This is a genomic window from Sulfurisphaera javensis (genome assembly GCF_041154675.1).
Classification (GTDB): Archaea; Thermoproteota; Thermoprotei_A; order Sulfolobales; family Sulfolobaceae; genus Sulfurisphaera; species Sulfurisphaera javensis.
Window position 1 is genome coordinate 1,663,298 of record NZ_AP031322.1, and the last position, 56,757, is coordinate 1,720,054.

General features: G+C 31.8%; 65 protein-coding genes and 2 pseudogenes (2 of these 67 only partly in view). 30 read left to right on the forward strand and 37 right to left on the reverse strand.

Annotated features, from left to right (window positions below; translation table 11 throughout):
* Both ACAM25_RS09240 and ACAM25_RS09245 read left to right on the forward strand, forming a co-directional pair.
* Window positions 1-1,125, forward strand: the 3' portion of a protein-coding gene (locus tag ACAM25_RS09240; protein WP_369609443.1) for a VWA domain-containing protein. 15 nt of this gene lie to the left of the window's left edge; only the last 1,125 of its 1,140 coding nucleotides appear in the window; its start codon lies off the left edge, out of view; it ends in the stop codon at window positions 1,123-1,125.
* A 97-nt stretch (window positions 1,126-1,222) separates the two neighbouring features.
* Entirely contained in the window at window positions 1,223-1,396 is a 174-nt protein-coding gene (locus tag ACAM25_RS09245; RefSeq protein WP_010978826.1) for an AbrB/MazE/SpoVT family DNA-binding domain-containing protein, read from the forward strand.
* On the opposite strand, the gene ACAM25_RS09250 is transcribed toward ACAM25_RS09245, so the two are convergent.
* On the reverse strand, window positions 1,393-2,631 hold the full coding sequence (locus ACAM25_RS09250) for a DUF402 domain-containing protein (protein WP_369609444.1): 1,239 nt from the start codon (window positions 2,629-2,631) through the stop codon (window positions 1,393-1,395). The genes ACAM25_RS09245 and ACAM25_RS09250 overlap by 4 nt on opposite strands.
* Window positions 2,621-5,173, reverse strand: coding sequence for an aconitate hydratase AcnA (gene acnA / locus ACAM25_RS09255; protein ID WP_369611653.1), 2,553 nt, complete (start codon window positions 5,171-5,173; stop codon window positions 2,621-2,623). Before acnA ends, ACAM25_RS09250 begins: the two co-directional genes overlap by 11 nt.
* Window positions 5,174-5,222: 49 nt before the next feature.
* Between acnA and ACAM25_RS09260 the strand changes: the two genes are divergently transcribed.
* The 3 genes from ACAM25_RS09260 to ACAM25_RS09270 are packed head-to-tail and all read left to right on the forward strand — an operon-like array spanning window position 5,223 to window position 7,460.
* Window positions 5,223-5,957 (forward strand): hypothetical protein, encoded by a 735-nt coding sequence (locus ACAM25_RS09260; protein ID WP_369609445.1) that lies wholly within the window; start codon window positions 5,223-5,225, stop codon window positions 5,955-5,957.
* Between the two features lie 36 nt (window positions 5,958-5,993).
* Complete coding sequence (locus tag ACAM25_RS09265; protein ID WP_369609446.1) at window positions 5,994-6,491, forward strand: DUF2258 domain-containing protein; 498 nt, start codon at window positions 5,994-5,996, stop codon at window positions 6,489-6,491.
* A 33-nt stretch (window positions 6,492-6,524) separates the two neighbouring features.
* Window positions 6,525-7,460 (forward strand): zinc metalloprotease HtpX, encoded by a 936-nt coding sequence (locus ACAM25_RS09270; protein WP_369609447.1) that lies wholly within the window; start codon window positions 6,525-6,527, stop codon window positions 7,458-7,460.
* Here ACAM25_RS09270 and ACAM25_RS09275 read toward each other — a convergent pair.
* The 4 genes from ACAM25_RS09275 to ACAM25_RS09290 form a co-directional block, all read right to left on the reverse strand.
* On the reverse strand, window positions 7,457-7,744 hold the full coding sequence (locus ACAM25_RS09275; protein ID WP_369609448.1) for a hypothetical protein: 288 nt from the start codon (window positions 7,742-7,744) through the stop codon (window positions 7,457-7,459). The two genes, ACAM25_RS09270 and ACAM25_RS09275, sit on opposite strands and share 4 nt — an antisense overlap.
* 33 nt (window positions 7,745-7,777) lie before the next feature.
* Complete coding sequence (locus ACAM25_RS09280; RefSeq protein WP_369609449.1) at window positions 7,778-8,149, reverse strand: MarR family transcriptional regulator; 372 nt, start codon at window positions 8,147-8,149, stop codon at window positions 7,778-7,780.
* A gap of 69 nt (window positions 8,150-8,218) precedes the next feature.
* A complete protein-coding gene (locus ACAM25_RS09285) occupies window positions 8,219-8,875 on the reverse strand; it encodes an RAD55 family ATPase (protein ID WP_369609450.1) in 657 nt (218 codons plus the stop codon).
* 39 nt (window positions 8,876-8,914) lie between these two features.
* Window positions 8,915-9,874 carry an ABC transporter substrate-binding protein gene (locus ACAM25_RS09290; RefSeq protein ID WP_369609451.1) on the reverse strand — a complete coding sequence of 320 codons (960 nt, stop codon included), beginning with the start codon at window positions 9,872-9,874 and terminating at the stop codon, window positions 8,915-8,917.
* 98 nt (window positions 9,875-9,972) lie between these two features.
* Between ACAM25_RS09290 and ACAM25_RS09295 the strand changes: the two genes are divergently transcribed.
* From ACAM25_RS09295 to ACAM25_RS09315, 5 genes are all read left to right on the forward strand, one after another.
* A complete protein-coding gene (locus tag ACAM25_RS09295; protein ID WP_369609452.1) occupies window positions 9,973-10,971 on the forward strand; it encodes a FecCD family ABC transporter permease in 999 nt (332 codons plus the stop codon).
* The gene (locus tag ACAM25_RS09300) at window positions 10,946-11,608 is read left to right on the forward strand and encodes an ABC transporter ATP-binding protein (protein ID WP_369609453.1); all 663 of its coding nucleotides are present in this window, start codon (window positions 10,946-10,948) and stop codon (window positions 11,606-11,608) included. Before ACAM25_RS09295 ends, ACAM25_RS09300 begins: the two co-directional genes overlap by 26 nt.
* Before the next feature lie 70 nt (window positions 11,609-11,678).
* Window positions 11,679-12,005: a transcriptional regulator gene (locus ACAM25_RS09305; RefSeq protein ID WP_369609454.1), complete on the forward strand. Its 327-nt coding sequence runs from the start codon at window positions 11,679-11,681 to the stop codon at window positions 12,003-12,005.
* A gap of 37 nt (window positions 12,006-12,042) precedes the next feature.
* Complete coding sequence (locus ACAM25_RS09310; protein ID WP_369609455.1) at window positions 12,043-12,951, forward strand: mechanosensitive ion channel family protein; 909 nt, start codon at window positions 12,043-12,045, stop codon at window positions 12,949-12,951.
* Entirely contained in the window at window positions 12,929-13,369 is a 441-nt protein-coding gene (locus ACAM25_RS09315; protein WP_369609456.1) for a hypothetical protein, read from the forward strand. The genes ACAM25_RS09310 and ACAM25_RS09315 overlap by 23 nt, the downstream gene beginning before the upstream one ends.
* Window positions 13,370-13,373: 4 nt before the next feature.
* Here ACAM25_RS09315 and ACAM25_RS09320 read toward each other — a convergent pair whose 3' ends face one another.
* The 3 genes from ACAM25_RS09320 to ACAM25_RS09330 are packed head-to-tail and all read right to left on the reverse strand — an operon-like array spanning window position 13,374 to window position 16,973.
* The gene (locus tag ACAM25_RS09320) at window positions 13,374-15,752 is read right to left on the reverse strand and encodes a plasma-membrane proton-efflux P-type ATPase (protein ID WP_369609457.1); all 2,379 of its coding nucleotides are present in this window, start codon (window positions 15,750-15,752) and stop codon (window positions 13,374-13,376) included.
* Window positions 15,753-15,798: 46 nt separating this feature from the next.
* On the reverse strand, window positions 15,799-16,518 hold the full coding sequence (locus ACAM25_RS09325) for a DUF364 domain-containing protein (protein WP_369609458.1): 720 nt from the start codon (window positions 16,516-16,518) through the stop codon (window positions 15,799-15,801).
* A complete protein-coding gene (locus tag ACAM25_RS09330; RefSeq protein ID WP_369609459.1) occupies window positions 16,515-16,973 on the reverse strand; it encodes a hypothetical protein in 459 nt (152 codons plus the stop codon). Before ACAM25_RS09330 ends, ACAM25_RS09325 begins: the two co-directional genes overlap by 4 nt.
* Window positions 16,974-17,108: 135 nt before the next feature.
* Here ACAM25_RS09330 and ACAM25_RS09335 point away from each other — a divergent pair, with 135 nt between their 5' ends.
* The 4 genes from ACAM25_RS09335 to ACAM25_RS09350 are packed head-to-tail and all read left to right on the forward strand — an operon-like array spanning window position 17,109 to window position 21,279.
* A complete protein-coding gene (locus ACAM25_RS09335; protein ID WP_369609460.1) occupies window positions 17,109-18,224 on the forward strand; it encodes a hypothetical protein in 1,116 nt (371 codons plus the stop codon).
* Window position 18,225: 1 nt separating this feature from the next.
* Window positions 18,226-18,897 (forward strand): hypothetical protein, encoded by a 672-nt coding sequence (locus tag ACAM25_RS09340; RefSeq protein ID WP_369609461.1) that lies wholly within the window; start codon window positions 18,226-18,228, stop codon window positions 18,895-18,897.
* Window positions 18,894-20,387, forward strand: a complete 1,494-nt coding sequence (locus ACAM25_RS09345) for an ABC transporter ATP-binding protein (protein WP_369609462.1) — start codon at window positions 18,894-18,896, stop codon at window positions 20,385-20,387. Before ACAM25_RS09340 ends, ACAM25_RS09345 begins: the two co-directional genes overlap by 4 nt.
* Complete coding sequence (locus ACAM25_RS09350; protein WP_369609463.1) at window positions 20,368-21,279, forward strand: energy-coupling factor transporter transmembrane protein EcfT; 912 nt, start codon at window positions 20,368-20,370, stop codon at window positions 21,277-21,279. The genes ACAM25_RS09345 and ACAM25_RS09350 overlap by 20 nt, the downstream gene beginning before the upstream one ends.
* On the opposite strand, the gene ACAM25_RS09355 is transcribed toward ACAM25_RS09350, so the two are convergent.
* Together ACAM25_RS09355 and ACAM25_RS09360 are read right to left on the reverse strand one after the other, a co-directional pair.
* The gene (locus tag ACAM25_RS09355; RefSeq protein WP_369609464.1) at window positions 21,263-21,622 is read right to left on the reverse strand and encodes a nucleotidyltransferase domain-containing protein; all 360 of its coding nucleotides are present in this window, start codon (window positions 21,620-21,622) and stop codon (window positions 21,263-21,265) included. The two genes, ACAM25_RS09350 and ACAM25_RS09355, sit on opposite strands and share 17 nt — an antisense overlap.
* Window positions 21,582-21,995: a HEPN domain-containing protein gene (locus tag ACAM25_RS09360; protein ID WP_369609465.1), complete on the reverse strand. Its 414-nt coding sequence runs from the start codon at window positions 21,993-21,995 to the stop codon at window positions 21,582-21,584. Before ACAM25_RS09360 ends, ACAM25_RS09355 begins: the two co-directional genes overlap by 41 nt.
* A 197-nt stretch (window positions 21,996-22,192) precedes the next feature.
* Here ACAM25_RS09360 and ACAM25_RS09365 point away from each other — a divergent pair, with 197 nt between their 5' ends.
* Both ACAM25_RS09365 and ACAM25_RS09370 read left to right on the forward strand, forming a co-directional pair.
* A complete protein-coding gene (locus tag ACAM25_RS09365; protein ID WP_369609466.1) occupies window positions 22,193-22,423 on the forward strand; it encodes an antitoxin in 231 nt (76 codons plus the stop codon).
* A complete protein-coding gene (locus ACAM25_RS09370; RefSeq protein WP_369609467.1) occupies window positions 22,407-22,685 on the forward strand; it encodes a type II toxin-antitoxin system VapC family toxin in 279 nt (92 codons plus the stop codon). Before ACAM25_RS09365 ends, ACAM25_RS09370 begins: the two co-directional genes overlap by 17 nt.
* Here the strand turns inward: ACAM25_RS09370 and ACAM25_RS09375 are convergent.
* Window positions 22,621-22,992 (reverse strand): cbb3-type cytochrome c oxidase subunit I, encoded by a 372-nt coding sequence (locus ACAM25_RS09375; protein ID WP_369609468.1) that lies wholly within the window; start codon window positions 22,990-22,992, stop codon window positions 22,621-22,623. The two genes, ACAM25_RS09370 and ACAM25_RS09375, sit on opposite strands and share 65 nt — an antisense overlap.
* A gap of 546 nt (window positions 22,993-23,538) precedes the next feature.
* On the opposite strand from ACAM25_RS09375, the gene ACAM25_RS09380 reads away from it, so the two are divergent.
* Genes ACAM25_RS09380 through ACAM25_RS09395 form a run of 4 tightly spaced genes read left to right on the forward strand, consistent with a single transcriptional unit; the run spans window position 23,539 to window position 26,377 of the window.
* The gene (locus tag ACAM25_RS09380; RefSeq protein ID WP_369609469.1) at window positions 23,539-24,099 is read left to right on the forward strand and encodes a hypothetical protein; all 561 of its coding nucleotides are present in this window, start codon (window positions 23,539-23,541) and stop codon (window positions 24,097-24,099) included.
* Between the two features lie 9 nt (window positions 24,100-24,108).
* Window positions 24,109-24,912, forward strand: coding sequence for a hypothetical protein (locus ACAM25_RS09385; RefSeq protein ID WP_369609470.1), 804 nt, complete (start codon window positions 24,109-24,111; stop codon window positions 24,910-24,912).
* A gap of 2 nt (window positions 24,913-24,914) precedes the next feature.
* Window positions 24,915-25,580 (forward strand): hypothetical protein, encoded by a 666-nt coding sequence (locus tag ACAM25_RS09390; RefSeq protein ID WP_369609471.1) that lies wholly within the window; start codon window positions 24,915-24,917, stop codon window positions 25,578-25,580.
* Entirely contained in the window at window positions 25,577-26,377 is an 801-nt protein-coding gene (locus tag ACAM25_RS09395) for an ATP-binding cassette domain-containing protein (protein WP_369609472.1), read from the forward strand. Before ACAM25_RS09390 ends, ACAM25_RS09395 begins: the two co-directional genes overlap by 4 nt.
* A 430-nt stretch (window positions 26,378-26,807) precedes the next feature.
* Here ACAM25_RS09395 and msrA read toward each other — a convergent pair.
* From msrA to ACAM25_RS09410, 3 genes and pseudogenes are all read right to left on the reverse strand, one after another.
* Window positions 26,808-27,349 (reverse strand): annotated as a pseudogene (msrA, locus tag ACAM25_RS09400) (peptide-methionine (S)-S-oxide reductase MsrA).
* Between the two features lie 88 nt (window positions 27,350-27,437).
* A pseudogene (locus ACAM25_RS09405) lies at window positions 27,438-28,443 on the reverse strand (NAD(P)-dependent oxidoreductase).
* Between the two features lie 50 nt (window positions 28,444-28,493).
* Window positions 28,494-29,111: an MFS transporter gene (locus ACAM25_RS09410; protein ID WP_369609473.1), complete on the reverse strand. Its 618-nt coding sequence runs from the start codon at window positions 29,109-29,111 to the stop codon at window positions 28,494-28,496.
* Window positions 29,112-30,458: 1,347 nt separating this feature from the next.
* Between ACAM25_RS09410 and ACAM25_RS09415 the strand changes: the two genes are divergently transcribed.
* On the forward strand, window positions 30,459-31,097 hold the full coding sequence (locus ACAM25_RS09415; protein WP_369609474.1) for a type 1 glutamine amidotransferase: 639 nt from the start codon (window positions 30,459-30,461) through the stop codon (window positions 31,095-31,097).
* Here ACAM25_RS09415 and ACAM25_RS09420 read toward each other — a convergent pair whose 3' ends face one another.
* Together ACAM25_RS09420 and ACAM25_RS09425 are read right to left on the reverse strand one after the other, a co-directional pair.
* Window positions 31,098-31,448: a nucleotidyltransferase domain-containing protein gene (locus ACAM25_RS09420; RefSeq protein ID WP_369609475.1), complete on the reverse strand. Its 351-nt coding sequence runs from the start codon at window positions 31,446-31,448 to the stop codon at window positions 31,098-31,100. It abuts the gene before it with no gap.
* Entirely contained in the window at window positions 31,424-31,789 is a 366-nt protein-coding gene (locus tag ACAM25_RS09425) for a HEPN domain-containing protein (RefSeq protein WP_369611654.1), read from the reverse strand. Before ACAM25_RS09425 ends, ACAM25_RS09420 begins: the two co-directional genes overlap by 25 nt.
* A 223-nt stretch (window positions 31,790-32,012) precedes the next feature.
* Between ACAM25_RS09425 and ACAM25_RS09430 the strand changes: the two genes are divergently transcribed.
* Window positions 32,013-32,150, forward strand: a complete 138-nt coding sequence (locus ACAM25_RS09430; RefSeq protein WP_369609476.1) for a hypothetical protein — start codon at window positions 32,013-32,015, stop codon at window positions 32,148-32,150.
* A gap of 276 nt (window positions 32,151-32,426) precedes the next feature.
* Here ACAM25_RS09430 and ACAM25_RS09435 read toward each other — a convergent pair whose 3' ends face one another.
* The 8 genes from ACAM25_RS09435 to ACAM25_RS09470 form a co-directional block, all read right to left on the reverse strand.
* Complete coding sequence (locus tag ACAM25_RS09435) at window positions 32,427-32,825, reverse strand: DUF973 family protein (protein ID WP_369611655.1); 399 nt, start codon at window positions 32,823-32,825, stop codon at window positions 32,427-32,429.
* 2 nt (window positions 32,826-32,827) lie between these two features.
* Window positions 32,828-33,007, reverse strand: a complete 180-nt coding sequence (locus ACAM25_RS09440) for a hypothetical protein (protein WP_369609477.1) — start codon at window positions 33,005-33,007, stop codon at window positions 32,828-32,830.
* A gap of 8 nt (window positions 33,008-33,015) precedes the next feature.
* Window positions 33,016-33,756, reverse strand: coding sequence for an MBL fold metallo-hydrolase (locus ACAM25_RS09445; RefSeq protein ID WP_369609478.1), 741 nt, complete (start codon window positions 33,754-33,756; stop codon window positions 33,016-33,018).
* A complete protein-coding gene (locus ACAM25_RS09450) occupies window positions 33,743-34,516 on the reverse strand; it encodes a hypothetical protein (protein ID WP_369609479.1) in 774 nt (257 codons plus the stop codon). Before ACAM25_RS09450 ends, ACAM25_RS09445 begins: the two co-directional genes overlap by 14 nt.
* 621 nt (window positions 34,517-35,137) lie before the next feature.
* Entirely contained in the window at window positions 35,138-36,277 is a 1,140-nt protein-coding gene (locus ACAM25_RS09455) for an MFS transporter (RefSeq protein WP_369609480.1), read from the reverse strand.
* A gap of 24 nt (window positions 36,278-36,301) precedes the next feature.
* On the reverse strand, window positions 36,302-36,745 hold the full coding sequence (locus ACAM25_RS09460) for a hypothetical protein (protein WP_369609481.1): 444 nt from the start codon (window positions 36,743-36,745) through the stop codon (window positions 36,302-36,304).
* A gap of 25 nt (window positions 36,746-36,770) precedes the next feature.
* Window positions 36,771-38,084, reverse strand: coding sequence for an APC family permease (locus tag ACAM25_RS09465; protein ID WP_369609482.1), 1,314 nt, complete (start codon window positions 38,082-38,084; stop codon window positions 36,771-36,773).
* 18 nt (window positions 38,085-38,102) lie between these two features.
* Complete coding sequence (locus tag ACAM25_RS09470; RefSeq protein ID WP_369609483.1) at window positions 38,103-39,386, reverse strand: APC family permease; 1,284 nt, start codon at window positions 39,384-39,386, stop codon at window positions 38,103-38,105.
* A 34-nt stretch (window positions 39,387-39,420) separates the two neighbouring features.
* Here ACAM25_RS09470 and trm10 point away from each other — a divergent pair, with 34 nt between their 5' ends.
* From trm10 to ACAM25_RS09490, 4 genes are read left to right on the forward strand one after another with little or no spacing between them, the layout of a single operon-like run.
* Window positions 39,421-40,302 (forward strand): tRNA (adenine(9)-N1)-methyltransferase Trm10, encoded by an 882-nt coding sequence (gene trm10, locus ACAM25_RS09475; protein ID WP_369609484.1) that lies wholly within the window; start codon window positions 39,421-39,423, stop codon window positions 40,300-40,302.
* A 43-nt stretch (window positions 40,303-40,345) separates the two neighbouring features.
* Window positions 40,346-40,966: a hypothetical protein gene (locus ACAM25_RS09480; RefSeq protein ID WP_369609485.1), complete on the forward strand. Its 621-nt coding sequence runs from the start codon at window positions 40,346-40,348 to the stop codon at window positions 40,964-40,966.
* A 35-nt stretch (window positions 40,967-41,001) separates the two neighbouring features.
* Window positions 41,002-41,436, forward strand: coding sequence for a hydrogenase/urease maturation nickel metallochaperone HypA (locus ACAM25_RS09485; RefSeq protein WP_369609486.1), 435 nt, complete (start codon window positions 41,002-41,004; stop codon window positions 41,434-41,436).
* Window positions 41,411-42,109, forward strand: coding sequence for a P-loop NTPase (locus tag ACAM25_RS09490; protein ID WP_369609487.1), 699 nt, complete (start codon window positions 41,411-41,413; stop codon window positions 42,107-42,109). The genes ACAM25_RS09485 and ACAM25_RS09490 overlap by 26 nt, the downstream gene beginning before the upstream one ends.
* On the opposite strand, the gene ACAM25_RS09495 is transcribed toward ACAM25_RS09490, so the two are convergent.
* The 12 genes from ACAM25_RS09495 to ACAM25_RS09550 form a co-directional block, all read right to left on the reverse strand.
* Window positions 42,092-42,721: a hypothetical protein gene (locus tag ACAM25_RS09495; RefSeq protein ID WP_369609488.1), complete on the reverse strand. Its 630-nt coding sequence runs from the start codon at window positions 42,719-42,721 to the stop codon at window positions 42,092-42,094. The genes ACAM25_RS09490 and ACAM25_RS09495 overlap by 18 nt on opposite strands.
* 56 nt (window positions 42,722-42,777) lie before the next feature.
* Window positions 42,778-43,212: a hypothetical protein gene (locus tag ACAM25_RS09500; protein WP_369609489.1), complete on the reverse strand. Its 435-nt coding sequence runs from the start codon at window positions 43,210-43,212 to the stop codon at window positions 42,778-42,780.
* 208 nt (window positions 43,213-43,420) lie between these two features.
* The gene (locus tag ACAM25_RS09505; RefSeq protein WP_369609490.1) at window positions 43,421-43,948 is read right to left on the reverse strand and encodes a hydrogenase maturation protease; all 528 of its coding nucleotides are present in this window, start codon (window positions 43,946-43,948) and stop codon (window positions 43,421-43,423) included.
* Window positions 43,948-44,715, reverse strand: a complete 768-nt coding sequence (locus tag ACAM25_RS09510) for a hypothetical protein (protein WP_369609491.1) — start codon at window positions 44,713-44,715, stop codon at window positions 43,948-43,950. The genes ACAM25_RS09505 and ACAM25_RS09510 overlap by 1 nt, the downstream gene beginning before the upstream one ends.
* Before the next feature lie 46 nt (window positions 44,716-44,761).
* A complete protein-coding gene (locus tag ACAM25_RS09515; protein WP_369609492.1) occupies window positions 44,762-45,307 on the reverse strand; it encodes a hypothetical protein in 546 nt (181 codons plus the stop codon).
* A complete protein-coding gene (locus tag ACAM25_RS09520) occupies window positions 45,265-45,705 on the reverse strand; it encodes a hypothetical protein (RefSeq protein WP_369609493.1) in 441 nt (146 codons plus the stop codon). The genes ACAM25_RS09515 and ACAM25_RS09520 overlap by 43 nt, the downstream gene beginning before the upstream one ends.
* Window positions 45,693-46,001, reverse strand: coding sequence for an RNase L inhibitor (locus ACAM25_RS09525; protein ID WP_369609494.1), 309 nt, complete (start codon window positions 45,999-46,001; stop codon window positions 45,693-45,695). Before ACAM25_RS09525 ends, ACAM25_RS09520 begins: the two co-directional genes overlap by 13 nt.
* Window positions 45,998-47,233: a (Fe-S)-binding protein gene (locus ACAM25_RS09530; RefSeq protein ID WP_369609495.1), complete on the reverse strand. Its 1,236-nt coding sequence runs from the start codon at window positions 47,231-47,233 to the stop codon at window positions 45,998-46,000. The genes ACAM25_RS09525 and ACAM25_RS09530 overlap by 4 nt, the downstream gene beginning before the upstream one ends.
* A 16-nt stretch (window positions 47,234-47,249) precedes the next feature.
* Window positions 47,250-48,137, reverse strand: a complete 888-nt coding sequence (locus ACAM25_RS09535; RefSeq protein ID WP_369609496.1) for a hypothetical protein — start codon at window positions 48,135-48,137, stop codon at window positions 47,250-47,252.
* Window positions 48,138-50,399: a nickel-dependent hydrogenase large subunit gene (locus ACAM25_RS09540; protein ID WP_369609497.1), complete on the reverse strand. Its 2,262-nt coding sequence runs from the start codon at window positions 50,397-50,399 to the stop codon at window positions 48,138-48,140.
* Window position 50,400: 1 nt separating this feature from the next.
* Entirely contained in the window at window positions 50,401-51,750 is a 1,350-nt protein-coding gene (locus ACAM25_RS09545) for a cytochrome B (protein WP_369609498.1), read from the reverse strand.
* An 80-nt stretch (window positions 51,751-51,830) separates the two neighbouring features.
* Window positions 51,831-52,832: a hypothetical protein gene (locus tag ACAM25_RS09550; protein WP_369609499.1), complete on the reverse strand. Its 1,002-nt coding sequence runs from the start codon at window positions 52,830-52,832 to the stop codon at window positions 51,831-51,833.
* Window positions 52,833-52,916: 84 nt separating this feature from the next.
* Here ACAM25_RS09550 and ACAM25_RS09555 point away from each other — a divergent pair, with 84 nt between their 5' ends.
* The 4 genes from ACAM25_RS09555 to ACAM25_RS09570 form a co-directional block, all read left to right on the forward strand.
* Window positions 52,917-54,170 (forward strand): thioredoxin domain-containing protein, encoded by a 1,254-nt coding sequence (locus tag ACAM25_RS09555; protein WP_369609500.1) that lies wholly within the window; start codon window positions 52,917-52,919, stop codon window positions 54,168-54,170.
* Window positions 54,151-54,624 carry a hypothetical protein gene (locus ACAM25_RS09560; RefSeq protein WP_369609501.1) on the forward strand — a complete coding sequence of 158 codons (474 nt, stop codon included), beginning with the start codon at window positions 54,151-54,153 and terminating at the stop codon, window positions 54,622-54,624. The genes ACAM25_RS09555 and ACAM25_RS09560 overlap by 20 nt, the downstream gene beginning before the upstream one ends.
* Before the next feature lie 68 nt (window positions 54,625-54,692).
* Window positions 54,693-56,144, forward strand: a complete 1,452-nt coding sequence (locus tag ACAM25_RS09565; protein ID WP_369609502.1) for an APC family permease — start codon at window positions 54,693-54,695, stop codon at window positions 56,142-56,144.
* A gap of 32 nt (window positions 56,145-56,176) precedes the next feature.
* Window positions 56,177-56,757: the 5' portion of a right-handed parallel beta-helix repeat-containing protein gene (locus ACAM25_RS09570; RefSeq protein WP_369609503.1), read on the forward strand. Its footprint extends 355 nt past the window's final position; only the first 581 of its 936 coding nucleotides appear in the window; the start codon lies at window positions 56,177-56,179; its stop codon lies off the right edge, out of view.

Sequence of the window (56,757 nt, forward strand, 5' to 3'; positions counted from 1 at the left end):
AGGCTAGAATTTAGTCATAAGTATTCCTTTAATTCTCCAATTAGAGGAGTCTTTAGATTAATAATTGTTCCTGAAAAAGTATCTGTAGCAACTGGTTTTCATTACATAATTTTACTTGATACATCTGGTTCTATGTCTGGGATAAAAATTGAAACAGCAAAAAAAGGAGCAATTGAATTATTAAATAAAATACCACCAGGGAATAAGATTACATTTATTACTTTCTCTTCAAATGTAAATACTTTAATTCAATTCGCAGACAATTCTAGTTCAATTATTGAAAGAATATATGGTATTTCTGCTCAAGGAAATACAGTTTTATATTCAGCATTATCAACAGCTATACAAATTGCTAGAAGATATGAAATGCCAGGATATATTGTTTTGTTAACTGATGGTAATCCTACAGACGTAACTGATATTACAGCTTATGAGAATTTACAAATTCCAGATGGATTTAAAGTGATCTCCTTTGGAATTGGTGATGATTACAATGAACAACTCTTGAAAATATTAGCTGATAAAAGTGGTGGAGTTCTAAATCATATACAAGATCCAATGGAAATTGCTAATTCTCTTCCTCAAGCAGCAGTAACTCAGGTGGGTGCAAAGAACGTTATAGTAGAAATCGAAGCACCATCACAAGTGAAATTATTAAACTATTCTGGTCCACCAGTAAAATTAGGTGCAATAGAAGGAGTAGTAAGAATTTACGGTGAAACCTCTATTTCACCAAATTATAGTGGAAATGTCTTAAATGTTAGGATAAGTTATAACGATCCAGCAACTAATAGGCAAGAAGTTCTCACACTACAAGCTCAAGTTTCTCCAGCAAGTGATTCTCAAATGTTCTTAAGTGGTATAAATAATGATGTTTTGGGAGAATATCAGTACTACGAGTTAATGAATAAGCTTGTTGCACAAGTAAATTCAAATAACTTAACAGAGGCAACAAGGACATTAAACCAAATGACACAGTTAGCACAACAGACAAGAAGAATTGAACTAATGGAAACAACAAGAAGATTACAACAAAGTATTGAAACAACAAAGAGGCTAGGAAACGTGGAACAGACAAGAAAGTTAATTACAAGTGAGGCAACTAAGAAATTAAGGTCATCATAATTTTTATTTTTATATAGAATAGAAAGAAAAAATACCCTTTATAAGTATTAAGTAAAAATTTTTAAACTAAGAATGAGTATATTATCTGGAATTGGAAATGCCAGTCGAAGATATTGTTAAAGTATCGAGAAATTTCCAAGTGACTATACCAGCTAGAATAAGACAAAAGGTTAAGGTTAGAGAAGGGGATTTAGTAAGAGTTATTTATGATGAGAACGAGAATGTTGTTAAAATTATTCCTATAAGCAGAGAAGAATTAGAAAAGCTTTAAAGAATCTTTTTAACTTCTTCCACTACGTTAAGTATTTTTTTATACATCACCTCTCCTATTACCTCTTTATTTTTCTCTAACTCACCTATATCAATTACTTTTATTTCATTTCCTACTTTCACAACATCTACCTCAAGATCTAAATATCTAATTATGCCTTTTAGAATCTCTGGAGGAGTAGAAATATTAACATAAACTCCTTTTAATTTCCCATCTTTATTATAATAGCTATGGAGTTGATACCATTTTCTTGAGTCGAATTCTACGATATCATAATCTCCTTCTTCTTTAGGAACATTAAGACCATCATACATACCTTCTTTTTCAAAAGTTCTTATTAATCTAATTATGTAATAGTCAGAGTTTATCTCTTTATAAATCACCTTGCCTTCTCTTAAATAAAATCTTTTACCGCTAGGCTTTATATGTTCAATTTTCATATAATCCTCTACTAATTTGTTAAGTAAGTCTTCACTTTTACCAGAGGTCTCTTCAGTCATATCAACCTCATTGGAGAAGGACATTTTCAGCATATGATGATATTTTATAGTATTAGGTAAAACTTTTCTCCTTATTTCATCTAACATTAATTTATCTTCTAGTGAAAGTGTAATTTTAATGAAATCTTCTCCTTGACCCCTAAAATCTTCATTATCATATCTTAAAGACAATTTCTCTAATTCTTCCCTTAATACAGAATTAGTTACAAAAGAAGCGTTACTTCTCCATTTCACGTTATATCCTTTCTTATTAAATGGAATGCTAATAGAAAGGAGTCTTGCTTTCTCCTCTTTATCTTTAATATGTTCCGAAAAGAACGTTTTACCTTCTCCCCGCCAAAGCATGGCATAATTTCCTACAGCTCTTGGTGGAGAGAGGATAATTTTTCCCTCAGAAGGAGGTTTAATAACTAATCCTTTACTTATACAAGGCTCGACTTCATAACCCATGTATTTGCATTCATTTGTCTCTATAACTGAATAAAGCTTAACTGGGGATTTCCATACGAAAGAATAATTAAAGATTTTTCTGAAGAAGGAGTATAGATCCTTTCCAATACTTATTATTTCTCCCTTATCATTTCCATCTTTTACAGTTACATCTGCTGGTTCTAATTTAATCTCTAATGAAAAACGTTCAGAAATTTGAGGTGTTGATTGAACAATCTCAAAGCCATTATCTAAAAATAACTTTGTTAATGCTGTAGCGTAAATTCCTCTAATTCTAACCTTCATATATTAATTTATTAAAAACATATTTTAAAACCCCACCCTCACGTACATATTCTAACTCAACATTAGTGTCAACCCTAACTAAACCTTCAGTAGTTATTACTTTACCATCAGATGACTTGAACTCAATTTTAACTTTTTTCCTTGGTGTTAAATCCTTAAGACCGTAAATTGATACTGTCTCATCTCCTTTAATTCCTAGTCCCCTCCAATCAGGTATTTGAATTGGTAAAACTCCCATAGCTACAAGGTTACTTCTATGAATCCTTTCGAAACTTTCAGCTAGCACTGCTTTAACACCCAATAATGCAGTAACTTTAGCCGCCCAATCCCTTGAACTACCAGAACCATACTGTTTACCTGCTACAATTACTAAAGGCACTCCTTCCTTCTTGTAAAGTTCTGATGCTTCATAAACACTCATAATTTTTCCATCTGGAAAATGTTTTGTTATACCCCCTTCTTTATCCACTAAAAGGTTCTTTAATTTGGGATTTGCAAAACCTCCTCTAATCATAACTTCATGGTTTCCTCTCCTCGCTCCATAGGTATTTAACTCTTTTACACCTAATTGCTTTAAATATTGTCCAGCTACAGAATCTGGCAATATTGGACCGGCAGGGGAAATATGATCAGTAGTTATTTTATCTCCTAAAAGGAGGAGAATTCTTGCTTCCTTTATATCATCTAAAGACTGACTTGGCAAAGTAAACCATGGCGGTTCTTTAATGTAGGTCGATGAAGGATCCCAATTATACGTTTCGCTTTCAGTTACCTTAAGCGACTTCCAGTTCTCATCTCCTTCATAAATCTTAGAGTATTTTTGCCTATAGATTTCTGGATTTAAAGAGAGGCTCATGTACTGTTTTATTTCCTCTAATGAAGGCCAAATATCTTTAAGGTAAACTGGATTATCATTAGGGTCATAACCAATTGGTTCATTCTCAAAATCAATGTCTATTCTACCAGCTAAAGCATAAGCTACGACTAATATTGGGGAAGCTAAGTATACTCCCTTTAACAAGGGGTTAACTCTTCCTTCAAAATTCCTATTCCCACTAATAACTCCATAAACTTCTAAATTGTTTTGCTTAATATCTTCCTCAACTGCTTTAGGTAAAGGTCCTGCATTGCCGATGCATGTTGTACAACCTAATCCAACTATGTGAAAACCTAGGGCTTCTAAATAAGGAAGTAAACCAGATTCTTTCAGATACTCTACAACAACTGGTGATCCAGGAGCTGTACTAGTTTTTACATAAGGTTTTACTCTTAACCCATGCTCAACAGCTTTTTTAGCTAAAATCCCCGCTCCTAACATTACGGTAGGGTTAGAAGTATTAGTACAACTAGTTATAGCTGTTAATACTACATCATTGTCACTAACAATTTTACCCTTCTTTTTCTCTTTCTTTTCGTTTTTCTTTTTCATTTCTCTTAAAGGTACTCTCTCATCGGGATTCCTCGGACCAGCAAGTGAAGGTTCAATTTTAGATAAGTCTATTTCGACTACGTCAGTGTAATTTGGTACTTCTGAGTAAAATAATCCTTGAGCTTTAGCGTAAATCTCAACTATTTTATAATCTCTTCCAGTTCCAGCCAAATAGTTCAACGTTTGAGAATCAATTGGGAAATAGCCAACAGTAGCACCATACTCTGGAGCCATGTTAGCTATTGTTGCTCTATCTGGCACGGAAAGTTTAGATAAAGAGGGACCAAAGAACTCTACGAATTTACCTACAACTCCTTTTTTCCTTAAGACCTCAGTTATATATAAAACCACGTCAGTAGGAGTTACACCTTCATTGATATCCCCTACAAGTTTAACTCCGACTACCTCCGGAACAGTCATTGTATATGGTTCTCCCAATAGGACGGCCTCAGCTTCTAACCCGCCTACACCCCATGAGAGAACACTAACTCCATTATCCATAGTTGTATGAGAATCAGTTCCAATAACTATCTCTGGAAATGCTGTTTGAACTCCTTTAACTTCTCTAACATCAACAACTTTACTCAAATACTCAAGGTTAATTTGATGAATTATCCCATTTCCAGGGGGAATCACTCTAAAATTGCGAAAGCTTAATTGAGCCCACTTTAAGAACTTGTATCTTTCTTCGTTTCTTTCAAATTCTTTCTTCATATTCCATAAAAGAGAATAAGAAGTACCGTAGTAATCAACTTGAATAGAGTGATCAATTATCAAATCAGCAGGTACAACTGGATTCACAACCCTGGGATCTTTTCCTCTCCTCTTCATTTCATCTCTCATTCCAGCTAGATCAACTAGAAGAGGCACTCCAGTGTAATCTTGCATTACAACCCTTGTCGGTAGAAATGAAAACTCTTTACCAACTTGCCATTTTAATATTGCTTCCAAATCTTCGTCTGTAATTTTCTTACCATCATAATTTCTTATTACATTTTCTATAAGGACTCTTAAAGAATAAGGATATTTATTTATATTTATTCCATATTGTTCTAGTTGATTTAAAGGGTAATAGTGAATATTTCCTTCAAGTTTAGAAATCTGGAATTCCATGATTTTTATTACCACTTAAAGCTAAAAAGTACAGTTATTAAATATTTATGTGAGTGAAAATTTAAAAGGACTTTGCAAAAGAGCGAGCTATATTGGCTTCTTTGGCTCTTATGCTAGAAAAAGTGATTATATTGAAGGACTCTCTGATATAAATGTAATTGCTATAAGTGAAGATAAAAGCCTATTACTAGAATTAGCCTCTGAGGGATATTCTCCTATAGTTCTAAGTAAAGAGCAACTCAGAAAGCTATGTGATTCTGGAGATCCTTTATGCCTTTATGTAACTCAATCAGAATCAGTATGTGGTGAATTCCCTTCTGAAATTAAATTTGTAAAGACTGATTATACTTGTGAAAGGCTGAAAAAGTCTATTCTTTCTCTCTATATTATCTCATTGTTGGCTTTTTTCAGGGAGGATGAAAGAAGTAGTCTCGAAAATTCTTTCAGAACTTTAAGGACTTTAATACAATGGAGAGCTTGCATAGAAAACAAACCAATTCCTTTATCAATTGAAGAAACTGAAAGGACATGCGAAACTTTAGGACTTAAGTTTTGTCAAACTATGAAGGACTTAGTGTTAATTAGAAGAATGAGGGCACCATTAACTTTATGGAGCTTAGATAAAGTTGCTGAAGCTATAATGGATTTTATGAAAGTGGTTAAGGCATCAAAAATTTATGAAGAGACAAAAGGTGATGTATTTAAAATTGAACCAGTTGAAAGTGGATTCGTTGTAGAAAAAACCAACAAAGACAAGGTTCTTATTCCTTTCTCTTCTCTTTAACGAAATATTTTAATTTTATAATTGAGATATATAATTATGCCTAAGGAAGATGAAACACGTGATTTAGAGAGAGCCGAAGAGTATGAACAAACAATTGCTAGGGCAACAGCTATTGGAAAGAATAAGATGGAATTAAGTACCGGTTTAATTATTGCTGCTAGATATGCTGATAAGCTAAGGAGAGTTGCGTTAGTCGCCTTCAGCAAAATGGTGCCTAAAGATATAATTATTAGGGATGTCTCTGAATTGAACAAACAGCTTTACGATGTGATAGTAAATCAAATGAAAATTGATAAACTAGAAGTAATAAGGATTCTTGTTGATGCTGAGTACGATGAACAAAATCAAAAACTAGTATTCAGTAATGTAAGAATAATTAGATATTTGACAGAAGAGCAATGTAACAAAAAGGCTGAGGAGATAACTAAACAATTAGAAGAATATAAAAAGAAATATGAAGAATTAAGTAAGCAAGTAGAAGAATTTAAGCAAAGAATTAAGCAAGTAGAAGAAGCATTAAAGACAATTGCTTGAAACTTTTTAATTAAAATCTTTTTTCTAATATCTGTGAATATTGGGTCTTCACTTAAGGGAAAGATAATTATAGCATTATTTTTTACTATCGTATCTGAAGGAGTAATCTCTTTATTTATTGTTAATTTCTTAAAGTTACCACTTATCTTTTTCATTGTATTCCTTTTAACTCTTTGGTTTATTCAATGGATAATCTCACCTTATTTAGTTGGAAGAAATTCTGTTGAACTTCTCAAAGAAGATCCTTATTATGGTTGGGTATACGAAATTGTTGAGAGAGTATCTAAATTAGCTGGAATTAAGACACCTAAAGTTTACTTAGTGGATGAAAGATACCCTAATGCTTTTGCTTATGGAAATTATATAACTGGTAAAAGAATTGGCATAACTCTACCCTTACTTCAAATCTTAACACCAGAGGAATTGGAGGCAGTGATAGGGCATGAAATTGGTCATATAAAGCATAATGATGTCGAGATTGGATTAGCTATTGGACTACTACCATCGATTCTAGGTTTTATAAGCAATCTTCTAATAAACTTAGGCTGGATAACATTAATCTTTGCTGGTGATGAAATTGATCTTATTGTTGGTTTATCAATGTTAGCTATAGGAGGAGTGTTATTCGTAGTTACATTCTTTTTACAGCTTTTTGTATTATGGTTTAATAGGCTAAGAGAAAGTTATGCTGATTACTTCTCTTACCAACTCTTTAATGAAAAAGCATGGAATTTAGCGAGAGCTTTAGCTAAGATTGAAATTTATATGCAAAACGTCAGACTAGACCCGTTTAGAGGAATAATAGTTACCGTTCCGCCTACTAAAGTAAAAGAAACAGATCCAGATTTATTAATCGAAGACTTATTACATGAAAAAACTAGCGTTTTCTCAGATATACTTTCAACACATCCACATCCGGCAAAAAGAGTAAAAATGATTTATGAATTAACTAAACCCACCTTATTTTAACCTTTTATTAATCCTATTACTAACCCTATGATAAATAAGATAGAGTTATATGGTAATATTGACAATTCCCCTTGAACGAACGACTCAGCCGACTTTGCGTAGGTTCCTAAACTCTCTAATCCATGAATTACAGTAGATGGTGATAAAGCACCAATAGCAATTAAAATTATAACAATAGCTAAAATAATTAAACCAACTTGAATTACTTTCTTTATTAAAAGACCAATTAAAAGACCTAGTATAAAAGCTACTATCATACTTATTATTTGACTTTCGGTTATCATATTGTAATGATATACTTATGTCTATAAAAAAATTTATGGTGAAATATGCTTTTCCAATCCTTCTTTCATTATAGTAGCTAATGCTTCTAAATCTTTTTCTAGTTTAAGATACAGTTTCTCTTTGTCAACCCAATAAACATAACTTGGTCTACCTTTTCTCTTTTCACTTTCTTCAGCCTTATCTCTTTGTATTAATCCCTTATCTAAGAGGTTGTTGAGGGATTTACTTACTGACGCTTTAGTTACTTTTAACTTATCAGCTATTTCATCAGCATCAAGTTTTTCTTTTGACTCTAAAAGTAAGTGCAAAACATCTACATCACTTCTAGACAAACCATACATGAATGCTATGAACTCATGTAAGTCTACTTCTCTTCCATCGGGGAAAGTAACTTTCTCACTCATGTATATAAATATGAAGTTTTTAATTTAAATAAAGTATGCATACATATTTATACTTTTATGGTTATCTGTCTATTTCTGTATACTTTTTAGATTCGTTGCTATTATAGAAGCATCAACAGGTATAATTTCTTCTTCAATCTTAAAGAAGTGCCAGTTAGTGTCATGTTTCCTATTTTTCATTCTCAAAACCCTTAATGACTTTACTGAAATATCTTCTTCCACATCCAGCTGAATAATTCCGTCAAATAAGTATTCAACCATACTCATAACATAATCAGTGTCATCATTTCCAGAATTATAAGTTATTATAGCTAAAGCATCAGCTGAATAGACAGTAGCTATTATAGTCTTAATGAACTGAATTAGCTGATTAACATCTAGCTGTATAGCAAATTCATTTATTGAATCTAGAATAACAAGAGAAACATCCTTCATTACATTTTTTAGATCAGTAATTAAATTAAATCCTTGAATTATCCTAGGATCTCTTATTAGATCAGAGAATAGATTGACTACTCTTAGTTTATCACCATTTAATGTAGATAATATTTTCCTTGGATCTTCTTCAGTAGCTAAATAGAGAACTCCCATATCTTTATAAAGGAAATTCTTAGCAATTGACTTTACAATTTTACTTTTTCCACTTCCAATAGGACCAAACATTAATATTGTTGACCCTTCTGGAAAATCTACTATATCATCCAAAATCTTAACTCCAACTTTCATATTGTAAAAAAGAGAACTTACCTTAATTAATATTTACATTCACAAGGAAATGTTCAAATTCTCTTTTATCCATGTTGCGTTAATGAAATGAGGGGCTGTACCATTAATAATGTCGTGAATTAAGAGTATTGAGTAAACTGATAGTGGTCCTGGCTCATTAAATAAGTCAGTTGCCAACTGACCCATAATATAAATTTTATTTTCCTTGTAAGCTGTAACGTTATTTATTCCAGGGATCTTAGAGATTAATGACATTGTATAAGAGTAATTATCAACTTCTTGAGCAATAATTATTTGCGGATTTTGTATTAAAAGTTCGCTGGGAGAAACTACAGGATAATCAGAAAGCGTTGAGAAAACGTTAATCCCACCAGCTTGTACTATTATACTATTAATAAATACATTTCCACCAGCCGTGTAAAAATCAAGATTAGGACATATGTATAAGAGATATGCTATTGTTGAATTACCAGAAAATGAAAATTCAGAAATTTTCTGGTTCATCCAGTTTGCTATTTCTTCTCCTCTTTGTGTCAAGTTAAAATATTCTGCGACTTTCATTATATTTGCCTCTATCTGAGAGAATGAATATGCATAATCTGAGTTTGTAACCAGGAGATTTAAGCCAGCTTTTTCCATTTCTGAAATGTAAGGAGCCTCAAGTCCATACTCAACAACAACAACAGTAGGATGAAGTAATAATATACCAGTTATATTTGGGGGATAAATTTGACCTAGAACTGTAACATTTTTAGGAACTTCGCTTGTTAAGTTAAGATATTGTAAAAGAGAATATGAATAATAATCCATTCCTACAATATATTTTCCTAATCCTAATGCAATAAGTATTTGTGTATCACTAGGTGCTAAACTTACTATTCTTAGTTCAGAAGTTGGTGTGAATGTAGTAGAAGATTTTGTATGATAATATGAATATAGTACACCAGCCATAATTCCAACTATTACGACTATCGCTAATACAATTCCCCAAACTCTCATAGAGTTGGATAACTTATCCACATATTTAAAGTTAATTGCTTTTCACTAAAATCATAGACGAGTTATGCATAGCCAAAAATAAACGAAAGATTTATTATATGGATAAGCTATCCTATCATGTGTTAAAGTACATTTTTGTAATTCTATTACCAATATCTTTTTTTCTTGGCTTAATTTTTGGAGAGGTTAGACTTAGTATAAGTCAAATTCTTCATCCTAGTGGAGTTTATTCAATTATCCTTTTTGATATTAGATTACCTACAGTCATTTCAGCAATGTTAATTGGGGTTTTAATCTCTCTCAGTGGTGCAATACTTCAGCACTTACTTAAAAATCCTTTAGTTGATCCTTATATTTCGGGTACAGCTTCTGGCGGAGCTTTTGGAGCAGTCTTGACTTATTTTCTTTTAGCCTTTAATCTTCCATTTTCATGGCTAATTTATTTTCAACCTATTGTAGCATTTTTCACAGCAACACTGGCAACTTTAATTACCGTAGGGATTGGTAGAAAGGGAAATGTTTATGCTATTGTTGTGGGTGGTGTTGTTGTTTCTTACATTTTTTCATCATTAACAACAATTCTTTTGGTAATTTTTCAGCAAAAATATCCTCAAATTCCTCCACTTACATTTTGGTTATTGGGAGAAATTAGCATTATAGGATGGGAGGACGTTATAATACTTTTCATATTAACGGTAGTAATGCTTTTCCTTACAATTAAGTTCTCTAGAGTAATTGATTTAGTTGCCATAAGCGATGAAATTAGTTATACTCATAATATTAACCCGGGTAAGTTTAGATTATTTTGGTTATTACTTGTTAGCTTAGTTACGGCTTATATAGTTTCTATTGCCGGAATAATAGGTTTTGTAGGAATCATTGTACCTCATATAGCAAGGAGAATAGATGGAAGTATGAGAGGATTATCAGTCTATTCACCTCTAATAGGTTCAGTGATTATGGAATTCAGTAATATAGTATCAAGAGGTATATTTGGGACTATAATTCCAATAACTGCAATTACTGCATTGATAGCTTCCCCTTTAATTATTTCAATTCTGGTGAGAGTAAATGCTGGTCAAGGGGTTGAAAGTTAAAATAAATGGAAAGATTATTCTTGATCTTGATGTTGCTCTAGCTCTATCACAAGGAATTAATCTTATCCTAGGACCTAATGGTTCTGGGAAAACTACACTGTTAAGAACCATAATAGGAATGATAAAACCTTATCAAGGCGAAATAGAGAAAAAAGAAGAGCTATCTTACTCTCCATCAGAATTTTATTCACCAAACATTAAGGTTAAAGACGTAATACTTTCTGGCAAAAAGAAAGGAGAATATGAGAAATTTACTAAAATTCTAGATATTGAAACCCTTTTAGATAGGGATTTCATGACATTAAGTTCTGGTGAGAAAAGAAAAGTAATAATAGCTAAAGCTTTAGCGGAAGGAGACTTAGTGATTATGGATGAACCTTTTTCAAATCTTGATATTTCAAATAGAAAGAAAATCATTGACACATTAGTCTCACTAAAAAGAGAAAAACAATTCTTAATAACTTCCCATGAGCTAGATATAGTTAACTTTGCTGATAACGTTATAGTAATGAAAAAAGGAAAGATTGTTTATCAAGGAGACAAAGAAGGAATAACTGAAGAGTTACTTTCATCAGTCTATGAAACACCTATAAGAAAAGTTTCAATTAATGATTACACATTTTTCATAACATATTAACAATGTTAATTATCCTTACGACTTTCTTTTAAAACTAGAAGTTAATAGATATGAAGAGAAAAAGTAAATTATGAAATTAGCTACACCTTGTGAAGAGGCCTTTAAGGTTGAAGTACCAATACTCAGAACTGCAATTGCAAAAACCCTAGTAGAGAGGGGAATGCCAGTTGTGAAGGCATCAAAAATTGTAGGAATCTCAGCAACTACATATGAAAAAAACATAAAGGAAAAAAAGGAAGAAGTTGAAAAAGTCTTAATGGATGAAGAAATCAGAGATATGATTGAAGCACTGGCCGGTAGAATATTAGCTAATCAAACAGTAGAAACGACTAGCTTTTGTATGTTATGTGCCACAGCAAGAAAATTATTTAATTTACCACCTTGTCCTTTATACTAGGATTAGTTTTATTAATTATTAAAATATTAAATACTTTATGAACCGCCTTTTAACACTCTCTATCATATTATTTATAATTATAGGAATAGCAATAGCTACTACGGTAATTCTCTCAGTAGTATTACATATATCAGTAACAATAACTTCAGTAATAAATGCAGTATTGATAGGAGGAGTTGGAGTAGTTTCTGTCTATATAATATCGAATATTATAAAGTACAGAGCCAGTAATGTAGTAGGTAAGACAACAGCTGAAAGTCTTAGTTTGGTTATTCAATTTATTGGTTATACTGTAATAGTTATTTTGGCATTAACAGCAGTTCATGTAGGTGTAACTAGTGCTTTATTTGGTGGTACTGTATTTGGCTTAGTTGTTGGTTTAGCTTTGCAAACTTCATTATCAAATGTCTTCTCTGGAATTTTCCTAATTCTAAGTAGACCTTTTAATATTGGTGATAGAGTGACCATAACAACTTGGCAGTATGGCTTATTAGCTCCAACTTATCCGCCAAAATTTTGGTCAAATGACTTTTTAATTCCAGGTTATACTGGAGTAATTATTGACATAAATTTAATGTATACTATCATTCTTACTGATGAAAACGTTGTAATGAAAATACCAAATAGCATTATGATTCAAGCTGCTGTCTTTGTTCATAGTGAAGAATATAGATTAGTTAGAACTAAATATGAGATACCAAAAGATTTAGACCCAGATATAGTAATACCAAGACTAAAGGAAAGACTAAGCAAGTTAGACTTCATAGTAAAAGAGCCAGTAATTAAAGTCCTTGACACAACTTTGAATACTTACGTTTTAGGAATAGATACTTATTGTAAAGGACAATATGAAGAACCGCCTAGAAGTGAGATAATTAAAGTTATTATGAAAACAATAAAAGAGATTCAATCAGTGAAAATTAATGAGAAAGATAATACTCACTAGCATTATTTTTATAGCAATAGGAATAATTTTAATCATTCTTTATCACTATTTGCTTCCAACGTTTTACATAAAGGGAATAGTAGTAATACCTCCACATCAGAGTGAAAATTTTAACATACATTATCCTTCATTTATATTTGAATACAAGGATAACATTTCCTCTCCACTACAAATACAGTTTCAAAACATAGAAATTTCAAACTATACAGAAAGTAATTCTATCTTTTATTTTTATGGAAACTCTTTTAGTGGTAATGTTAAAGTTATTAATAATTACACCTCAACTGTCTTATTTGGATATGTAATAGTTGATGAGACTCCATTATTCATATTCCTACCCATATTGTTTTATCTTGGAATAATCCTTCTTATCATAGGGATAATAATGTTAGGATTAGCTTACACTTTGTTAAAATAAAAAATTACCACTGTATTTTAGTGAACTTTTCTATCCCTAGCTTTACAAAGTTATTTACAATTAAATTAAAGAACAAAGCTAGACCAAATATTATTATAGTATACTTTATTGGAGCAGGAGTTATACCTGGAATTCCAAAAGTTACTATAATAAATGATATTATTATATCAGCAATCATTGAGATTAACATAGTCTTACTAGGCATACTTTCCCAAAAGTTCTTTATTTCCCTTACATTGAGCAAATTAAATATATTGGAATATAACAGATAAGCGAAAATGAGAGTTTGCATAACATGTAATGGTAAACTCAAAATGAAATAGAGAGCGATAAATGATTCCACTATCATAATGCTTCCTAGAATTGCTGAAACTATAACTAGCTGGTTGATATTCCATACAGCAGGTTTCTTTGGCCAAGAAACATTATCAGTAGACATTGTAAGCGTTACAAAATCGAACATAAAAAGTAGCAAAACCATACCAAACGTAGAAATTATAAACTTTGCAAACAAAATAAACGCTAAAGCAACGAAAATCACATTCTGAAAAGTTCTAGTTATTCTACTCAATACCCATATTCTTACCCTTTCATATATTTGCCTACCAATCTTTATCATATCAACTATATTCCTCAATCCAGGTAAGGTTAATACAACTGCTGCAGCAGCCTTAGCTACATCAGTAGCATTACTTACAGCAATTCCAACATCAGCTTGTCTTAATGCTGGTGCATCATTTACTCCATCCCCAGTCATTCCAACTACATAACCTTTCTGTTGAAGAAGTTTTACAACACTGTACTTATCCTCTGGATAAACTTCAGCTAATCCATCAACTTTCTCTATCATTTCTGGTTTCTCTTTCACATCAGAAACCCTAATCACATTCTCTCCAATTCCTACCTCTTTAGCAATTTGTTTAGCAATAGGCTCAGCATCACCAGTTAACATAATAACTTTAACTCCAAGATCTTTTAGTTCCTTTATTAACTCAGCGGAATCTGGTCTTGGTGGATCTCTTAATGAAACTAATCCAACCAATTTCCATTTTTCTCCCTCTTCTCTTTTAGCTACAGCTAAAACCCTACAACCAATTTTAGCCTCTTCTTCAGCCTTCATGTAAATTTCTTCAGTATTTTCTAAACCACAAAGTTTACTTATAGCATCAATTGAACCTTTAGTAAGCCTTAGACTTTTCCCTTCTTTTATGACAAAACTTTCCGTCCTTCTAGTTGAAGGATCAAAAGGAATAAACTCTTTCACTTGCCAACTAGTGAGATCTAAACCCATCTCTTTAGCCTTATTTATAAAGGCTAAGTCAATTGGATCTTGATTCGCCTCTGTTGAAGCTAACGCACCATATAACACTACTTCCCTTTCATCACCATTAATAGGAATAACCCTATGTACTGAAAGCTTATTCAGAGTAATTGTTCCGGTCTTATCACTACATAGCACGTTCATTGTTGAAGCTCCTTCAATTGCATCTAACCTAGTTACTAATACTCCAGCTTTAGATAACTCTTGACTTCCTAAGGCTAGAGATATGCTAAACATAGCTGGCAAAGCTATAGGAATTGCTGCAACAATCAAAACTAAAGCTAACGGTAAAAATTGGAGAATATTCTCTCCCTTTAGAATGAAGACGATACCAGAAACTCCTAAAAGAGCTACAACTATTATCATCATCCAGAAGACAATTTTTGAAACAACCTTCTCTACTCTAAGTCTTGGCTTAGCAATCTTAACTAACTCAACGGTTTTTCCAAAATATGTATTCTGTCCCGTTAATATTACAATCCCTGTTGCTTCTCCTCTCCTTATTATGCTTCCAGAATAAATTACTTCATTATTTCTTCTATAAACAGAGAGTGACTCTCCAGTTAATGCTGATTGATCTACCTCGACTTCTCCATGAATTATTTTAACATCGGCAGGGACAAAATCACCAGCCCTAACTCTTACTATATCTCCCGGGACAAGCAATCTAGCTGGAATTAATTTCCATTCTCCATTCCTGAGAACTCTAGCTTGAACTTGTAATTTTTGCTTAAGTAATTCTAAAGCTTTATTCGCTCTTTGCTCTTCAGAAAAACTTAAGAAAGCATTAAATATAATAAGAGCAACAATTATGTAAAAATCAAGATATCTACCTAAAACATAAGAAAGCACTGCTGCAACTTCTAAAACCCACGCTGTAGCATTCCAAAATTTTTTTCCCAATTCCTTTAATGGATTTCTTTTCTCCTCTTCAACAGCATTATAACCATACTTTTTTAGTCTTTCTTGTGCTTCCTTTTCGCTTAAACCCTTGTTTACGTCAGTCTGCAAAATCTCAACAACTTTTTGTACATCTGCCTTAATTAACTCCTCTTTTTCCATAAGATAATAATATAATTCCATGAGTTATTAGATTAACTCAAAAATTCTATTTTGCAAGAATGATAAAATCTAAGATATCAGAAGGCTTAACCATCCCATAACCTTGGCTAATTTTTTTAATAAGATTTTGAGGATCATTAACCTTAATACCAGCTAAAGCATCAACAAAATCAAGTAAATCCTTAATCATTGGCGTACTTGGACCAACTAAGATTTTGTAGGCTTTCTTACCTAATTGAATAAGTCTATCTACAGATTTATTAATTATTGTTGAAGAGGTAATAATGAGAACATCAGCTTCTTCAATAACAAATTCACTAGCTGTTGATGGGAAAATGTTGTTTAATGGATCAATTAAATAAGGATTTAACTCAAGAATAATAAATTGTTGAGCAATTTCCTTAAACTTCTCTACGTTGGGAAATTTACCAATCATAACAACTTTCTTACCTTTTGACATTTCAAGCATAAAGTCTAATCCATTTCCCCTATAATTCCATAAGGGGTCAATTACAGAATTAATAGCTGCTAAACCAACACTAGCTTCTAAAAGATTCCAAGAATAAAGAAGTTCGGCAAGTTTACCTGTAGTGTAATTCTCCAATTCCCCCGCATTAGCAATTTCTCCAAATAGAGGAAGTTTATAAGTTAATGCCATTCCGCAATTCTTTGATAAAACACAAGTCCATGTTAATCCAATCGTTACGTTTTTTACTTCATAATCTTTCTCTTTAGCTAAGGAAACTAGGTAATCTATTATTCTCATCCTTTCACCTTTTGAACTATCTTAACTAGAAGTTTAGGTTTAATTGCGAGAATTAATCCTAAAGTACCGCCTAAGGCATGTTCAAAAATAACATGTATGAGCAAACCACCAGTAAATGGGAAACCGGGTAAAGCTGCAGCAGCCAATATTCCGCTAGCTGACGCTATAGTAAATCCTTGAATGAATATGAAGAGAATCGCTATAAAACCAGCTATTCCAGATAGGATTCTGACCATAATCGCAATTATTGTGTTCTCTAAAAGCGAGGGTTTAAAGGAAACTAGTAGAAAAATTATACCTAAAACACCAAAAGAGGTAATTGGATAAACTGGCGATAGATGGAATATCTTTGAACCAACTTTTAACATAAAAGAAAGGTGAACTGTATAAGCATAAATGAATGTGTAGGTGAGTAGCACTCCGTCTGCAAACATTAGTATTTTTTTCCAATCCATAGCTAATATTACCTTTTGGAATTATTTAAAGCTTTACATATTAAGAGATCCTCATGGAATTCCTTATTAACTATCATTAATTTTGTAGGAAAAACTTGCGAAAAAGTTTTTATAATTAATTGTATATATTACTCTATGCAAATGTTTTCGATAGGAAATATTTTGAATAGAAAAAATATATTAAAGTATGTATACCTAATGCTATTGTTAGCTTCTATTACCTTTTTTACACTTTCTTATACGATAAGCGTGAATAACATTAATGTTGCTTCTGGTCCCTCTTATGGTATTTATGTAAATGGTAAAGTTTATTTCATCGCACAAAATGCTAATGAACTTGAGGTAATTCAAGGTAATCGAGTTGTTTCAAATTATTCCTTACCTTACTTCTTAGGAGCAGATCCATTTAAGGTTGCTTATGGTGATGGAAAATTCTTTATTGCATATCAAAAAGGTCCAGTAATTGTATGGAGTAATGGAAGTGTTCTAGCTAAGTATTTCTTACCTCACATAGGAAAATATCCGGACATAATCTTTGCTGATGGTTATGCTGTAGTTACAGCATCAAGTGGAAATGAAGTTTATTTCATCTCATCATCTGGTAAAATAATAAACGTTAGTGTAATGCCTTTCCCACAAACTTTAACTTATGATAATTACACTAACGTCGTTTACGTTGGGGCATATCAAAGTAAATTAATTTATGGAATTTCCCTCTCAAACTTTAAGATCGTTTATAATTTCACAATTAACGACACTACAATAGATACTATGACTTTTGTACCACCAGATGCATTAGCTGTAGCTACTTATGAGCAACAAATTGAGTTGATTAATGCTACAACTAGTAAGGTCATTTGGGCTGTATCAATGCCAACCACAGTATCAGGTGCAATTAACGGTTATTCCCAAATAATTTATGCTAATGGTTATCTTTACGTTTCAATTGCTCATAATGGAAATCAAGTAGCAGTAATCTCCAAAAATGGAACATTAGTTGATTTACTTTCTGTTGGTTCAGTTTCACCATCTTCACCTAATGGAATAGTTTATGATCCGTCTAACGGAATGATTTACGTAATGGATTATTCAGCTAATCAAATTAGTTACCTTCCAGCATTCTCACCAACTATGCCAGTTAAACCCCACGTTTCTACAACACCATTATCCACATATTATGCAATAGCTGGAGGAGCTATAGCGATACTGGTTATTGTTGGAGTTGTAGTTTGGTTAAGGAGGAAGAAGTGAAATGTTTAGCTTAAAACCAGGAACAACACCTTTACCAATAGTTTTAGCATACTTTATTATTGCTGTAGTCGTAGCTGTATTTCTCTTCAAAAAGGCAAAGCCCAAATTTAATGCTATTGATTTAGCAATTATTGGAGTAGGAGGAGCATTAGTTGCAGTAGCTGATCACATTATTGGAGATGCAATATTTCTTCCTTCTGGAATATATCCAATAATTAACCCTCCAGTATGGTTCAGAATATTTGTCTTTTTCATTACAGTGGGAGTAGTTAGAAAGGTCGGTAGTGGAATGATGAGTATGGCAGTTTATGATATTGTAAGCGATCTAATTCACTTTGGTTTCACTGGAGAACCATTTTGGTTAATTGAGGATGTCTTCACTTATGGATTAATGGCCGATATAGTAATATTCCTAACTCATGGAAAGATATTTGGAATTAGAGAGGAAAAAGATCCAATTCTTTTAGCAATCTTAGAAGGAGGAGCATTAGGATTCTTCTTTTCATTCATTCATCCATTCTTTACTTATGGCTTTATAGCGCCAATGGTATTTGGATTCATTCCAGATCAAGCTAGAGTGATGTACCTCTTTATAACTTACATACCGGGAGATATAGTTATTGGAGCAATATCAGCTATAGTAGCAAATAGAGTAGCGAAAGTGGTAAGATGAACTTCGTAAAAATTAAGGATTTGAAGGTAAAGTATCCAGAAAGTGAAAACTATTCTCTTCAAATTGACGAACTTGAAATAGATGAAGGAGAAACAGTACTAGTTACTGGAAAATCTGGTTCTGGGAAATCTACTTTTGCAAATGTTATAAATGGAGTTATTCCAAAGCTCTTGGAGGCAGATGTTAAAGGTAAAATTGAGATTTTTTCTCAAGATATCTCCCCTCTTTCAGTTCATGATATTTCACTTCTTGTAGGAACTCTTTTACAAGATCCAGATAGTCAAATACTCAACTACTTTGTTAGAGATGAGATTGCTTTCCCTCTCGAAAACCTTGCTTTCCCTAAAGAGGAAATAATGAAAAGAGTTCAAGAAGCATCAGAATGGGTTGGTATAACTCACTTACTAGATAGAGAAACTTTCACACTTTCTGGAGGAGAAAAGCAAAGAGTAGTATTGGCTAGCATTTTGGCCATAGATCCTAAAGGATTAATTTTAGATGAACCAACATCAAGTTTAGATTCTAAAGGAACTAAAGACGTTTTAGAAAGGATTAAAGGATTAAGAAAGGGGAAAAGCGTAATTTTAGTTGAACATAAAGTAAGTAAAGTTATTGACTTTGTTGACAGAATTCTTGTTATAGAACAAGGGAAAATAATTTACAATTTGAAACCATCTGATGCTTTAAAAATGAGTGAAGAGTTAGAAAAACTTGGAATTGAAACTCCAACTAAGTTACCAAAAGTAGAAAAAAGAAAAGGAGAGAAAACACTTTACCTTTCAGTTGAAGTAAAAACTAAAAAAGGGAAAAAGTTAGTAGATGTTGAAACATACCTAAACGCTGGAGAAATAACTGCAATTATGGGAATTAATGGAAGTGGAAAAAGCACATTGCTTAAAGCAATTTCGGGCTTACTCTCAAAAGACTTATTATTTGAAGGCAAGATAACGATAGGTAATAAAGACTTAACAAGAGTTAACCTTAAGGAAAGAGGAAAATACATAGCTTATTTGCCTCAAGATGTAGATTTACTCTTTATAAAAAGAAGTGTTGAGGACGAAATAAGATATTCAATGAAACTAAGAGGGATTAAGGATGAAAAGTTATTGGAAGACCTTCTCACCAAGTTCTCCTTGCTAGGAGTTAGGAAAAATGATCCGTTTTTAATTTCAGTTGGGCAAAAAAGAAGAACTGCGATTGCATCAATTTTAGCTTCTGGAGTTAAAGTTATCTTACTTGATGAACCGACAACTGGCCAAGATTGGTACCACAGAAAAATTCTTGGCGAGGATTTGAAAAAACTTGATAATCATGTAATAGTAGTAGTTACTCACGATCCCAGATTTGCTTATCTTTTTGCGGATAGAGTTCTTGTTCTTTATGAAGGAAAAATTGTTCTTGATGGTACACCAGATGAAGTTCTTCCTTTAGCTGTAAAGTATGGAGTAGTAACAAAGGAGGAGGTTGAGAATGAGTTACCCGTTGATTAATGTAATAATAAGTTGGTATCTTTACTTATTTGGAGTAACTTTTCTAGTTTACATACTGTTTGTTGCTCTGGGAGTAAAAGGATTTAAAGAGTTAACAACTTATGTAGAGAAAAAGACATTGTTACACAGAATAAATCCACTTACAAAGATTATAATTTTACTTTTAGTTACTATAGTTGCATCACAATCTATTTGGTGGATTGGTGCAACACTAGGAGTTATCGCGTTTTCTTTATTTATCCCGTTAAAAAGAGTTAAGGTTGTATCGTTGTTTACCTTTATGCAAGTATTTGGAATGACATGGGGATTCGCAATTTACACTTCTCCATCTCTTATTCAACAACTTTTTGGAAATAAACTAACTACAATCTGGGTTTTTCCTTCATATTTTATTTATTTTGGCGTAGTTCCAGACTTAACTTTACAAGCATTAATATACGGTTTTCAAGTAGCTATGAGAGTATGGAGCATGTTTCTCTTCTCAATTCTTATCTTAATGACAACTACAACATCAGAAGTAATAAGAGCATTATCAAAGTTCAAAGTACCATTAAGCATAACATTTGCAATAACAATTGCAATGATCTCTATTCCAAGAATATTTGAAATTGCTGATACAGCTTATAAAATTCAAGTTATGAGGGGAGAAAATAAGTTTATAGCCTTCTTTCAATCAATTATTCCTACAACTATATTTCTATTTAAAAGTGCAAAAATAACTGGAATCTCAGCAGAAACTAGATGTTTTATGGCTAAGAAAGAGAGAACGGAACTTTATGACATGCCTTTAACTAGTGTAGATAAAGTTATAATTACAACGGGGATTTTACTGACAGCAATAGACCTTTACCTAGTAGCAATAGGTCTTATACCAGCTATTCCGTTCCATTAAAAATGTTGTAATCATCAACTACAACAACCTTGTATTTTAACGCTTCCTTCCAACTAATTTTTCCCATCATTTTCTTAAACTCTTCTGGAGTATAAGGTTTAACTTCAAAACCTGGCTTATGAGGAAACATCTCATATCTATCAAGAAAACGAACATTAGTAAAAGCTTCTGAAACCAAGATTACATCTATATCACTCCAAAAATTAAAATCTCCCCTAGCATAACTACCATAAAGTATAACAGTTACCTTACCTAACTTGTTTTTAACTTCATTAGCAAAATCTTTAACTTGATTGATAACTTCATCCCTCTTCTTTCTCCTTTCTTCTAAGATCCTCTCCAACACTCTTCACTAAGTCTATTATTTTCCTTGCACATTCAATAGCTTTTCGCTTATCTTCTGAAGTAAATGCTAAGTGAGGAGTTAAAGGTTCAGGTAAAGCATCTGGATAACGAGAGGGAATATAAACTTTTGAAAGAAAAGATGCACACTCCACTATCTCGCTAGAGAGTTGTACTTCTGTTCTTTCCAAAAGTGTTAGTAAATCATGGCCTATATAAGGTTTACCAAGAAGAAATAACAGAGCTTTTACCGCAAGTTGAGCAGATTGTTCAGCTTTAAAACATGCCCAATTAAAGTCCTCATCCTTTTCAGCACTTTCTAAAGTTTTAATCGCTGAGCTTAACCATCTATTATACTCACTCCAATCAAGCACATGATATAATAGAAGATAAAAATAAAAAAGTCAACGAATTGATGCAAAACTACTTACATTAATTTTATCTCATTTTTCCCATTCATAACGACGAGTTTGTAAAAACAAACTGTAATACACCTCATAGTATACATATTCGTAAAAGATATTGTAAACACTGAAAAAAGTTTAATGAAGATTACATCAAAGTATATTTTATGAGTGATGTAATCTCCGTTAGAATAAGTAGAAAATTAAAGAAAGAATTAGAGGAACTAGGAATAAACTATACTGATGCTGTTAGATCATTCTTAGAAGAACTAGTCAGAAAAGAGAAGATAAAGAAAAGCTTAGAAGAAGCTAAAAAGATAAGAGAAAGTTTGAAAGGAAGAACCTTCATACCATCATCTACTTTAATTAGAGAGGACAGAGATGAGAATAATAGCTGATTCTTCAGCTATAGTATCACTGTTCTTCCCAGAAAAGTATAGTGAAAGAATAGAGGAAATTATGGAAAACAGTGAAAGCATACTTACTCTTGACTTAGCTTTTTATGAAGTTACAAATGCAATAAGAAAAAGGGTTGTAAAAGGGGAAATAAGTGATAACGAAGGAAAAACTATCTTAGAAAAAGCGTTAACATTACTTAACAGCCTTGAAATTCACTCTTATTCAGAAGTAATTGAAAAAGCTTATACCATCCAACTATAGGACCACCTAAGAAATATAGTAATAAACCTAAGTTAGTAAAGATTAAAGACAACGTCAGTAGTTTAAATGAAGTTTTTATCTGACTTCTCTCTAAAAAGAAAAGTATTATAGCCAATGAAGAAAATTGGATAAACGCTATCATTCTAGCATCACCGTGAAGCGTTAAAAAGAAATAATAGATTTCGTCAAAATTCATAGATCCTTCATTAATTAGATAAGTTCTAATGTTCATAGCTCCAATACCCGTAATTCCTAACCATGCTATTGCGGTTAGAAAATATAGCATAGATGCTCTTATTTTAGGCATTCTTTATCACCTTGTTCATAGATATATAAATGTACATAAGTATATACATTAGTTTAATCTTAAAAAACTTTTTTATTATTTATTTCTTGAAATACATAATATTTTAGAGAAATAGTTAAAACAGCGATAGAATAGTTAAAAAAGTGAAAACTGGAGTCAAAACTAAAATAAAGTAATATAATACCATAAGTAAACAGATTAAGTAATGTTTGCGTGAAATCTATGCATGATTATGTTCTATTTAACAAATATTTGTCTAATTGTTTACCGATTAGCAAAAGAATTTTACACGGTTACTAGTTAATAGTGAGAATACTATGATATATGCAAAATATCGAATTTTTTTAATTAATTAGAAAAATTAATTATTTTTTAATTTTATTAACTAAATATTCGTTTAAAAACTTTACTATAATTATATCCATAGATAAAACACGAGAAGGAATTTGCTAAGTTGAATAAGAATATCGAAATATAACTTCGTAGAAGTAAATAGAAAAAAAAAATAAAAACGGAAAATACTATTAAAATATAGAGGGTGATAAAGTGAAAATAAAAAGCATATCAAAAAATAAAATAATAAGTTCTGCAATACTATTATTGCTAGTAATGTTAGCTCCAATCTTAGGTGTAATATCTTCAGCAAATACATCAAAATATTATCCAAACAATTGGGCTTATACAGAAATAGTATGGAAAGATATATTTGGTGTATCATTAGCCTGGGCTTGGACTAACTTTACTGCTTCAGCTCAAATTTGCTATACACCATCAGGTGCGATAATTCCACAAAATTCCCATCTTTATTTGGATAATTATTATGAAGGAACTGGAAGCAATCCAGGATATACTGCATCAATACTAAAAACTTATAGTAGTAACACACAAGATAAGATAAATATAACTGCATGCGTAGAATTTGTAAATTATTGGCCAGTTATATTATACCTCAGTCCTCCTCAAATAGCATATGCAACTTTCTATAACGCGTTAATTATATGCATTACTGGTCAACCTGTGCATGCATATGGAATACTCGGTGCTAGTGAAGGTACAGTAATAGTTCAATTTCCAGTAGATAGTGCAGTTTATGTAGGATACAGTTAGGCGATAAGTATGCGACCTAAGTTATATTTAATTTTTTCTTTAGTTCTAATCTTATTTGGTATCTTCGTGTCAATAATCTTTCCAGTTGCATGGTATTTTACGACTTATAGCCACTATACTTATCATTCTATTCAAAAGGGAAGCAAATTTATCTATAATATGACATATATAATAATGGCTCAACCATTATCTAATATTAAGAATTCTACTTATATGGCAATAATAAAATCCAATAGTGGTATGTTTAATCTTAGTATTTGTATTAAAGATTTAGGTAATAATTCCTTTAGGATAAAAGTTACTGCTATTCCTCCAAAGAACTTTCTAGACTATATAAATACGACATTTCCATCGACATATACTACTATACTTAATTCTTCTAGTAAAACATTACAAACTTTTGTCGTTTTAAATAAGTCTGCTAAGTCTAAGTTAGCAGGCATATTTCCAGTGTCTTCGTTGGGAGGAATATTCTTCAAATATTATACTGTTTCACCAGACGGTTATGCTCCAAACACCTATGTTAAAACTTCGAATGGGTTTTACGCTCTAGGAACTACTGCAACGGAGAGTAGTGCGATGGTTATACATCATATAGATCCATTATTATCCAATTTTATTTACACTAATAAAGCATATAGTTATCCTAACGCTACTGCATTTTATACTATTGCGCTAGTTTATACTAATACTGCGCCTAGTGTTAATTGGAGTTGGTTATTCCTACAATATTTTGATTTTGCTGCTCCGATCAATTTTATCCTAATAGTAGCTGGTATAGCACTATTGATATACTACTTTAGGAAGGGATAAGAATGTTAAGAGGATATAAGTGGTATTTAAAAGGAATGTTTCCTATACCTATAATGATAGTTTTATTTCTTTTGTTTACTTTTTTTGAAATAATCTTGCCAAAGTATGAAATAGATGGAATTTTATCTTTTTTCATTTTTCCTCTTTACATTTTCTTTGGTGTGCTTCATATAATTAGGCCTAAGGACTTAACTATTATGGAATTATCTTTAATTAGAGATTGGCTATCAATTCCGATTTCTAAGTTTCTTGCGCTTTTAACTTGGATCTTACCTTTTATACTTTTAGAGACTGGTATAATGTATTATAAACATCTAACATGGTTATTATTACCACTATTAATTTTGTCAATAAATTCAATAATTTTGGGATTACTTTTCTCTCTTTTGAATAATAAGGAAGCGTCAATGATATTGTTAATCTCTTTTTATTTTCTTATACCTATAGGTATATCAATCTTAGTCGGGACATTAGAATCTTTAAATGTTAAATCAAATCTTTTAATACAATTCCTCACATACTATCTAGATACCTTAGCTGGAGAAGATTACTATAAATCTCACCTTTTCACTCTTTCTTTGCTTGACTTTTTGCCTTACATTCTCGTTCTCGATATCTTATTCTTCTTCATTTATATCATAACATTTATTAGAGGCGATTATAAGTGAAGATCATAAGTGAGGAATTAACTAAAAAATTCGGCAAATTTATAGCTTTAAATAAAATTAATCTGAACATTAATTCTTCAAGAGTTGCTTTATTAGGTGCTAATGGTAGTGGTAAAACAACTTTTCTTTATATTCTTTCTGGTTTATCTTATCCTTCAAAAGGTAAGCTAATATTGGATGATGTAGAACCTTATAAAGAGAGAAAAAGAACTATTAAGAGAATTTCATTTGCATTTGAAAAGCCTTCATTTTCCATAAAACTTAAAGTTTCTGATATAGTAAATTTTTCATATAACGAAGATATTGTGAAAATTCTAGGTTTAAAGCAAATTCTCGATAAGAAGCTAAATGAATTATCTACTGGTCAGCAACAGTTAGTAAATATTTATGTTGCTTTATCAAATTGGAATGATATATTAATTCTTGACGAACCATTCGCAAATCTAGATATTAGGAGAGTTGGGGAATTAACTAGTTATTTACTTTCGCGTAGGAGAGATTTTATAGTGACTACTCATGTACCTGAAGAAGCTGAAATGATTGCAGAGTATTTCATCGTATTAGATAGAGGAATTGTAAAATGGAGTGGAAGTATTTCAGATTTAATTAATTCTGATATTTATGAGGTATATTCCTTTTACAACATATTAGATAGTACTAAAGTAATATACAGATATGGAAACATATATTTAATACAAGAAGATATAGGAAAAATTAAAAAAATGTATGATGAAGGAATAATATATGGTTTTAGAAAAAGTGGATTAAGAAAGCTCTATATTGAAAATGAATTCTAATATAGAATTATTTTTAAATAGAGGATATTATATTTTTCCGTTATTTTCGAGTATGTAATACTCGTTTGAATGATATACTACTATTTCTAGAAAATTATCTAAAATTGAGATTGTGTTAGCATTGGCGCCTTCCAGAGATATTTATTGATCTCTATCAATTAAACTTAGTTGGATTTGTCAGAGAAGTCTTTCCTAAAAATCTTATATAAGATTAGCTTCATTTGACGTTTCAGTTCGATAAAAAGTATAAGGATTTATCAAACGTAGTATTTCAACTTATTTGAAATATATGAAAATAAATTTAAGAATGTAAATAATAAACTAGTTACTATTTTATAGAACTCTTAGGCTCTTAAGATATATGATTGTAATTTATAAATTAAAAAGACTAGAAAATTCTTGAAATACTGCCAGTATATTAAAATATAAATTAAGCTTTTTTCTCTTCAGTAATTCTTAGTTTATCAGGATAATATTTCTTGAATTTCTCTATTTTTAGATCTATAATAATTTTGCAATATGGATAATTCCTATGCCTATCGTAAAAGTTATGATGATACTCCTCAGCTTCATAAAATGCTTCGAAAGGTTTAACTTCTGTTACTACTTTTTTACTTATTCTTTTTCAACTTCTTTAATCATTTCTTCAGCTATTTTCTTTTGTTCTTCATTATGATAAAGTATTATAGATCTATACTGAGTTCCTACGTCATTTCCTTGTCTATTTAAAGTAGTAGGATCATGAATAGCAAAAAATATTTCTAGAATGTCTCTATATGAAATTACCGTAGGATCAAAAGTTATTTGTACTACTTCTGCATGTCCTGTTTCGTCTGTACATACGTCTTCATAAGTTGGATTTAGAACATGACCTCCGGAGTATCCAGGCTTAACATCAATTACTCCCTTAACTCTTAAAAATACTGCTTCTGTACACCAGAAGCATCCTCCACCTAAAGTAGCCAATTCCATACAATACAATAGTTTTATACTCATTTTTAACTTATGTTAAAAATAGTCTAATAACTAGTAAAAAGAAAAATAATATGAAAGAGAATTTTTACGTATCTTGATTCTTATCTCTTCCTAAAATTTTGTAAAGCGATTCTTCTGATCTTGCTAATTTGCTTTCAGAATAAATATTCCATAATCTATTTAATACTGGTTTACCAGCAATTTGCTCTAGGCTCCATTCCCTTGCAAAATCGCCATTCCATTTTTTTCTGCTTCATCTTCAGCAATTTTTTCAGAATGTCATAATATTTTTCTGCTCTAGTAAATTGTCCATATTGACTTGTAGTGGAGTGGAATTTCATCTGCTTAAATATTCCTATGTCAGCCATAGCTCTAGCTATTTTAGCTAATTTTCCTGAGGCGTAAAGCTCTAAAATAGCTGCTTCTGGAGATGCTCCATATTTTTCAGTTACTATATCAAAATATGCTTTTATTGATGCAACCAAAATTGGAGCCCAAGTATGCTCGCTTAATAGATCTAATAGGGCTTCTTCTTCAAAAGAGGATCTTACTGCAATTCCGCCTGGTTTACCTATAGCTCCAATACCCTTTGCTAGGGCTTTTGCATATTCCCATGCTTTTCCTGAATAATCATTCTTAACTCCTAAGAAAACTGGATAACCCTTTCCTTGCTTATAAAGTAACAGTTCTCCTTCACCTATCATTCTAGGAGCTACCATTATTACATCTGAAGTTTTTGGCGGTGAAATAAATCCAAACGCTACATTATATTCTGAAGCGAAATCTAAGATTAATCCTTCTTTCCTATTAACTATATTTTCAACAGATTTGTAAATTTCTGGAGCAATTTCATCTGGTATTAGCATTAAGATAACGTCAGCTCTTTCAAAAGCCTCTGGGATATCATATACCTTAAATCCATCTTTTTCAGCTTTTTTCGCATATTCATCCCTTATGTTACCTATAATTACGTTTAATCCATTATCTCTCATAATTAGCGCTTGATAAGATCCTTGATTCCCATAACCTATTACAGCTATATTTTTATCTTTTAATAGGGATAAATCTCCTTCTGTAATTAGCTTTTCCATAAAAATATGTATGATATAAGATTTAAAAAAGAGAAACCTATCTTGTAAGGTTATATATCTCCATAAAATTCCTTTAATACAGTTTCTAACGATTTGCTTTGCGATTTTGGTCCATATAGTCCTCCTATTATTGCTGCAGCAATAAAAAATGCAGTAAATATTGCAGCTATAGCTGAATAACCTATTATACTCAATATAGTCGGTACAAATAAACTCCATATGCCTATTGCGAATCTCATACTAGCCCATGTTATTCCTTGGGCTGTATTCCTGATCTCAGTAGGAAATAGTTCTGCTGACCACATTCTCGGTATAGGCCATAATCCTATTCCTTGTCCAAAACCAAATAATATAACATTAGCTGCAGCAACTGCTAAGATTTTGAAAGGTAATGCTATAGGTATTGCAAACGATATAGCACACACTACTGCTGAAACTGCATAAAGAACTCTTCTGCTTATTTTATCTGCAAATGGCATAGTAATAGCCAATATTCCAATTATTGCAGTAGCGAACCATCCTATATCTACTACATCTCCTAAGACAACGCTTTTACTTCCAAGATCTTCTACGAAAAATGGTAAGAAGAATCCGAGGTAGTGTTCAAAGGTAACTAGACTTTCAAGACTAGTAGAATATAAAAATACAAATAGATAAAAACTGGGCAAAAGAAAGAGGTTATTTATGACATTAATAGAATATTCGTTGTTAAAAAGTAGAAAATAATTAAGATAATAAAAAATTAAATATTAAAATATTTGAAAACAACACTATAAAACTCACGAACATAAAAACAACAAACATAACCCACACTACCAACAACACACATTAACTCAAAACATAGCCCACTCCAACCTACTACGAAACCACAGTAATAGAAGTATCCTTATTATAAAGCACAACACCCATAATAACAACCAACAAAGCAATACTATACTCAATCATCCTCAAACTCCTACTAACAACCTTAGTCTCCCTCCTAAACTTAGCAAGATAATCACGCGACAAACCATTAAACATAATAAGTAAACTCCTTGCCAACCTTAATCAAGAACCAATTGATAATCATCAGAATAATTGACACCACCCTTAGGCATTTAACAAACGAATCAATTCCCTAGTTTCTCTACAATAAAGAACGGTACGCCATCTACTAGACAAGTCCATATCCAAACTGAATTTCTTTTTTCTCCGTGTCTTCCAAATTCGCCACATTTCGTCTCTTCTTTCTGGTGTCATTTTCTTGAGTTCTTGTTGTATTATTGATAGTGCTACTAGTGCTTTTGCTCCTGCTTCTTTTATTATATACTGTTGATAGTGATTCCTAGGTATTCTGATATTGCTGTCATTGAGGTGTTGTGTAGGTATAGGTTTATTATTTGTTTTTTGATTTCGGTTGTTATGCGTTTTTCCCTTGTTGTTTTTGTTGCTGTTTTTCTTTGTATTTTGAGTATGTCTAGGTAGTAGTATATGTCGTGTTTTATTGGGAGATTGTTTATTTTTTCTCCTAGTAGGTAGAGTGCTATGCTTGTTATTATGTCGTTTAGTGTGTTTTTTTGGGAGTTAGGTTTAAATGTTTAATTAGTTTATTGATACTTAGTACAAGGGTCTGGAAGGGTTGTTTGTATGGATCCATAATTAGTATTACTAGACCCTTGTACTTTAATTTTTCTTGTTTTTATCACGTAGAAGTGGATTATCAGGTTTTATGTGTTTTATATTCTACTATTTTTGAAAGTCTAGTTACCTTTGAACACTACCAGAATATTAACCGGACTCACCTTGACGTGCATTCATCATTATTCAGCAAAGACCAATTCGTTCATCAATAGTAAAATAAGAAATGCGTATTTAACTGTTACTTTAATAAAAGACTTAGACTATTCATTTTTCACAAAAACTATCTTTCTTGCATACCATGTTACAATAACTTTTCAATTTCTTTATGCATTTGTGTATCGCTTTTTAAACTACATGAGAGAAAAACTAAAAAGGTGTTTTAAGAAATGAATCCTATGTTTCTCGGAATAATAAACTATCCAATAGAAGGATTAGGATCGATAAAAGAAATTCTTGAAGAGAAAGGGTATGTGGTAAGGGAAAAACTAGCAACTGAGATAAGTGAAAATGAGGAATTTGAAGGACTTATAATTATGGGTGGACCAATGGGAGTCTATGAAAGCGATCGTTATCCCTTTCTTAATGTAGAGATGAAATTAATAAGAAAAAGCATTGATGAAGGGAAACCGGTACTTGGAGTTTGTTTAGGTTCACAATTAATTTCCGCCTCACTAGGCGGAGAAATTAAGCCTGGCCATTTCGGACCAGAAATTGGGATTTATGATGTTTACACTCTCTCAGATTTTGAAATGTTAGGAAAGAAAATTCAAGTATTCCAATGGCATGGTGATACATTCACTTTACCAAAAGGGAGTACACTTTTAGCTTATAGTGAGAAGTACTTTCAAGCATTTAAGTATAAAACAGCTTTAGCAATTCAATTTCACGTTGAAGTTAACAGTAAAATGATAGAGGAATGGGTTAAAGCTTATCATGGAGATACTAAACTAGTGGAGGACGTAAAAGAAAAAGAGGAAGAGTTTAGGAAATTAGCTGAAAAGATAATAAATTATTGGCTAAGAGGAAAAACATAGTTAGTCTGATAAGAAAACGCGAATATCCACAAATCCTTTATCCTTACTCCACAATAACTTAGCATCTTTTGGTAATCTATTTTCCTCACTTTCATCTAACACAATGTAATCGACATTTCCCGTAATAAAAGGAGAAAGTAAATACATTCTTTCGAAAACGTTTTTATCCTTTATACCGTAGAGAACAAAAACTAAATCAATATCACTTATATCTAAATAATCTCCCCTAGCCCTACTTCCAAAAACATAAACCTTAACTAGTGGAAGGGAAGAAGCTACTCTCTCCGTGATCTTCATAGCCAATTCTATCATCTTCTTTTGACTTTCTAATGCAGATTTCCCTTTACCCATTCAATCACCTCCTTTGCCCTTTTATATAAATCTTCAGCCATTGACTTAGTATATTGTCTAGCTGGAATTCCGTTAGCTGCATCCGGATATTTTGATATAATAAAATGGGGTGATAAAGTCATAGCATCTTCCTTAATGTTCTGAGGAACATTTACCTCTTCTTTTTCCAATTCCTCCATTAGCTCTATTAATGAATGAGTTTTACCAGGCTCTTTGCCTAGATAAAGAAGAAAGGCTTTTATTGCCTTTTCAACTGATTGCTGAGAATAATAAGCAGAAGCGAAGAATTTGCCAGAATCTAGGAAAACTTTGGCTACATCTAAATCCTCTTCAGCCTGAATTTACCAGTCAGTATATTTCACATGGGAAGTAGGGAAACAATTTTTATATTAATTTCGTCATGTAGCGATTATATTTACATTGTTCTACCTTCAAAGTATTTAAGTTTAAAAACTACCTATGCTTTGATAGGAAAAAATAGTTAAACCCTGGACTGATTTGAAGAAATATTAGCACGATAGGTTTGTAGAAGCGTTATATGAGGCTGACTAAGCCATGAGATTTATGGAAGTCGGGTTATTAAGAAACTCGTCCGGAAAAGTTTACCAAACTGTTAAAGCTTACATAACTGGATTATCAGTAGATTACAGAGACCCTTCTCTCAAAATATTTTCAAGGAAAGAGGAAACTGTCAGAGAATAAATATGTTGAAAGAGTAGATTGGATAATTGATATTATGCCTAGCTCTAGATCGAGGGAAGTTGTGAGTATCATTGGTGATAAAGAGTTAATTCTTATAACCGAAATATAGCCCTTGATTTGTATGATTACCAAATATAATGAAGTGATGTTGATGCTGAGGTTTCGAGATATAGAAACATAGATCAAGTTAAAAATGATATTAAATTTGTTATAGAATTTATCAAAAATAAACTAAAAAATTGTATAGCTCTGTTTGCGTTACCTTATCACTTTTGTTTAACTACTTAATCCTATAAATACTAAAATAAATCCTACTAAATTTAAAAATGGTATAGCTATTAATATTTCCCCTATCTTTAACGTTATTTCATTCAACTCCTTACCTAAATTATAAAAACCTGATCCAACAAATATTGAACCTATAAGAAAAACTGCAAAGAGATAAGGATCAAGTAAACTCCCATTCCAGCTAAGACTACAGCTAGTTGAGTATGAGAAAATGCGATAGTAAAGGTCAGCGAACTCATATAGTATCAGAATAAGAGAAAAAAGATACAAATCACTTCCAATTTTACCATTCTTTACATTTTTGCCTTGATTTAGTAGTTCATCAAATCCTTTTCTTATCTTTATCGAACCTAAGAAAAGAAATACGTAAGACGCGATGGCTAAGATAGTTAACCTAAAACTAAACTACTGGTTAAATATTCTAATAGTGACGATGCACCAATTGCTAAAGTATTAAGAATCGCTATAGTTGTTACAAGAGAAGTAAAGTGTAACAAAATAATGATAATAAGGAATATAAGAATAGACAAGGCAATATACAAGCTACCGCTAATTAAATTTTTATTCAAAGAAAAAATCACTCCATTAAATCTAATCCAGTTTTATCTAAACTTTTCAACCAATTAATAAACTTCTTCACATTCTCTCCTTCAAATATTGATCCGTGCTGTGGTGCAATAATCCTTATATCTAAACCTTCAATCTTCTTTAACCAAATATCAATCGCTTTTCTAGAGGCTATATATCTTCTATGAAATGATTCCATTAACTTTGCATGTTCCTCAAAGTTTTCTACGATTAAATACCACTTATCACGATAAGCTACAGCACCTAAATCACCAGAGAAGTAAATCTTTGCATATGTATCATAATAGTGGAAATTACCCGGGGAATGCATAAAATGAGCTGGTACAGCCTTTATAAAATCAATCATCATTCCTTCATCTGGAATGTCAACAAACCTCCCCTTAAAATCTACGCCCAAATGAGGAAGGAATCTCTCCCATAATGCTGAAGCATAAACTTTCGCATTAGGCACCATATCAATTATTATATTAAGACTTCCTATTACATCTGGATCTTGATGAGAGTATAAGATTGCTACCACGTTTTCTGGCTCTACAAACTTTCTCATGTTATTATATACTCTTTCAAATACAAAATATCCTCCCGGATCAATTAAATATCCCTTATTCTCATGAACAATTAAATATTGATTAGTAAGTATTCCTTTCTCATTTTCACTTTCATCTAAGCCTAACCAAATAAATTTGTGCTTATCATCCTCAAATAATACATATGGTTCATGAACCTTCATTTAACACACCCTTTAAGATTTCTTCTGGTACTAAAGATACATATATGTTAACTTTAAAATGGCCTTCAAGTTCGTTTAAACTCTGCTCTCCGTAATTTTCATTTCCGTTTATATTAACATAAACACCGCTTACATTTCCATCAACGAATAAGACTCTAAAGGTAGAGTTATTTGATGTACCAGATATGTAAATCAACCTATACCTTAAATAATCTTGAATTAATTGGGAAAGCACCTCAACTGCTTGACTTCGAATTATATCTATTTCTTCACTCTTTACTATCCTAGATTTCATTAGAAGTTTTGCAAGGAAACTCAATTTTCCCAAATTTTCTGATAAATTTGTAGAAATAACTCTATCCTTAATCTTCTTTATTTCATCCTTTATACTTCTCTCCATAGATTCTGCGATATCCCTTAAATACTTTCTTACTATCCATTCTTTTTCTCCGCTATATTGTATAGTTAAATCAAAGACAAGTTGATTCTTATCTACTCTATTCGCTATGTAGAATTCTAAAGAGTTCCCATTTTTTGATTTAAAAGTATAAGTTATCAAATTTTTAGTCTCGGTTTTTCCTTCAATTATAAACTGGTCCTTAAAAGAAAATAGAGCAAAACGCTTAAACCGTAATGTGATAGCATTCTTTCCTCTCTCTACTTGATATGGAATAATTGACAGGAAAAAATCATTATCTCTAAGTTGATTAATTATTAGTTGATCATTTTCAACGGAAAAAATAATCTTATATGATTTCATCTTTCTATCATATTTATCTGTCCTTTTATTCTATTTAAATATGATGTTAATAAAGATGTCTGAATTTCTATTTTTAAAATTAGAAATGTAACTAACAATATTTATAATCTATCTTAGATAGATAAAGTTAAATTATATATTTGATATTGTACTTAAATCAGATTTTTATGAAATAAAATTAAACAGTGAATACATTCGTTCGTATAGTTGATCTTTAGTTTTTGTAATTTTCAAATGACTAAAGATAATATAATAAATATTCAATTTCCTCATATTTTCTAAGGAACACTTAAGATATTTTTAATACAGCTTACAATATACCTAATGATAAAAATTGAGACTAGCTTTAAAGGTTAAAAGATGAGTTAAATAGACAAGAATAGATGAAATCGAATAAAACTCCTATCTCGAATCCTATTTCTAGTCTTAGAAAATACAGCATAAAGCAATAGATAATATTAGCGTTTTTCCAACAGGGTATCAATAACACGAATTATTGGACGAAATTAATATAAATTTCTACCCATGATTTTTCATCGCTCTAAAGATACTGAAGCGAAATTGGTAAGTGAAAAACTGCATAGAGACTTTATTTCTACATTTAGGTTCTATTCACATTTATCATCCTTTTATTTCCTCTAAAGCTTTTCTGTTAGTTAATACTCCAAAGGTCATTATAAGTAATGCTGAAATCATTGCAACAATACCAGTTACAGCATAAGATATTTCAACGTTAGAAAGATAAAGTAATGCCATAATTACTGGTCCAATTGCGCCACCTAAATGGCCAATACCATCAGCAATCCCATAACCTAAGGTTCTAATCTTTGTTCCTAGATTTTCCGCTGTATAAGTATACATTGTAGGGAACTTAAATCCTTGGAAAAACATTATTACGAAACCAATTGCTAAAAATGATAAGCCATTAAAGAATGGCCATAACGCAACTAATATACCAGAAATTAGATTTGCGAACATGGAACTATATTTCCTCTCTATAAAGTCATTAAGTAATGAACTTACTACAACACCTATTGGATCTCCATAAAGAATATAAGTAAAGTAAAGGCTTGTATTTTCAAAACCTTTTCCGGCAAGTGTAGAGAAAATAGGAGTTGAAAAAAGAGCGTAACCAGTAAAGTAGCTGGTAAACCAAATAGCAATAAGAACGAGAATCATTTTATCCCATTTCATCTTTTCTTCTTTTTTCACTACCCAAAGCTTAGATTCTGGTAATTTAACTCTGATTAAGAGAGAAATAATTGCTATTATTATTCCAGGTAAGAAGAGTAATCTCCAATAACTCTCTCCTAAGATTACTGCTATTGGACCGACAATTAAACTCATTAGAAACCCAAATAATGTAGTTAAACCAACAGCTCTACCTCGGAAATTCTTGTCAGTCATTTCAGCAACATATGATGGAACTGTTGCTACTTCTCCCTCAATTCCTAATCCTATTATAAATTCAGCAATTATAAGCTGAGTTACAGAGAATGATAATAAGCCTATAATTGATCCAATAGAGATTAATATCATTGAAAGTATTAGTCCAACTTTTCTCCCATATTTACTTGCAATATAACCATTAATTATTCCTCCGATGAAATAACCTATCATTTCTGCTGATAAAATTAACACAGATGATACTTCGCCTAAAGATGCTGAAGCGTAATTTTCTATGTACGGCACATTGAATATATCAAAAAAGCTTAAAGATGTCCCTAGAGAGAGCAAAGCTAACTGTTTTTTACTTAGCATAAGTTATAAAAATGTTTATATCTTTTAAACTTTTCTATTTATTGCATTTAATCTATATGAAATTAACAACCCTATTAATAGGCTTATTGGGAGAGTTTCAAAAAGGGACAGAGCTCCAAACAAGAAACTTAATAAAAGAACAATTACTCCACCAATAATACCCTTAACGACCCATGAAGAATTTCTTTCCCATATATAAGCAATTATTAAACCAGCCAAGGCTCCGCTAATTGTGTAAGCAAAACCAGATATCATTATTATTGTTATTGGAAGAACTGTTGGTAATTCCTTCATAGCTAGGCTAGCCTCTGTTGCATTTTTAGTTTCATTTAAAATAAGACTATAGTATTCTTTTTGTAATTGTGGCATTTGAGGCATATATTGGATAGCATATATTATGCCAGCAGCAATTATTCCTATTGATAAACCAAATATCAGTCCCCATTTAAGTCCATTACTGACTTTCATAACTTTAATATCTCATTCATAGTATTTATTCATTCGAGCTGGCCTTAGTTATCTCAATTCCCTCAGCATACAAGAATCCTAAGATTATCCAACCAAAGAATATGTAAACAATATATTTTTCAAATGTTGGTAAAGAATAGAAGAATACTGATAAACTAATAATTGATGCAACTATTCCTACAATTATTTGATGTATATGTTTTCCTTTTCTTTTTGAAGAGATTCTTACAAGAGAAACATTTGCCGATAGGTGAATAAATAAATTATTTAATCCAGCTAAAGCACCTAAAATTACAAACTCGTTATATAGTCCAACAAAATAGGCTAAACTAGTCAAAGCTAAAATAAATATTAAGGCTGTGAAAATCTCTGCATAAATAGGTTTGTTTCCTTTAACCATAGATAAGAAAGATGGAAAGAATTTATCTTTGGCCATTGCTTCCAAAGTTCTTGAGTCAGCTAAAATATAAGAAACACCACCTAAAGTACCATCATTTAACGCTATAAAGCCAATAAATAAAAGGCTTATGATTCCAAATCGTGAGAGCAAATATTCTACAAGATTACCAGTAAAGCCTAATGCACCTAAGGAATAAAAGAAAAATGTTGCTAGTAAACCACCAAAAAGAAGTACTGCAATTGCTGCTTTACCAATATCTCTAGATTCAGCCTCTTCTCCTAAAGGAGCAATAGAACCATAACCAGTGGGTATACCTAAACCAAAAACAACAGCCTCTAATAGTACTGGGCTTATAGTAGTTGGTACTGGATTATAAAAATTCCAACCAGAATCATAAAGAAAAAGTATAGAAAGAAGAATTATAGTTAACATTTCTATCAGAGACATAACCATAGCATATTTTGCCGAAGTTCTAACCCCAGCTAAAACTAATCCAGAAGCAAGAGAACTTACAATAAGTGCAAAAAACCATTGGGGTAATGAGAGATAAGGTATAAATTGAGATAAAACTGTGTATAAGACAAATGCTCCACCAGCTAACAAAGTGCCTCCATAAGAAAGAGCATAGAGTAAATAATTCCAACCTGTATTAAAACCTAATCTAGAAGTTAATGCGTATAAAGCATAAATATAATACCCTCCACCTCTTTTAAATCTTTGCGAGAGAAAATATATAACTAAACCATTAAAGAATACTACAAATGTAGCCAAGAGCATAGCGAAAGCCCCTTCCGTCCCAACCTCAGCAATCATTACAGTACCAAAAGTTAATAAAGAGATAAAAGGAGCTTGCCCACCAAATGATAAAAAGAATAAATCAGAAAATGATAACACTCTTCTCCTCTTATTATTAGTAAGTATATCTTGTTTCTTTTGCATAATTTATTTATGCTTTCTCTAGTTATAAGTTCTTTTCAAAAGTATCCCTTCTTTTTTAAATATCTCCTTATGTATAGAATGAATAACTAAGCCAATTAACAAGGTAATAAAACCTATAATTAAGGACTGAGATCCAAGAGAATACATGAAAATACCAGACATTATTATTGAAACTACTTGAATTATTGGGAACCCTGGCGATCTGAATACTCCTTTTAGTCCTCTATGCCTCACAACAGCAACTTCTATGCCAGATAGCATATAGGAGAATATTATACCGAAATTTGAAGCTAGGGCTATTGCCTCGACATTACCTAAGCCTAAAGATGCCACCATTATTAAGGCTATTATTACTAAGATGGTTTTCCTACCTCCTTTAATTTTAGGTAAAAGTCCATCAGACTCTATTTGCATCATTGTCCTTTCAGTCGCAATAATAGTTGAAAGGGTTACAGTAACAGTTGCTAAGATTGCTGTTAAGTTAACAAAGAAATAAACAATTGCTGGAGCATGAATATTTGCCAAAACAAGTTGTAAAGGAGCAGATGTTGTACTAAACACCTTATAACCTACAGCATCTACCATCGAAAAAGTAACAAGCATGTAAAGTATAGCACTAATTAATAGGGAAAATATTATAGCTTTAGGGACTGTCCTTTCCCCATTTTTAACCGAAGGTGTCAGCGTAGCTATTGTGTTAAAACCAGAATAAGCAAAGAAGGCTATGTTAGAGGCAATTAAGACCCCTTTAATTCCATGTGGTAAAAATGGAGAGAAGTTATATATATTTAATCCAGTAATAATCAAAACAGTTATTGAGAAAGAGATAAGACCTATGACGTTAAGAATAACAAGAACACTTTCAATCTCAGCAGCTAACTTAAGACCTAAATAGTCAATAATCGTAAGAATTACAATTAGAATTATGGATAAGGGAAAATAAAGGTATGAAGGGAGAGAAAAAGTAGTGATTAGATATCCAGAAAAGCCTAAAGCTGTTGCTCCACCACTTATAGCATAACCAATAACTCTAAACCAACCTACAAGAAAACCTATAGTTTCACCAAGAGAAAGTAAAGCAAAAGAGTAAACTCCTCCCTCTACCTTAGGAAAGACTGAAGAAAGTTCAGCATTATTTAATCCAACGCTCATTGCATAAAGCGCGGTAATTAAAAATGCTAATAGTGCTGCTGGACCAGCTGCAGTTATACTAACACCGGCCATTACAAATATGCCTGCACCAATTATATTTCCTAAACCGATTGCTAAAGCTTGTGCAAGAGATAATTTCTTCCCTTCCATCAAAATTAAAAGTGTTCAAATGTTATAATGTTTAGTGATTCTTGGCAAAATATTTGCTGAGGAATTAAAAAAGAAGGGAATAGACAAACTTTATGTAGGTTATGAGGAGCCATCTTTACAAAAATTAGCCGTTAAAATGCTCCTAAAAAATTACGGTATTTTGAGAAGAGATAAAGAAGGAATTAAAGTAAAAGAAGAGGAAGGAGTTTCTCTGTATAAAGGTAAAGGAGGAGAAAAAGTCGAGTATGTGTTTGTAAAAGGAGGAGAAAAAATAACTTTTAACCCACCTAAGTATCCTTTAATCGTTATTGATTTAGGCCTCTTTGATGAACTAGATGAAGAGGAAAAAAGAAAAACTTTACTTCAAATAGACGTTACCTTAAGTGTAATTAGAAAATATTTATGGGATAGAAATTTAGCAATTGCTCACTATAATTATTCTGTTGGAAAATCTATAATAATTAACTCTTTAGATTCTGATAACTGTATAATTCTAGATCCTTATGGAGATATAATTGCTAATGAAGAAATCATCAGAAAGACCGACATTATTATAATAGGAGGAATCGTTGACAAAGGAAGAAGATTAAAGTACGCTACTAAAAGGTTAGCCGAAATGTACAATTATCCTTGTAAAAGAGTGAAAATAGCACTAAGAGGTAGTACTGTAGGTGTACCAGATGAGATTAACAAGATAGTAGATATTATATTGAAAGTAAAAACTGGAAAAGAATTGGAAAAAGCTATAATTGAGGATCAAAGTAAAGGGGATAAATTAGCTAGAGCATTAATGGATATTAACAATCATGGTGTTGAAATTTTAAATGAAGAGGTTAAATGGTTAAATATTGATGATAAACTATATAAAATTATACTTAGAAAAATAAAAAATACTAACTCTGTCACAAATCATTGATTTTATAGCCTAAATTTAAAAACTCAAACTACTTTTATATTTTATGAAAATAAATAATGCTTCTGTTTCAGCAATATTAAATAGGAATTTTAATAAAAATGATATAGCCATTTTAATAAACAAGGGAGTAATAGAACAAGAACTAATACCACTTATTCTGAATCTAATAACAACAAGAACTAGATTACAGAATCTCTTAAGGCTTTACACTTATGAGAACTCAACGCTTTACTTAATGAACCAAGATAATAATATTGCAATTCTACAACTCTCTTACGGAAAAGATATTAAAGAGAATGACATAATCGCAGGCTTCGAAAAAATTAAGAATATTGCTGAGGACGTGTTTAGAGAAAATATATTCACTTATGAACTCTCCTTTTCTAGTATTATAGAAAGAAAATTAAAACAAACTCCAATAACTCTACCTTCACAATTTTTCACAAATCCAAAAATTTTTGGGTATAGGATAATTTCTGATATCCAAGATTCGGAATTTGATATTCGATTTAAGGATATAAAGGAAATAATATTAGAGCCATTATTAAATGATATAAGGCAAACTTTCATTAATGTAACATACAGAGATAAAAGTTTGAATCAAGATAAAATAAGTTCGATATTCAAAGAAACAGAAAATATAATAAATGCGATGTGTGAATAGGAAAAAAATAAAATGTAAGAAATAGAATTAATGTTATGCATGAGTGGTCTATTGCTTACTCTGTTGTAAAAACACTAACGGATAATTTTGATAAAAAAGTCTTAAAAGTTACACTAGTTCTTCCTCAATTTTCTTTCCTCGACCTTGAGATTCTTAAAGAAGCCTTTGATGAACTTAAAAAGGAGAACAAAGTTACACAAGATGCTGAATTGAAAATTAAAATTGCTGAGCCAATTTTTAAATGTAGAAATTGCGGTAAGGAGTTCAAACTTTCTGATGTGGAAAAACAGTTAAATGAAGTTAGGAGTCAATATGGTGAGGAATACCCTCTACATTTAATGCCAGAATTATTTCCAGCATTTCTAAAATGTCCTTATTGTGGTTCTCATGATATTGAAGCTAAAGGACAAGAGATTTACATCGAAAGCGTAGAGGTGGAGGAGAGTGGAGCCGTTACGAGAACTAGCTAAAGAAAAACTAAGAGGTAAAAAAGTTATTGCTGTAATGAGTGCAAAGGGTGGAGTAGGTAAAAGTGTAATATCTGCTTTAATTTCTCTATCTTTGCCTTCATCAGCAACTCTTATAGACCTTGATATTCATACAATGGGAATAGCAAAGCTTTTTGGAATAGAAAATGTAAGTTTTGAGGTAAGTAAAGAAGGAATAGAACCGGCAAAAATAAAGAATGTTAATCTAATTTCTCTAGCCGGAGTAGTCAGAGACAGATATGTGATTTTACCCGGAAGAAACCAATACAATGTGATGAAAGAACTTATAGCTTATTCAAATATAAAAACGGATTATGTAGTATTTGATTTACCACCTGGGTTAGGCGATGAAATATTAGTTCTTGAAGAATTAACAGACTATAAACCTATTATTATTACTACACCTTCTAAAGTTTCAATCAAAGTAGTGAAATACTTGATTGATTATCTTTATGAGAAGAATAAAAAACCTATTATGGTAGTCAACATGTCATATTTTACGTGTGGAAGTGAGAAAGTAAAACCTTTCGGATCTTATGAAGGTGACGTAAATTTGCCAATTGATCCAAACATAGAGGAATTTATAGGAAAAATTCAAAACTATGAAGGAGAAGTGAAAAAGGTAATAGAAAAAGAATTAATTCCCCTTCTTTAATAAATATTTTATATTTTTCCCTAACAAGTTTATATCTCCAAAAGTCTTCACAACTTTTCCGTTCTCAAAATTTATCTTAACCATTACGTTACCGTCATATAAGACAAGCTCTGTTTTAGAGTTTACGCTTTCTACTGCTGCTAAATCTATTAAGTCCTTAATTTCACTATTCTCTACCACTCCTTCTTTTATAACTTTCATTTCACTTAACTCGCTCACGTCTTCGAAGATCTTAACATTAATGTTATCTAGGAACTTTTGTGCTTCTCTTCTAACATAAAATTCGAATGGACCTCGATATTTGAAAATAATGAGAACTTTAGTCTCATGTTTTACACTTGCTAAAAAATGAATAAGTTGGGCGTATATTCTAGGTATATTTTCTCTATTTAAAATATAAGTAATTTCATTTGTAGATTTTTGATATAGTCTTACAACTTCAAAATCTAGAGAGAAGAGCCACTTAAGCGTTACTTTAAATGTGTTCTCATTTATTTGATGAATTTCCTTAAAATAAGGAATATATATCATGATATTTCGAGGATTCATAAAATAAGATAAGACCAAATTTAACGGCTTGTTAATTGTTATTTCCTTTTTGACTTCAATCATTAATATAATGTTTTATTGCAAAAAATAAAAGTTTTGTGAACTTATTACGGTATATATCAAATAATATTTTTAAAAAATTTTCGTATGTTTTCGTATGTTTGAATTTCAACATCAGTGGCATTCTTAAAAAGACTAACATAAAAATCAATCGATAAGCCTAAATTTAAATATTGTAGACTTAATTTTTCAGCTTCTGATTTATACATGACTATAGGTAAATTATCTTTGTATTCCTTAATCTTAATTTGTGCAAATTCAACTTTATGATCTTTACCACATTCTGCTATTAACTTTTTTTGAAACAATTTTGAAGATATATCATACGGATTAATTCCTATTACTCTTTCTTCACAAAGATTTTTTGTTTTAGTAATAACTATCTGTTCATTAAGCAATTTCTCGTTGTGCACAATAAGATCCCATTCTTTTAAAGTCTTTATTACATAGTACGGAGCTATAATTATACTGGGCTTAGATATTGATATAAGCAAATTCCCAATTTTTATCTTACTATTAAATATTTGAGCTAAAATAACCTCAGAAGGTATATTTTCTATTAAATATTTAACTGTTGGGATACTAGATAAAAGCTCTATTGTTTTGTCCTTTATTACCCAAAAATTGTAGTTTTCTATTAGTAATAAGTTATAGGGAATCTCACCAATTAAATCAATAATTTGATCATTTTCATTAGTTAAGTCAATAATTATTTTGCATCACCTTATTTAATTTTTCAAGGACTCCTTTAATATCAATTTCTATATTAAATTTTTTCACAAAATCAGCGAGTTTTATTACGATATTTTCTAATTTCTCACTTAATTCCTTAGATAACCCCATTTTTACATCTAAAACATAATGCCTACAACCTACTATATACACTTCCGGGAAGTAACCCATGATTCTTAAAGTTGTTAATACGCTTTGAATACCCAAACCATGAGAACCAGAGTATTCAAAATCAAGCACAGTAGATGTTAATTCATCACTATCAATCTCATTATTTACTTTGATTATATCAAAATCCTTATCTTCCATCATTATAGCATCAAGGATAATGATTATATCAAAATCCTTCAAAATCTCAAACGATGCAATCCCGGAAGCTCCTAAGTCAATCACTTCACAACCCTTTACATTTCCCTGTAATGCTTCAGCTAAATAGGAACCTAAACCGTCATCTCCCATAAGCCTATTTCCCACACCTACTATTGCTATTCTCTTCATTAGAAATCACTCCAATACTTTTCACCCTCCGGTATAGGTTTCCAACTCGATTTTTTAGGTGAATTCATTACTTTACCATGCAGCTTAATTAATTTTGGAATAACTGGGGCTAATTCTTCTCTTTCTCTTACTTCATCAGCTATTAGTCTCCCAACTAGTTCTCTTGCTTTTAATAAGTTATCTGTAACGTCTTTCCATAATCCCCAATCTGAAGAAGTTAGTTCAATTATCTTATTTCCCTCAATATTAAGTTTCAACATCAAGGCAATAATATCAGACAAATGCTTATCCAAAGTAAAATGTATCTGTAACTTAGATAATAATAAATCTTCATCAGAAAATACAAATTCTGAATTCCAATCAACTGGAATTGTGTGGCTAAATCTCATGTCATCAAAATAATATACCTTAACAACTTTTTCTTCCTTAAAAAACATGCTAGCTATGTTACCTAGTGTTTTCTCTAAATGGAAATATGGCGTATAATCTAGGCCTACCATAATTTGTTTGAATTTATCTCTATCTGCTTGTCTTACTAAAAAATTAATGTCTTGAGGACCGTTTCTCCTGTAGAGTTGAATAATTTGTTTTGACAAAGGATTGTCTTTTACCTTATAGTATACAGCAATAGAACCATATAGTAATGCTTTAACACCATCTTTTTTACAAGCATTGTATATTCTTTCTGCCTCTACTAAATAGTCTTCAAACATTTTATTAACATCAGTTTTTCTCGTTTGAAGATCAAACGGAGTTATGCCAGACATCATATTTATATTGTTTTAATTAATATATAATTTTATCTCCATTTTTTCAAGTTTTTATTTTCTCTAATAATTTTTCTAAATCAGAAAGCAAATTGTTGATATCAATAAAACTTTCAGACCTTTTTATGACTCTAATACGCTTATCAATTTGAACTGTAGTAAAATTCCTTAACATCATCTTAAAATCAGGATCATTAGTTATTACAATCCCATAATTTGTTACATTACCTATTAATGGCAAAACAGAAGGAATATTGAGATTTAATTTAACATTGTTCTCAATTTCTAAGTAAACTTCATAACTCCAAATAACATCTTCCACTTTTAGAGAGAACTTTTCTTTAAGACTTAACAAGAAGTATTCAACCCATTGTTGTACATTAGAACCCATAAAAGTTATTTCTTTAATAAAATCAATGTTTCTCTCGTCGGAAATTGCAGTAATTTTTGTACCTTTAATGTTTACTTCCATTGAGTTAGTTAAAAAAATTTGAAAAAACATATCTTTCGGAATAGGTCTAATAAAAGAAACTGAATAAACAATTTCTTTTATATTCTTTTCAATAATTCTTCTTTCATCATCTCCTTGCATAACTTTCCCCACTCGCTTAATTCTCCATCCTCATTTATAACTTCACACTCAATTACTGTTAAATCAGATGGAAGAGTTCCCATAATTCTAGCCATCTTTAAAAAACTATCAACATCCATAAAATACGCTTTTAAGTTTGTATATATATCTAAAAAATCGGAAAAAATACTATTCTCAAATTCTGGCTTATAAATTCTTAGTTCTTTTTTTCCTCTTTTCTCACTAGCTAGTAAAATGAAACTTGAAAGATTAAGTTCAGATAAAAAAGTTGATGCCTTTATTGCACCCAAACTTAAATCTATAACTTCTACTCCTTCTTTTCTTAACTCTTCCATTACTAATAACGGTATTTGATAATCCCCCTTATACCAATAACCTACTGCCCCTATTTTTGGCATTTCTTTAACCCTTTAGGTTTTATTGCTTGAGCTAACTGCCATAATACTTCTTCCGGATTTTCAATACTTAGTGGAGTTAAGTTTGATGCCAAAGCAGTTAGCCTTCTAGCTTCATCTACTGGCTTATTAGACTCTTTCAATTCAATATTAACATTATAATTTTTTAATAACTCCTTTAGGAGCTCTAATGAGTTTTCTCTTTGAAGCTTTAATGGATAAATAAGCTCCTTTGTCTTCTCTTCTATGTCTTTTATAATTTCATCAACACCTAAAAGACGGAATAAAAAACTACTCATACCTTTATACCCCTATCCAATAATTCTGTGAAATAAACTACCTTAAACTCAGCCTGTTTGTCTTTGACAGCGTTCTCAAGTGATAACATACAGTTTGGATCAAATACTATAACACTCTTACCTCCCCATTTAGTTAATTGCGCAACCACATAGTTTCTAACCTTTTTAACTACATCTTTCTTCTCCTCTATTAACTCTAGATGATGAGTACATGTATAGAGCTTATCAGATGAAGGACTCTCTTTAGGTTCAATAAATTGTGGAGCAGTTAACCTTAATAACTCTCTTGGCGGTTCCTCAATACCTCCTAATCTACTTAGAAATTCTGAATAATGTACAGTTGATGGTGCAGTTATATCAGCCTTATCTAATTTTATCTTACCTTGCTTGTAAGAGTCATAAACAGTCTTAGTTAAATGTTCGATAACTAGTGGTGGATTTTCCTTTATACTCTTTGGACCTTGCCATCTTAACCAGAAGTAACCAGCTCCATCGGTAGTAACTATTTTCTTAACGTTTAGTTCCTTAGCAGTGTCATATACATTTACTAATAACTCTCTAGCAGTCTCAAAATCACCTACGAAATATGCATAGTAGCCTGGATCACTGACTTTAGAACTTACAGTCACGCTTACTTTTAATTTGTTAAACACATTTAACGTTGAAGAAAGAATATCAGGGTCTTGAATTTCTAGCGGAGATGGAACATATAATATTTCACTATCCTTCTTATCCACATTAAAGCCCATTTTGTTAGCTGTTTCACTCCAGTTTACTATCCCTAAAGCATTCTTAAAATCTTTGGAGTTCTTAGCTAATTTTTCAGCACTTTCATAATTAAATCCAGAGTAATGTAGGATTCTCCTCATAATTAATGCAGTATACCAATTAGGGACTTCCATGGGTGATGTGAAAGTACAAGCCCCACATGCAGTACAGTCGTATGCAGATTCTGTCCAATGCTTAAATTCTTTTCCGGATATCCTTCTAAGCCTTAAAAACCTTGCAACGATACCATAACCAGTGTAAAACATTGAGTAAATTTTGTTAATTTCATAAGTTCTCCACGCTGGAACATCATAAAATTTCTTTGTTTCTAACCAGAATGGACAAGAATAACTACATATTCCACATCTCATACAGTTCTCTATTCCCATTACATCTGATGGAGTAAACTCGTCTAATGTCTTAGATGCTAATTTTCTATTTATTTCAACTTTACCTTTACTCAACCTAAACCCCCCGCATTTAAACTCTTCTTTTACCATATACACTACCAGCAAATCCTTTCTGTACGTAGTACCAGAACATATGGAATGCTTTACTGAATGGCGTATAGCCTATGAATATTCCCACTAAAGCAATATGCAAGCCATACCAATTTGCTTGATTTGGAATACCAAGATATGGGAATGTCCAATCATATGCAGCACCTAAACCAGTAATTATTATAGCAGCTAATAAGATAAGGAACACATAGTCACCAACACTACTTATCATTCTATGTCTTGTAGCATCATCAATTATTCTAGTTACTAAATAGCCAACTAAACCGGCTAAAGCTAATAAAGCCATAAAACTGCCATTCACAATAACTGAAAGAACACCCCATGGTGAAATTGTATTTGTAGCGACTTCAGCTGAGTTCCAGGCACCAACTGGGTTTAATATTCCACCGTGTGTATAAGACGCTGATCCTAATACTCCCAACTGATAACCAGACGTAAATGATTCCGGAACTGACGCTGGCATTAACCATCCTAATATATTTTGTATACCAGTTAGTCCACTAAATATGTAGTTCCAAGCAATTATATGAATTCCTACAACAATTATTAACCCTAAAATGAATATGTGGTTAAATATAGTTTCAAGAATTAATAATGGATCTTTTCTTGCAGCTCTACCAAAAGGCCTAGGAATTGCACTAACTGCTTCTCTAAATTCTCTAGCAAAACCTACTTCTCCTTTTATACCAGCCCTCGAGAATAGAAATTCTCTAGCAATCCTATATACGACACCAAAAACAAAAAATATTATGCCAAGTGGGAAAATTACATTCAATCCCCACCAATATAGACTTAACGGCGTAGCTGGACCGCCACTAGCTCCTATAGCAGCATGAACTACTATCACTCACTTCACCCTCATTGCAAATTTATAGAATGCTTTTATTGATTCACTTAAGTCTATTGGGGCGCCTAGTGTTATATATCTCACTTTTCCATTTGGTAGAACTACATGAACACCACATACAAAGCATGGATCAAATGATCTTAGTGTTGCAGCAAATTCAAATCCGTCCCATTGTTCTAATGGAGTTACTGTCAACTTAGGCACTCCTTGAATATTATATCCTGGGTTACCCTGAATTACTTCTTCAAATGTTCCTGCTCCACCGTTTTGAGCTAATAATGGATAAGGTGATATAGTTCCAATTACATCACTATAAGACTTCGTAACTCTTGGACCAGAATTAACAGTCGTAGGTTGTATTTGTTGCGGATTTATTGTAGGAACTGTTGGACCACTTCCTAAGGCTATAACTTCAGAGTGCCATTGTGCACCTCTTGGGGCTTCCTTAAGTCCAACTCCTATTGCAACATCTGTATTTGTGTTTTTCTTATAAGTCCAGTCATACTGATTACCTCTACTGACTGCTGTTTGACCATTCTTTATATAATTCAAGGCAGAGAACCAAGCTATCCATGCACCTCCAGCATCTAAAGCACATGCATGAGCTCTAGCTCTCATCCTTTCTACAGCATTAGTAGCTACAGTTATACTTCCATTAGATAATTTAGATGACAACATCCAAGGCGATACATACTTTATCTCAATCTCACCTTGAAGTTCCGGAGGTAGCACAATTCTAGAAGAAATAGTTTGAGGTAAGTTCCATGTAACAGACTGTTCATTGCTGTTATATTGAATTTCTATGCCAGCTGAAGAATATACCGCAGTATAAATAGGATCTGGAGCTTGTGGTTGTAAAACTTGTGCCCACATTACAGCCTGAGGATCAGCCTCTACATTGAAGAAATAATTCATTACTGGCTTATGTCCAGCATATGGAACTAATCTTGGAGACATTGCCCAACTATATTTACCTTGTGAATTACCAGAACCAAATGGATAACCTCTAGCCAAAGGCTGTGGTATAGTCCATTTTCTCCATGGATGATATGGGCTTACTGAATTGCCTATTGGATCCTGAGATATGCCAGACACTTCTGATGGAACTTCTGAATTGTTAACCCAATCTTCATAAAATGAGGATTCAACAAATTCTCTCATTCCTAAATTAATATCAATTAAACTATTAGTTACCAATTCTGGTGGAGAAGTTGCACTCTTTTGGATCACTAATCCCGGTTTAACTACTCTAGCTCTTCCCCATGCCCCCATATTTTCATAAGTAGCATCATATGGAGATACTGGAGTTGACGAAGGAGTTACACTAGGAGCCTCAGAAACATCGCTTTGCCCATAGCACAAGAAGTTACCTGGTCTATTACCCATTTCAGCAAATCCTAGATTATTAAAGTTCTTATCATAATAGGCTTGTACACCAAATACATTACCATAATCATTTAGGAATAAGTTTAGGATCTCCCAAATTGCAACTTGCTTCTTTGCATACGCTGTACCATCAACTAATCTTTGTAAATATCTTTGTAAGTTTTCTACTGTTGCTGGAACTCCTATTCCTCCTGGAACCATTGAAATTGGATGTGGAATTCTTAGATAGTATAATACTTCTGCCTCATGCATAATTCTCCATACATAAGCACCTTCTAGCCATATAGCCCCAATTATTGGCACTAAACCATCCATAATATCTGCTACAGTTCTCATTGTAACACCGCTAAATTTCAACTCGCTAGGAGCACCATTTGGAAAAGCTTCAGAATATTCTAATACTTTGCTTATTGGAGTCTGCTGTGCTAACTGATAAATCTCTGGAGGATAATAGCCAGCTATCTTAAAGAATAATGAACTCCAATCTGGTCCTCCTAATGCTGTTAGATGTACTGTTGCATCATAAACCATAGCGGCATCATTAGCTAACATAATTGTCTCTAAACCTAATGGTGGAGGAGCATAACCACCCATAGCCATTTCTTGTGCAATTCTCTCTATAAACTGATGATGTTCTCCACATATTCCGCATTCTCTTGATGCTAGCATTATAACATCTGGTGCTGGCTTGTTTCTTAAGAAAATCTCAAACCCTCTAAACATTCCAGCTCCAGCATAAGCCTCAGTAGCCCTAACTTGATTTTCACCTTCTATATTTACTGTTACTTGAATTCCTAGTTCTGGCTTTATTCTTACTATAGGTTCTATTACAACTGGTTTTGTCCAATCATATTTAAACAAATAGGAAGAAGCCATTTTAACTCACCCCCTTAGCTTTGGGAATTACGGGTTTACCTCTTCTTCTAGATAAGAAATACGAACCAACACCTACAACTATTCCAGCACCCACAGCTGCTGCTAATAACGTTGTTGAAGGTAATGTTGGTGCATTCGGAGGAGCATAGAATGGTTCATATAAATCTGGAAATCCTGGAGCAGTACAAGCTATACATACTCCCCCTCTCGTACATCCCCCAACTCCTCCAACCCAGCCTAGACGCGGTGCTGGACTATTTGCTTCTGTTCCTTTACATCCTAAACTATAAGTGCATTGCGGATCTCCGAAGTTTTTAGCAAAAATTCCTTGAGCGAAAAATCCAGCTCTGGGACAGTTCTGATGAGTCTCATTTCCATAAAAGAATTTTGGTCTATTAAATATATCTAAGTAAGTAGAAGGGGCAGGAGCTAATCCTCTCGCATATAATACTCCGGCTACTAATGTTCTCATAATCCAATCTCCAGCTGGTGGATCAGCAGCTATAGCAACAATTGGCTGTCCTAATTTACTTAACCAATGATAACTTGGTCCAGGGTAAGCAGTATTATAAGGAGAGTTTGTAACAGAGTATATATCCTCATCAATTACTTGCTCTCCTCTGAAATAACCTAGATCTTTTTCATATACCTCATGGATGTAAGCAGGAAAACCTAGAATTCCTCTGTAAGGATCATCTAACATTCCCATCACATATGTAGGAGATCTGTAACCTAAACCGTTTGTAGTTGCAGGAATTCCACCATAGGTTGCACAAGCACCAGTAGCGTAAACTAATGCAGCTTTTTTCATTAAGTTAAACACGAACTCATCGCATAGCAATACATGTCCAGATGGAGTTCTCCCAGCAGAACACCAGAAAGAACCAGATGGCTTCTCGTAATATAAGCCAAACTCATCAAACATTGTACCTTCAACAACTAATACATAAGGATCAAAAACACCAGCTAATGCAGCTTCCATAGTTGGATATGCCATATCGTCTTGTGGCATTAAAATTGGATGGTACACTAGATTTATGTTTCCTAGGTTTGTTATTGATGGAGCCCTTAAGGTTATCGGTTGTAAATTAAATGTGACTTGTGTCACTACGTCTTCAACAGCAGGATTCATTGCATCTATGAAAGCTATTGTATTTCCTCCACACCATCCGTTTCCTGTCCAGATTATGTTTATTGGATCTGATAGAGCGTCATTAGCCATGTTAAATAAGTCCTTCCATGTTAGTCCCTTTTCTATCATCCATGTTGTAAGACCAGTAATCCCAGCTAATTTCATGAAATCTCTTCTACTAATCCCTATCTTAACTTGTTTTGGCTTCGGTTCCTTCACTTTAATCCCCTTTACTAGGTATCTTTTAGTATACCAGATTTATAAATTTTACTTATAAACTAATGATATCTTATTTTTTATTACTTATATTCAAATTTACTAAAATAGTAATAAATTGTTGGTATGAGTGATATAATAAAAGAGCTAAATGATAAAGCATAAGTAGCTGGAATTAAATTATAAAAATAGGCTACAGAAGCACCAAAAAATAATTCTGCAATAGAGGGAATTAGTGTAAAATGAGGAATTACTTTTATGTTTTCACTTTTTCTATCAACGTAGTAAAAGAGAATTGAAAGTGATACAAGAGTTATAAGTGCATATGGAATTTCGTTTATGGTTAGAGAATAGTAGAATTCTGTTACGGAAAGAGATAAAGTAATTAGGCCAAATAAAAGATAATAAAATAGGCTAATTTTTCCTTTTATATACCTATATGAAAAATATACGGAGAGAAATAACGAAAGAAGCAATTCTAGTACTGAAGCCTCATTTATTGGATCATGAGATAAGGGTAGAATCGAATGAGTCATTTCTGAAGCTATATTAGGGCCTGCAAAAATAAGTAACGAAAGAAGTAAAATATCCCTATTTTTAAACTTATAAGATAAATAAGCTATTTCAGGGAAAATCATTAGAAAAAACATAAATGAATTTACTACCTCAAGGATAGCTGGGACTACAATTTGAGATATTGAGAGTGAAAAACTAGGTATGTCTGTCCCATAAAAATAAAGGCTATATAATGCGTTAGTTAAATTATTTCTCACAATTGCATAATAAAGTAAACTCATAACAATTTCTTGGAAAATGAGAGAAGATACTATTGCAAATTTATATTTTCCTAGGTTATAACTTAATTGCATGATTAACCAAAAGTAGACTGAAATTAGGAGGGTTAAAATAAGATCTGAAGGAGAAACAAGAACGAGGAAAACCACTGTAGTTATGTAACTCATAAGAAGAAATAAGTATCCAAGCTTATTTTTCAATGCAAACTCAAATGAGATAGTGACTGTTATGGTCATTATAATAATGTACACTATATATAGAAGGACTAAATTGTGGATTTCACCGTTCATATAATTACTCTTATCAAAAATAATTATAAAGTTTACTATAATATACCTAGTATAGCTTATTAACTGTGAAAATAAATTATATTTATGAACTTTCTTTCATGGAATCAGGCAATTTATAAAAATAAAGAATTAATTGCACTCTTCATGATAACTTCTTGGTGCGAGTATTGTGAAGAACAAGAAAAAGAGTTTGACTTCGAGATCAATGACAAAGTTTCTTTAGTAAAAGAAGATGCCGATGAGAGAATAGATTTAGCTGTAAGATATACACCACAGATTTATCCATGCATCAGTTTAATAGCTAAAGATTCTGTTATAGGTGGTACATACGGTTTAGTTAAAAAAGATAAAATAAAAGAGATGGTTAATGATGCACTAGAACTAATCAGCGGAAAAGGCAAAATTATAACACCTCCTGAAATTTCTCATAAAGTTGATAAGTTTACTCCTAATTATGCCTTAAATCATATATTAAGAGTATGTGAAGGTTATTTTGATTGGAAAGAAGGAGGATTTGAAAAAGAACCAAAATATGTTTCTCCAGAGGTTTTACAATTATTTTTGCATTTTAATGATTATTATCATAAACTAATGGTAGAGGTTACTTTAGATAATGCTATAGAATACTTATGGGATAATGGATTTTATTTATTTTCTAAGACAATTGATTGGAAGGAACCTTACAAGGCTAAACTACTAGATTATAATGCAGAAATGGTAAGAACTCTTTTAAAGGCTTATGAAGTAGTTAAAGATGATACTTACTTGGATTATGCTATAAAAACAATAGAGTGGATTCTTAAGAAGAAGGATAACCAAGGCTACTTTATTAACTCTGAATTCCTTGGGAAGGAGGATAAAAGACCATTTTTAAATGTAAACTCTAACGTAGGTAACGCCCTTATAGAAGCTTATAAATTTACTGAGGATGAAAAGTATATTGAAGAAGCTAAAGAGTTATCTGATAAGCTAGTAATTTCTCATAGAATTGACACTCTAACTCCACCTTATTTAATAGATATTGCATCTTACCTTAGTTTTCTATCCAAATTGGATATTAATAAAGCAAAGAGACTTAGTGTAATTCTTCAGGATTATAAAGGAGATAAAGCGTACTATGATGTAACTCTGAATTATGCAAAAGAGAATTTAATAGGAAGATATCATTTCCTTTATGATAATACTCTATTAGCTGAGGCTTTCATGAACTTAGGCTTTATTGATGAGGCCAAGAAGATTATTGATAGTTTTCTAGCCTCTTATGGTATTTATACGTATTATAATCAGGCAAAATATGCTATTATTCTAGGTGAGCTTTATGGTTTATTTACTCACTAAAATTTTCTTTGGATTATTGGCATTAGATCAAGTAGTCTTTATATTTGAAGTTTTAAGTATACTTAACAATTCCAGCTTTTCTCCTTTAACTGAAATTAATTATATTCTAGGTTTATTAACAATCTTAATATTAATAGCAAGGTTATTCATATTGTTTAATGGCTATCCTAGATATGTTTCAATACTTCTCTTTATACCAATAATTAATGTATTTGCTGTGCCTTACATTTCTTACAAACTTACATCTTCTAAGTTATTGTCTGGCATAACATTTGGATTATGGTTTGTCAACTTAGTCTTTACGTTAATAGCTAATATACCACCAATAATTTACTTCGGAGAGGGATATTATTTCCTAAACCAGTTTGTAATACTTGATTTATTTTCTTTAGCATCGCTCCTGAGTTTAGGCTATTGTGTGATATATAGAGAGAAAAAGATGAAAAGTACTTAATTCACTTTATAATCGAAATAAAAGTTTATATATCAGTAATACCGACTATACTATTAGGTGGGAAAAGTATGGGTATATTAAGCAAAAAGGTAGGATGGCTTGAGAAAGAAGTTCTGCACATTTTAGATCTAATACCACTCTCGACCTCTAGTGTTGCACCTACATTCAGCATAGCTGCCGCCTATGGAAGCATGGTAGCATTAATGGGTCCTTCAGCAATTATGGCTGTGATAACTTCATTCCCCTTCTTCCTTTTTGCATCTATTATATTTAGACAATTAAATAAAAAAGCTCCTCATTGTGGAGCTTCTTATCATTGGGGTGCCAAGTTAGTTAGTACGAGGTATGGTGCTTTTCAATTTTGGATTGTTACTTTAGCTTATTTCTTATCACTACCACCCATAATTATACCAGCTGGTGAATATACTCTTGATTTACTTTATAGACTTGGTTTAATAAGTAGGGGAATGGAGTTAAGCGTATTTTGGGATTCTATTGTGGGAATAATTTGGGCTTTAATTGCAGCAATACCATTATTATTGGGGGCAAAACCAACAGCAAGATTTACAGAAGTATTCCTTGCAATAGAGTTAGTAATACTTTCTTCATTTGTAGTAATCGGAATTATCTCTTTACCTACTCATGCTGTAAATCAATTTAATTGGTCATGGTTCTTTAATCCTAAGTGGTTCTCAACCCCCTCATACTTTTTAACTTTAGCCGCAACAATGGTAATAGTAGCAACAATACTTGACGGTTGGGAGATTGATAGTTACGCATCAGAAGAATCTAAAAAACCCTATCACTGGCCAGGTTTATCTGGTATAGTGGGGCTAATTAGTGTGTTCATAATTTATATAATTACGATGCCTATTATGACTATCGAGACGCCAATATCGGCCTTAGCTTCAAGTGTTGATCCTTTAGCCAGATGGGCTTCTTACGTAATTCCGCAATATGTTTGGTTAATGGATATTGCTGTAATTGCTTCTACAGCCTCTTCTTTATGGCTTACAGCATTTATACTAACTAGGGCATGGTATGCAGCTGGAAGAGAAGGATTATTGCCAAAACCATTTGGATGGGTAAGTGAAAAATTCAAATCACCATGGTTTTCAATATTAATAGCAACTCTCTTCGAAGTTATAGTGCAATTACTGGAGCTTACATCTCCAAGCGTTCAATCATTTTTCGGGCTAGTATTAACTGGGGCTGGCGCATTCTTATTGACGGAATTTGGAATGGATTCACTAACAGCTACAATAACTTGGTGGAGAAACTATAGAACAAGTATAAAAGACTGGATAATTCGTATAATTGCCCCTATTACCTCACTAGGGATGTTTGGAATTATAATTATGGGTGTAATTAATGCCGGACCGGCATTTGGATATAGTACTATAGAATATAGCTTAACACTTTTGATATTAACCTTAATAGGAGTTCCGTTTATCTTTAGACATTATAATATAATAACACCTAATTGGTTACACCAAGTAACAAAGAAAGAGTTAAGATAAAAGTTTTTATATACAAAAAATAATGCATTTCTGTGACTTTAAAAACTCTGATTTTACTCTTTATCATTACGGTATCTTCCTTTACTATCTGTGCTGTTACAAATCAAGTTAATCATTCAGTTATTATAATTGGAAAGAAAAATCTAACTATTTCCGGGCTAAATATAGTAAATGGTAATATAACAATTATTAACTCAAGTAATATAGTAATAGAAAATAATATGATATATAACAGTATCTATTTTGGCATATTCGTGTATAATTCTACTAATATTACGATAGAGCATAATGTGATATCTAATTCTTATTATGATGGAATATCTATAAGAAAATCAAGTAGTGTAATTATAAAATATAACATTATATCAAATGATACAAATGGTAATGGAATATCTATATGGGATAATAGTAAAAATGTAATTATTAGTAATAATCTTCTATCTAATGATGATTACGGAATTTTTATACTTATGAGTTCTATTGTTAATATATATAATAATACTCTCTTTAAGATATATTATTATGGAATTTATCTTTATCAAGTTAGTGATATAAAAGTGTTGAATAATTCCATTTCTTTCTCTGACGTTGGAATTGAAACTGAATACGGAAA

What these genes read in the sequence shown, in the direction of transcription:
- ACAM25_RS09245 (WP_010978826.1), top strand. Translation starts at nt 1,223, where the DNA reads ATGCCAGTCGAAGATATTGTTAAAGTATCGAGAAATTTCCAAGTGACT.
- ACAM25_RS09250 (WP_369609444.1), bottom strand. Translation starts at nt 2,631, where the DNA reads ATGAAGGTTAGAATTAGAGGAATTTACGCTACAGCATTAACAAAGTTA.
- acnA (WP_369611653.1), bottom strand. Translation starts at nt 5,173, where the DNA reads ATGGAATTCCAGATTTCTAAACTTGAAGGAAATATTCACTATTACCCT.
- ACAM25_RS09265 (WP_369609446.1), top strand. Translation starts at nt 5,994, where the DNA reads ATGCCTAAGGAAGATGAAACACGTGATTTAGAGAGAGCCGAAGAGTAT.
- ACAM25_RS09275 (WP_369609448.1), bottom strand. Translation starts at nt 7,744, where the DNA reads ATGATAACCGAAAGTCAAATAATAAGTATGATAGTAGCTTTTATACTA.
- ACAM25_RS09280 (WP_369609449.1), bottom strand. Translation starts at nt 8,149, where the DNA reads ATGAGTGAGAAAGTTACTTTCCCCGATGGAAGAGAAGTAGACTTACAT.
- ACAM25_RS09285 (WP_369609450.1), bottom strand. Translation starts at nt 8,875, where the DNA reads ATGAAAGTTGGAGTTAAGATTTTGGATGATATAGTAGATTTTCCAGAA.
- ACAM25_RS09290 (WP_369609451.1), bottom strand. Translation starts at nt 9,874, where the DNA reads ATGAGAGTTTGGGGAATTGTATTAGCGATAGTCGTAATAGTTGGAATT.
- ACAM25_RS09295 (WP_369609452.1), top strand. Translation starts at nt 9,973, where the DNA reads ATGGATAAGCTATCCTATCATGTGTTAAAGTACATTTTTGTAATTCTA.
- ACAM25_RS09300 (WP_369609453.1), top strand. Translation starts at nt 10,946, where the DNA reads ATGCTGGTCAAGGGGTTGAAAGTTAAAATAAATGGAAAGATTATTCTT.
- ACAM25_RS09305 (WP_369609454.1), top strand. Translation starts at nt 11,679, where the DNA reads ATGAAATTAGCTACACCTTGTGAAGAGGCCTTTAAGGTTGAAGTACCA.
- ACAM25_RS09310 (WP_369609455.1), top strand. Translation starts at nt 12,043, where the DNA reads ATGAACCGCCTTTTAACACTCTCTATCATATTATTTATAATTATAGGA.
- ACAM25_RS09315 (WP_369609456.1), top strand. Translation starts at nt 12,929, where the DNA reads ATGAGAAAGATAATACTCACTAGCATTATTTTTATAGCAATAGGAATA.
- ACAM25_RS09320 (WP_369609457.1), bottom strand. Translation starts at nt 15,752, where the DNA reads ATGGAAAAAGAGGAGTTAATTAAGGCAGATGTACAAAAAGTTGTTGAG.
- ACAM25_RS09325 (WP_369609458.1), bottom strand. Translation starts at nt 16,518, where the DNA reads ATGAGAATAATAGATTACCTAGTTTCCTTAGCTAAAGAGAAAGATTAT.
- ACAM25_RS09330 (WP_369609459.1), bottom strand. Translation starts at nt 16,973, where the DNA reads ATGGATTGGAAAAAAATACTAATGTTTGCAGACGGAGTGCTACTCACC.
- ACAM25_RS09335 (WP_369609460.1), top strand. Translation starts at nt 17,109, where the DNA reads ATGCAAATGTTTTCGATAGGAAATATTTTGAATAGAAAAAATATATTA.
- ACAM25_RS09340 (WP_369609461.1), top strand. Translation starts at nt 18,226, where the DNA reads ATGTTTAGCTTAAAACCAGGAACAACACCTTTACCAATAGTTTTAGCA.
- ACAM25_RS09345 (WP_369609462.1), top strand. Translation starts at nt 18,894, where the DNA reads ATGAACTTCGTAAAAATTAAGGATTTGAAGGTAAAGTATCCAGAAAGT.
- ACAM25_RS09350 (WP_369609463.1), top strand. Translation starts at nt 20,368, where the DNA reads ATGAGTTACCCGTTGATTAATGTAATAATAAGTTGGTATCTTTACTTA.
- ACAM25_RS09365 (WP_369609466.1), top strand. Translation starts at nt 22,193, where the DNA reads ATGAGTGATGTAATCTCCGTTAGAATAAGTAGAAAATTAAAGAAAGAA.
- ACAM25_RS09370 (WP_369609467.1), top strand. Translation starts at nt 22,407, where the DNA reads ATGAGAATAATAGCTGATTCTTCAGCTATAGTATCACTGTTCTTCCCA.
- ACAM25_RS09375 (WP_369609468.1), bottom strand. Translation starts at nt 22,992, where the DNA reads ATGCCTAAAATAAGAGCATCTATGCTATATTTTCTAACCGCAATAGCA.
- ACAM25_RS09385 (WP_369609470.1), top strand. Translation starts at nt 24,109, where the DNA reads ATGCGACCTAAGTTATATTTAATTTTTTCTTTAGTTCTAATCTTATTT.
- ACAM25_RS09390 (WP_369609471.1), top strand. Translation starts at nt 24,915, where the DNA reads ATGTTAAGAGGATATAAGTGGTATTTAAAAGGAATGTTTCCTATACCT.
- ACAM25_RS09415 (WP_369609474.1), top strand. Translation starts at nt 30,459, where the DNA reads ATGTTTCTCGGAATAATAAACTATCCAATAGAAGGATTAGGATCGATA.
- ACAM25_RS09420 (WP_369609475.1), bottom strand. Translation starts at nt 31,448, where the DNA reads ATGGGTAAAGGGAAATCTGCATTAGAAAGTCAAAAGAAGATGATAGAA.
- ACAM25_RS09430 (WP_369609476.1), top strand. Translation starts at nt 32,013, where the DNA reads ATGGAAGTCGGGTTATTAAGAAACTCGTCCGGAAAAGTTTACCAAACT.
- ACAM25_RS09445 (WP_369609478.1), bottom strand. Translation starts at nt 33,756, where the DNA reads ATGAAGGTTCATGAACCATATGTATTATTTGAGGATGATAAGCACAAA.
- ACAM25_RS09450 (WP_369609479.1), bottom strand. Translation starts at nt 34,516, where the DNA reads ATGAAATCATATAAGATTATTTTTTCCGTTGAAAATGATCAACTAATA.
- ACAM25_RS09455 (WP_369609480.1), bottom strand. Translation starts at nt 36,277, where the DNA reads ATGCTAAGTAAAAAACAGTTAGCTTTGCTCTCTCTAGGGACATCTTTA.
- ACAM25_RS09460 (WP_369609481.1), bottom strand. Translation starts at nt 36,745, where the DNA reads ATGAAAGTCAGTAATGGACTTAAATGGGGACTGATATTTGGTTTATCA.
- ACAM25_RS09465 (WP_369609482.1), bottom strand. Translation starts at nt 38,084, where the DNA reads ATGCAAAAGAAACAAGATATACTTACTAATAATAAGAGGAGAAGAGTG.
- ACAM25_RS09470 (WP_369609483.1), bottom strand. Translation starts at nt 39,386, where the DNA reads ATGGAAGGGAAGAAATTATCTCTTGCACAAGCTTTAGCAATCGGTTTA.
- ACAM25_RS09480 (WP_369609485.1), top strand. Translation starts at nt 40,346, where the DNA reads ATGAAAATAAATAATGCTTCTGTTTCAGCAATATTAAATAGGAATTTT.
- ACAM25_RS09485 (WP_369609486.1), top strand. Translation starts at nt 41,002, where the DNA reads ATGCATGAGTGGTCTATTGCTTACTCTGTTGTAAAAACACTAACGGAT.
- ACAM25_RS09495 (WP_369609488.1), bottom strand. Translation starts at nt 42,721, where the DNA reads ATGATTGAAGTCAAAAAGGAAATAACAATTAACAAGCCGTTAAATTTG.
- ACAM25_RS09505 (WP_369609490.1), bottom strand. Translation starts at nt 43,948, where the DNA reads ATGAAGAGAATAGCAATAGTAGGTGTGGGAAATAGGCTTATGGGAGAT.
- ACAM25_RS09510 (WP_369609491.1), bottom strand. Translation starts at nt 44,715, where the DNA reads ATGTCTGGCATAACTCCGTTTGATCTTCAAACGAGAAAAACTGATGTT.
- ACAM25_RS09515 (WP_369609492.1), bottom strand. Translation starts at nt 45,307, where the DNA reads ATGCAAGGAGATGATGAAAGAAGAATTATTGAAAAGAATATAAAAGAA.
- ACAM25_RS09520 (WP_369609493.1), bottom strand. Translation starts at nt 45,705, where the DNA reads ATGCCAAAAATAGGGGCAGTAGGTTATTGGTATAAGGGGGATTATCAA.
- ACAM25_RS09525 (WP_369609494.1), bottom strand. Translation starts at nt 46,001, where the DNA reads ATGAGTAGTTTTTTATTCCGTCTTTTAGGTGTTGATGAAATTATAAAA.
- ACAM25_RS09540 (WP_369609497.1), bottom strand. Translation starts at nt 50,399, where the DNA reads ATGGCTTCTTCCTATTTGTTTAAATATGATTGGACAAAACCAGTTGTA.
- ACAM25_RS09550 (WP_369609499.1), bottom strand. Translation starts at nt 52,832, where the DNA reads ATGAACGGTGAAATCCACAATTTAGTCCTTCTATATATAGTGTACATT.
- ACAM25_RS09555 (WP_369609500.1), top strand. Translation starts at nt 52,917, where the DNA reads ATGAACTTTCTTTCATGGAATCAGGCAATTTATAAAAATAAAGAATTA.
- ACAM25_RS09560 (WP_369609501.1), top strand. Translation starts at nt 54,151, where the DNA reads ATGGTTTATTTACTCACTAAAATTTTCTTTGGATTATTGGCATTAGAT.
- ACAM25_RS09565 (WP_369609502.1), top strand. Translation starts at nt 54,693, where the DNA reads ATGGGTATATTAAGCAAAAAGGTAGGATGGCTTGAGAAAGAAGTTCTG.